This is a genomic window from Gilliamella sp. ESL1225 (assembly GCF_058502635.1).
Window position 1 is genome coordinate 1,326,444 of record NZ_CP196358.1, and the last position, 57,671, is coordinate 1,384,114.

The following is a 57,671-nucleotide window of genomic DNA, read 5'->3' on the forward strand; positions in this document are numbered from 1 at the left end:
TTCAATAAAATCTTTTGCTTTTTGCTTATCTTGGATAAAAGAAGGACACATTGACGGTGAGGCACCAAATAGATAAGGAATAATCCAACCAAATCGGTAATAATTTCGTATCAATTGAAAATAGCCTTCGGAGATAATATCTTTGCCTTCTTCTATATTTCGAAAACCTTCCCTTGCCTGCCAAAAAGCCAAAGGTAATGAGAAGTTATAATGCACACCCGAAATAATTTGCATCATAGCACCATAACGATTCTTTAATCCTTCCCGATAGACAGTTTTATAAAGCCCTTCGTTCGATGATCCATATTGAGCTATGATAATATCTTGTTCTTTTGCCACAAAACACGGCATACTTAGTGGCCATAATAACTCGTCTTTAACACTCACATTCGCATAACGATGTAAATCACGCAAAAACGTCAACATATAATCAATATTAGTATTAACCGGTGTAATAAATTCCAACATAGATTCAGCAAAATCAGTTGTGATCCACGGATGAGTTAATGCACTGCCGATATCTTTTGGAAATAATGTTTGACTTAATCGACCTTCAGGCGTAATGCGCAACGTCTCTCGCTCAACACCTCGTTGAATTCCTTGTAAAATGGTGTAATGTTTTTCTAACCAACTTAGTGCTTTAGAAACATCAGGGATCATAAATTTATTCCTGTTATCGTGAATTTTCTAATCTTATCACAAACTTTGTTGCTGAATCTGTCTTTTATCATAATAATTAATTAATGTATTAATAGGAAGATATTATTAAACTCAATAAGGTTAATAATTTCATATTAATAAATGATCGATTAAGTGATAAAGACACCTTCAAAAATATGTTTTTAAATTAAATTTAATGAGTAAATACCAATAATCCTATTGATTACATTATGATTTAAAAGCATAACGAGATATAATAAATTTTAGTGGTGTAATAAAAAGGAATTATTTAATGTCAATTAAATTAAAAACCCCCGAACAAATTGAAAAAATGCGCATTGCCGGCAAACTTGCCGCCGAAGTTTTAGAAATCGTTGAACCTTTTGTTAAACCGGGCATTAGTACGGGCGAATTAGATAAAATTTGTTATGATCATATTGTTAATATTCAAAAAGCCATTCCGGCCAATATTGGCTATATGGGCTTTAAGCATACAACTTGCATTTCGATTAATGACACGGTTTGTCATGGTATTCCAAACTTTAATAAAATTATAAAAGATGGTGATATCTTAAACATTGACGTTACTGTGATTAAAGATGGTTATCATGGTGATACCTCAAAAATGTATATTGCCGGTAAACCAACCATTGCAGGAAAACGTTTATGTGAAGTGACACAACAAAGCTTATATGAAGCCATTAAAGTTATAAAACCCGGTATTCGTTTACGAGAAATAGGTAAAACAATCCAAAAATATGCCGAATCATTTGGCTATTCAACGGTACGTGAATATTGTGGTCATGGTATTGGTGAAGTATATCATGATCAACCACAAGTCATGCATTATGATGGTGACGATGAAGGGGTGATTTTACAAGCCGGTATGACCTTTACCGTTGAGCCCATGATTAATACAGGCGGATGGCGCACACATGTAATGTCTGATGGATGGACGGTAAAAACAAAAGATCATGGACTATCAGCACAATACGAACATACGTTACTTGTTACCGATAATGGCGTTGAAATATTAACCTTACGCACAAATGAAGATTTTCCACGAATTATTGAACATCTTTAAAGATTAAGTTTATGGTAAAGGCTGCAATATCTTTGTAACCTTTACCCCTATTTTTAACTTTTAGGATTGTCTAGTTAGCTTATTCCAAGTTCAGCATCATCTAGTGCTATCAGTATAATAGTGAATATAAACGACGACGATAATCTGTCGCTAACCCATTATTGGTGCCAAGTGCCGCAAGCATCTCAAGAAGGGTCTTTTTGATTTGCCCATCTCCTGCATTTAAATCTTTCATTAGCGGTTTAAATAATAATTCTAGTGCTTGTTCATGTCGACCAACCTGCATTAATTGCGTCGCAAGTTGAATTTTTAATTCAGTGTTTTCAGGTTGTTTTGCAAGCTCAGCTTCAAGTTGTTGTAATTCAGGTGAATTTGCTGCTTGTTCTAATAAATCAATTTCAGCTATTAATCCTTGATAAGTCGAATCTTGATCTTGCAACGGCACTGATTTTAATGTTTCTTTGGCATCATTGAGCTGTTTTAACTCAATTTGGTTTTTTGCCAGTAAAAAAGCAATATCCGAACGCTTTTTACCTAAATGATCAGTAAGTTCTTGCCATGCTTGTTTTAAATAAGGTAATGCTTCTTGATATTTAGATTCTTCAAATAGTTTTTTACCTTCGGCAAATTTAAGTTCGTTTTCATTCGGCAAAAATTTCTTAAAAAAATCTGCAATAAATTCGGCGCTTTGAGGACCTTGAAAACCATCGACAGGTTGTCCCTCTTTAAAAATATAAACCGTTGGAATAGCACGTAATCCAAATTGCGAGGCCAACATTGGTTGTTCATCGCAATTTAATCTAGCCAAAATAAATTGCCCTTTATGCACATTAGCAAAGTTATCTAACAATTGCGTCATGCTCTCATAATCAGGGTTCCTTGATGACCAAAAATAAAATACAACGGGTAAAGTTAATGATTTTTCAATAATATGCTGAATATTTTGTTCATCAACATCAAAGATAAATTGGTTTTGCATAAACGATCCTTTGGATTATGACAGTTATCATTTATTTATTTCTAAGAATTCTATCCATTAATCTATCAGTAAGCAAACGTTTTGCAACGGCGGCAAGCTTAGTGACTTTAGTTACCCTGTAACGAATCTTCGGTCTTTTGCTTTCTAATGCATGGATTAAAGGAGGTAAAATCGCATCGACTTCAAGAGCAAAACGATTAACAATAGACGGATTTTTGATCGGATTATTGGCATCTTGCTGCTTAACATTTTTAGAAAATTGCGTTTTAATAGGACCTGGCTCTATCAAACTCACGTTAATATTGCTATTTATGAGTTCTAAACGTAGCACATCTGACCAAGCCTCTAACGCATATTTACTGGCAGCATAAGCTCCCCTACCTGGCGTTGCAATAATACCAGCAATTGAACTCATTTGTATAATTCGTCCTTGATTTTGCTTAAGCATTGCGGGTAATAATAATAAGGTCAATTGATGAATCGCAAAAAAATTCGTTGAGAATTGTTGTTCTAAACTATCGCGGCTAATTGTTGAAAGCGGCCCATAAACACCAAATCCTGCATTATTAAATAAAGCATATAACTGCCCATTTGTCATTTGCAATATCTCACTAGCCGCTTGTTTAACGGACATCGCATCATCAAGATCTAATAGCACCGTTTCGAAACCGAGTGCGATTAATGATTGCCTATCTTTTTCTTTACGACAGGAAGCAATAACACGGTAACCGCGATCTTTTAAAGATAAAGCCGCCATCATCCCAATACCACTTGAGCAACCCGTAATAAAAATGGTACGCACGTTAAAAACCTCTCATCTACATATTGTCAAGATATAAAGCAACTATTATTATAACATACTTAATTTAAGATAAATCAATATAGAGAAAAGGTTATGAAAATAGCGATTATTGCTGCAATGGAAGAAGAAGTCGTTTTTTTAAAGAGTAAAATTACTGACTACCAATTACAAACTATACTCGGTATTGAATTTCATATTGGTAAAATTGCTAACTGTGAGATTGTGTTATTACAATGTGGTATCGGTAAAGTAGCATCGGCAATCGGAACAACCTTATTACTAAACAATTTTAGCGTTGAAGCTGTAATAAATACAGGTTCAGCAGCAGGTGTGGATCCTTCTTTAAAAGTGGGAGATATTATTGTTTCAACCGACGTCTTTTATCATGATGTCGATTTAATTCCTTTTGGTTATAAACCTGGGCAAATGGCAGGTTGTCCGCCTGTATTTACATCAGATAGCTATTATCAAAATTTAGCAAAACGCGCTATCGAAAAACACCAAGTTCATGCTGTTTTAGGCGAAGTTGGTAGTGGAGATCAGTTTATTAATAGCAAAGACGTTATACAAAAAATTAAACACACTTTCCCTAATATAAAAGCGATCGAAATGGAAGCCGCTGCTATCGGACATGCTTGCTCGCTATTTAATATCCCGTTTGTGGTTGTGCGGGCAATTTCAGATAATGGTGATGATGAGGCAAGCATCAGCTTTAACGATTTTTTAAAAATTGCTGCTAAACAATCTTCTATGATAGTTGAATCCATGCTGGCAGAGCTTGCTACCCATTTTGCATAACATCGGATTTTTATAAAGGTAAAATTATGGCTATTCCTTCTTTTTTAACACTCTATAACGAATTAATTGCAACACCAACAATCAGTAATGTCATCGATGAAAAATTAGATTTTTCTAATAAACCGTTAATTGATAAACTCGCGAACTGGTTTAACGATCTAGGTTTTACCGTTGACATTCAAGCAGTGCCAAATACGCGTAATAAATTTAATTTATTAGCGACTTATTCCAATAATGACAACAAAACACAAGGCGGATTATTATTAAGTGGTCATAGTGATACCGTTCCTTTTGATGAAGGTCAATGGACAAAAGATCCTTTTAAATTAACGCAAGAAGATAATAAACTCTTTGGGCTTGGAACAGCCGATATGAAGGGCTTTTTCGCCTTCATTTTAGATGCGGTGAATGATATCGATCTTAAAAAATTAACCAAACCCTTGTATGTTCTTGTAACCGCTGATGAAGAAACATCAATGGCGGGCGCTTCATTTTTCGCTGAAAATAACAATTTAAAACCTGATTGCACAATTATAGGTGAACCAACCTCATTAATTCCGATTAGAGCGCATAAAGGATTTATGTCAAACTCCATACGTATTATAGGCAAATCAGGTCATTCAAGTGATCCCGATCAAGGGATTAATGCCATCGAAGTTATGCATCTTGTCATTGAACAATTATTAATTCTTAAACAAAAATTTAAAAATGACTATCATAATGATGCATTTACCATTCCTTACCCAACCCTAAATCTTGGTGTTATTCATGGTGGTGATGCTGCTAATCGTATTTGTGGTTGCTGTGAACTTATTATTGATATTCGTATATTACCAAATAATAATGTGGATTCGTTATATAATGAATTGTGTGCTGCAATAGCTCCTGTGATGGCAAAATATCCTAATCGTGTTGCTATTGAATATGAAGTTTCTCCAATTGCTGGTTATGAATGTGATAAAGACCATCCTTGTTTACAAGTTGTTGAACAATTAGTGGGGCAGAAAGCGCAAACAGCCAATTATAGTACCGAGGCGCCATATTTAAATCAAATTTCACCAACGATTGTATTAGGTCCAGGTTCGATAGAACAAGCGCATCAACCCGATGAGTTTATTTCGATGGACTTTTTAAAACCAACAAAATTAACCATAACGCAATTAATAAAAGATTTCTGCCTTTAATTTTTGACGTTAAATAAAAGACTAAAATAAAAACCGATCATAAAGATCGGTTTTTAATCAGTTCAGCAATTACGCTTTTTATAGACAGTCTCGAGAGATTTTTTCGTCACCCCAATATAACTCATCCGCATCAGTTTTTGAAAATGCTAAAGCTAAAACCTCATCACTCCCCTCTTCCCAAATCGCTTGTGCTTTTACTTCATCATAATCAGCTAACTCAAAAATAGCTTCAGCTATTTCTAATGAAGTTGTGCGTATTTCTGCCCACGATTTAATATTGTGGTTCTCTTTTGGATTTGTGTTCATTATTCACTCCTTTATGACTATTTATAATTGGTAATTATAGGTAAAATAAAACTGAATTTTATTAAATAAAATAGGTCCGATAAATGTTTACCCTAATTTCTCCTGCAAAAACGTTAGATTATGAATCAAAATTGTTAACGCAATTATATACCTTACCGCAATTTTTATCAGATTCCAATACATTAATGCAAGATTGTAAGAAACTAACAGCCGCTGATATAGGCGAGCTGATGTCCATCAGTCCTAAACTTGCCACATTAAATTATGAACGTTTTCAAGACTGGTCAACCGACTTTAGTCCCGCAAATGCAAGACAAGCCCTACTTGCTTTTAAAGGAGATGTTTATGAAGGATTAGCCGTCGAAGATTTTAGTCAAGATGACTTTGATTATGCTCAATCGAAGTTAGGTATTTTATCGGGACTTTACGGTTTATTACGCCCTCTTGATTTGATAAAACCCTATCGCCTTGAGATGGGTATCAAATTAAAAAATGGCGACAATAATAATCTTTATCAGTTTTGGGATAAAAAATTAACCTCTGCCGTACAAACTGAATTATCAAAACAACACGAGTTAACCCAAAAACCGGCAACATTAATTAATCTGGCTTCAAACGAATACTTTAAAGTAATCAAAACAAAAAATTTAACGGCTAATATTATTCAACCTATCTTTTTAGATGAAAGCAAAGGCACATTTAAAGTAATTAGTTTTTATGCTAAAAAAGCACGGGGATTAATGAGCCGATTTATTATAAAAAATAAAATTGATTGTAGTGAGGATTTAAAAGCCTTTGATCTCGAAGGATATCAATTCGACAAAAATGGATCGACTCAAAATGAATGGATTTTTAAGCGTCATCATTAACGCAAATTAAAATATTATATAGCTTCAAATATGAAGCTATATAATCAAGCGATAAAATGACGTAATGACAATATCTTAATAATAAAGACCCCGTGATTAAGATTTTTGCTTCTTTGCGATACAAAAATAATGTAACAATAAAGCAAACAAAATCACAAAACTCCCTAATAAAAAGCGCGGCCAATCAATCGATTTATTCCAAAATATGACGTTAACTAAAATACCACATGGAATAACGGCATTATTCATAATCGCAAGGGTACCTGAATCAACTTTGGTTGCGCCATAATTCCATAAAAAATAACATAATCCCGATGCAACGACGCCTAACCAAATTAGAACAACCCATTGTATATTCTGGGTCGGTAGTTGCTTCACATCACCAAAACATAGCCAACCTAAGCCAGTAATTATAACAGCACCTAAATAAACCCAGGCAAAGGCTTGTTTTTGAGGTATAGGATGCAATTCAATAATACGTTTGTAACCTACCTGCCCTAAAGCAAAACTGATATTCGCTCCTTGTATCAGCAAAAATCCCTTAATAAAATCACCTGAAATATGATCATAACGAATAATTGCCGCACCAATTACCGCAATAATGGCGGTAAATAAATAGCTTAACCGTAACGGATGATGTTGTAAAAGATCATATATCAATGTGATATAAATCGGAGTAAAAATAGTAAATAATAACACTTCAGGAACCGAGATATATTGAAAGGAATTATAATAAAAAAAGTACATAATTCCTAATTGGCAGATCCCAACGCCCATCAACATTATTTGCTCTTTCATTTGGTTTAACTTAAAACGAAAAAAGGGAATAAATACTAGAAAAGCTAATCCTACTCGTATAAAAATAGCAAATGCGTTATCTACTTGTCCACTTAGATAAACCCCGATTAAACTAAAGGAAAATGCCCATACTAACGTTACAAAAATAAGATAAAACATAATATAAAAATGTCTTTTTAATTTGAGGTATGCTTAGTTTAGCAAGAAAGGATTTTAAGTAAACTAATTTTTATCAATAAAGTTTACAATTAAAATTATAGTCTTTAAAAATAAAGACAGTATCAAATCGTATTTATACAAAAGGAATAACCACTCTAACAGTTTATATATTAACTTAAGTATTAAAACTACAAATTTAAGTGATCAATTTAATGATATCAACCAATTTAAAGCGACAAAAATAAAAAGATCTTAAGCCCAAATAAATATTATGGCATAATGTGCAAAATCTTGATGAAAACATTATCATTGACTTAATAATTATGTAAATAAATATATTAAATCATATCAAAAAAACAGTGTTTAAATCCCCTATTAAAGTCTGAGAGTAAATATACGTGTTAAGTACAAACAATATCACCATGCAATTTGGTAGTAAGCCGTTATTTGAAAATATTTCGGTTAAATTTGGTAATGGCAATCGTTACGGTTTAATTGGCGCTAACGGGTGTGGTAAATCGACCTTTATGAAAATTTTAGGCAATGATCTTATTCCGACTGCCGGTAATATTGCTTTAGATCCGCATGAACGAATCGGTAAATTACGCCAAGATCAATTTGCTTTTGAAAAATACAGTGTTATTGACACAGTTATCATGGGGCATAATGAATTATGGCAAATAAAACAAGAAAGAGACCGCATTTATGCCCTACCAGAAATGAGCGAAGAAGATGGTTTTAAAGTAGCCGATTTAGAAACACAATATGCAGAAATGGACGGCTACAGCGCTGAAGCCAGAGCCGGTGAATTATTATTAGGGGTAGGCATAACCACTGAGCAACATTATGGCTTAATGAGTGAAATAGCCCCTGGTTGGAAATTACGGGTATTACTTGCCCAAGCGCTTTTTTCTAACCCCGATATTTTGTTGCTTGATGAACCAACCAATAACCTCGATATCGATACTATTCGTTGGTTAGAAGAAACGCTAAATGAACGTGAAAGTACCATGGTTATTATTTCGCATGATAGACACTTTTTAAATATGGTATGTACTCATATGGCCGATTTAGATTACGGCGAACTTCGAATTTACCCTGGTAATTACGATGACTATATGACAGCAGCAACACAAGCCCGTGAAAGATTACTTTCTGACAATGCAAAAAAGAAAGCGCAAATTAGTGAATTACAATCCTTTGTCAGCCGCTTTAGCGCTAACGCTTCCAAATCCAAACAAGCGACCTCTCGTGCTAAACAAATCGAAAAAATTCAACTTGAAGAAGTGAAAGCTTCAAGTCGTCAAAATCCATTTATTCGCTTTGAACAAGATAAAAAATTATATCGTAATGCGTTAGTGGTTGAAGATTTAGCTAAAGGTTTTGATGATAATTTACTGTTTAAACAACTTAATTTAATGATCGAAGTGGGTGAAAAAGTCGCTATTTTAGGTACCAATGGTATCGGTAAAACGACGTTAATTAAAACATTGCTTAATCAATTAAACCCCGACAAAGGGCAAATTAAATGGTCTGAAAATGCTAACATTGCTTATTATGCGCAAGATCATGAGTACGAATTCAATGAAAATTTAACGGTTTTTGATTGGATGAGCCAATGGAAAAAACCAACCGATGATGAACAAAGTGTACGTAGCATATTAGGACGTCTTTTATTCAGTCAAGACGACATCAAAAAACACGTTAACGTGTTATCGGGTGGTGAAAAAGGTCGTATGTTATTTGGTAAAATAATGATGCAAAAACCCAATATCATTGTTATGGATGAACCGACGAACCACTTAGATATGGAATCGATCGAATCATTAAATATGGCGCTTGAATTGTTTGAAGGCACCTTATTTTTTGTCTCACACGATCGGGAATTTGTTAGCTCGCTAGCAACACGTATTTTAGAAATTACCCCGAATAAAGTGATTGATTATACGGGTAATTATGAAGATTACTTACGTAGTCAAACGAAAGAATAATAAAAAACCCCTCGCTCAAAAGAGTGAGGGGTTTTTATTTTTATAGCAAATATGATTCAATTGAAATTGATTAAAACGTCAATTAAAAGTCAATATCATCCCACCAAATATCGATTAATGGACTCACTTTAATATTCGTCAAACCCTGTTTTTCTAACCAATTTTGGACTTCGATACGATTTTCGTCAGTACAGTTGCCTAATTTTTGCGTACAAACTAAACCTTGCCAATGAAGAAAACCACTGCCTTCATAAGCCAAGCCATTTGGCACAATAACTTCACGAATAAACTGATCAACAACATCATCAATAGTTTGTGTATTTGTGCCATCTGCAAATGACCAATTAACGGCAAAACCTAATTCTTTAAATTCATTAATATGTAGTTTTTTTCGTAAACGTCGACTGCGATTTACCATAATAGTATCCTTTTGTTTATTTAAAATTGAACCCTAAATCAACTCGATGCTTGTGTTTTTTTAGCAGAGCGTGATGAATTAAAATGATGATTTTTATTACCCGATGTTTTTTTATAAGGTGATGATCCTTGAGTTCTTGCCGGTGTTTTTGCTAATTTAGTTTTAACTAATTTAGTGCTTGTTGCTTTAATCGCAGGATCGACTGCAAACCCTTGTGTGCTCATTTCGGGGATCTTATCTTTTATTAATTTTTCAATCGCCGTTAATAATGGACGCTCATCTATACAAACAAGCGAAATCGCCTGTCCGTTATTTTCAGCGCGACCCGTACGCCCAATTCGATGCACATAATCTTCTGCCACTTGCGGAAGTTCATAATTTATAACTTGCGGTAAAAATTCGATATCTAAGCCTCTTGCTGCAATATCAGTTGCGACCAGTGCGCGAATTTGTCCATTTTTAAAATCATGTAATGCACGAGTTCGCGCACCTTGACTTTTATTGCCATGAATAGCGGCAGCTTTAATACCATCTTTATTGAGCTGATCAGCTAAATGATTAGCGCCGTATTTAGTTCGCGTAAAAATTAAAACCTGCTGCCACTGATGATGACCAATTAAATAAGAAAGTAGCTCCCTTTTGCGCTTTTTATCAACAAAATGCATAAATTGGCTAATTTTGCTTGAGGTACTATTTGCTTTCGCCACACTAATAATCGTTGGTGACGATAAAAAAGATTGTGCCAATGCTTTAATGGGTTCAGAAAAAGTCGCTGAAAATAATAAATTTTGCCGTTTTTTAGGCAACTTTGTAATAATACGTCTAATATCATGAATAAAGCCCATATCTAACATTCTATCGGCTTCATCTAATACAAATACTTCAACAGTTGCTAAATCAACGGCATTTTTTTGCACCAAATCTAATAAACGCCCAGGTGTTGCAACCAAAATATCCACCCCACCCCGCAATTTCATCATTTGCGGATTAATACTCACACCACCAAATGCCACTAACTGCTTAATCGGTAAGTATTGGCTATATTGTCGTATATTTTCATCAATTTGCGCAGCTAATTCTCGCGTTGGTGCCAATATCAAGGCAAATAACGGTTTTTTCCCTTTTTTTAATCGTGAGTTTGCTTTGTCTTTCTCGTTTAATTTCTCATTAAAACGTTGCCATTTGTGTAAAATGGGTAAAGAAAAAGCTGCCGTTTTACCCGTACCTGTTTGTGCACTCGCTAATAAATCATGCCCAGCTAAAATTTCGGGAATAGCTTGCTGTTGAATGGGTGTAGGCTCAGTATAATGCTGATCGTTGATAGCTTTTATTAATTCTGGAATTAAAGCCAGTTGAGTAAATGACAGAAATTAACCTAAAAGTAACAAATTCACGTGAAAATAATGAATTCACGATAAAAACAATAATTAAACAGTTTATAGTATATATTAAATCACTATTAAAGAGTTAGTCATTTGCTTCTTATGAATAAAGTCAATTGATTGGTATGATCTATCTAAGAAAAAAGTAGTTATTACAAAAATCAAAAAGTTTTTTGTATTATATTTTTATTTAGAAACAAAAATAAACAGAAAGAAAATAATTAAAAAAAGAATAAAACCCAATCTAACACCCTATTTTATTAGTTTTTAACTCAAAATGAATTAAAAAAATCTTTAAAAGATATAAAAAAATACTTTAATAACTTCCTTTTTAAGAAACATAATGATAGACTAAATTTACTAAATAAAAAGTCTGCCCACTCTTTATTTAGACCTTGATTTTTTCTTTAAGAAACTAAATAAGCAAAAGTTAGAAATCATTGATTATTCATATAAATTAAAATTCCAACCATAAATAGCGCGGATGCTAACTTATTTTTTAATAGCGATATGAAGATATCGCTTTTTTATTACGATGATTATTGTATTACGCGTTATTTTTTTACCTCAATAACAAATCTATAACAAATCAATGACAACTGATTTAAATCCGCTTAGATTGCATTATAAGGTTATAAATCTTTCTCTATCCCCATTATTTATATCTTATTGCCTTTCAAACAATCATATTATGTGATGAATTTAATTCATCTACCTATGCAGCTAAGCCTGTTGTCGATATAATAACGGTTTTATGCATGAAAGGATGAGTTTACTATGATTCGATTAGCTGTTGTAGGCGCAGGTGGTAAAATGGGTCAGCAATTAATTCAAGCAATCAGCGAAAATGATAAGGCTGTTTTAGGTGCTGCTTTTGAACGACGTGGATCGTCGTTAATCGGTTGTGATGCTGGTGAAGTTGCTGGTGTGGGTTCTTGTGGCGTTAAGATTTCTGACGACTTAACTAAGGCAAAAGACGAATTTGATATATTAATCGATTTTACCCGCCCCGAAGGTACGCTTGATCATTTACAATTTTGCCTCACTCATAATAAAAAAATGGTTATAGGTACAACGGGCTTTACTGATGAAGGTAAAAAAGCAATTACGCAAGCCGCTAAACAAATCGCCATCGTTTTTTCTGCTAATTTTAGTGTTGGTGTTAATTTAATGCTGAAATTACTTGAAAAAACCGCAACCGTAATGGGCGATTATACCGATATCGAAATTCTTGAAGCTCATCACCGTCATAAAGTGGATGCACCATCTGGAACAGCTTTAGCTATGGGGGAATCGATTGCTAAAGCCTTAAATGTTGATTTAAACGAAAAAGCCATTTATTGCCGTGAAGGACATACAGGTGAAAGACCTAAAGGCGCCATTGGTTTCGCAACCCTGCGTGCGGGGGATATTATTGGCGAACATACGGCCATTTTTGCTGATATTGGCGAACGTATCGAAATCACTCATAAGGCGTCAAGTCGCATGACATTTGCTAAAGGAGCTGTACGAGCCGCGATATGGCTAAATAATAAGCCTGCCGGACTATACGAAATGACAGATGTATTAAATTTACAGAATCTTTGATCAAATTCGATAAAGAGGCTTAATTTGACCGAAAATCAACAGCAAATTGATGAATATTGGATGGAGTATGCACTCAATCTCGCATTAAAAGCTGAAACGATAAATGAGATCCCCGTTGGTGCAGTATTGATAGATGAAAATCGACAAATTATTGGCGAAGGTTGGAATCAATCAATCTGCAATCATAATCCAACTGCTCATGCCGAAATTATGGCAATTGAACAAGCTGGGCAAACTCGGCAAAATTATCGGTTAATTAATAGTACCTTATATGTCACATTAGAGCCTTGCTTGATGTGTGCTGGTGCCATTATTCATGCACGCATTAAACGCGTTGTTTTTGCAGCTCGCGATTATAAAACCGGCGCAATGGGATCGTTTATTGATATATTTAGCTTAGAAAATATTAATCATTATCCCCTAATTACACGTGGAATTTTAGAGCAACAAGCAAGTCAATTATTAAGTTCTTTTTTTCGACGACGTCGACAAGAAATTAAACAAAGCAAATTAAAATAAATTTATCAATCATTTCACTATTAATATACTATACTGCCTAAGTAATATTTATTAACTAAATAGACTTATTATTTTAATTTATTTGTGTTTTTTCTTCATTAAATAAAACAGTTATTATTTTATATAATCAATCCTAACAATTATTTAGATAACTATTTTTTTTAAAGTTAAAAATTGATAGAATCACCGCCTGTTATAAAAACTCGTATTTGAGCCTATTTAATGAAAAAACACACGTTAGAACCCATGATTTCTGCGCAAGAAATTCATGATCGTATTACCCGCCTTGGTAACCAAATCAGTCAAGATTATGCCCGCAGTCAAAATGAGTTGATTTTAGTGGGATTATTGCGCGGATCATTTATTTTTATGGCTGATTTAAGTCGCGCTATTAATGTCGGTCATGAAGTTGATTTTATGACAGCCTCTAGCTATGGCAATGCGACCGAAAGTAATAGAGATGTAAAAATTTTAAAAGATTTAGATGAAGATATCCGTAATAAAGACGTTTTAATTATTGAAGATATCATTGATACCGGAAATACATTAAGCAAAGTGATGGCAATTTTAAAACTGCGTCATCCTCGAAGCATAGAAATTTGCACATTACTTGATAAACCCTCTCGCAGAGAAGTACCTGTTGATGTAAAATATATTGGATTTTCAATTCCAGATGAATTTGTCGTTGGTTATGGGATTGATTATGCTCAACATTACCGGCATTTACCTTATATTGGTCAAGTAAAATTACTTGAAGCTTAATCACGTTTTTAGTTCGAGGTTGCATTGTTTAGGTTAATTCGGTTTTCTTGCCTATTTTTATTATATTGTTCTACTTTCAGCTATGCCGAGATGAGTCTCTCTATTAATGGCTTGAAAGGTGAATTAAAAGACAATGTTCAAGCTCGACTTGCATTGATAGATCCTCATCAAGTTGATGATACACCCCATTTTAAAAGTTACCTTGAAACTGAAATCAAAAAAGGATTAAGGGCACTCGGTTACTATGCACCCACTTTTGAATATGTCGAAGATAATCCCAAAATTTTAAAAATCATTGTGCATGAAGGCGAACCTGTGCGCATTTTAAAACTCAATGTCAATATTAGTGGCGAAGGCAAAGACGATAAAGATTTTCAGAACCTCCTTAAATCTAAACTCCCCAAAATTGGCGAAGTATTAGATCATGGTACCTATACTTCGTTTAAAAAGAGTTTACAAAGTTTATCACTTCAAAAAGGCTATTTTGATGAAAATATGACGAAACATGAATTAGCCGTTTCGCCTTCAAATCATGCCGCAATTTGGAATATCGACTTTGATACAGGAAAACGCTTTAAATTTGGTAAAATTCATTTTGATCGCACCCAAATTAGAGATAATTATTTACTTAATATCGCTCCTTTTAAAGAGGGGCAATATTTTGAAGCAGATGCCCTTTCTTTATATAATAGGCGTCTTGCCTCATCCAATTGGTTTAACTCAGTAATCGTATCACCTAATTTTAAACAATTAAGCGATGATAAAGTATTACCGATAGATGTCTTTACAACACCACGTAAGAAAAACAGCATGGATCTGGGTTTAGGTTATTCGAGTGATAATGGTGTCAATGGTAAAATTAGTTGGAATAAACCTTGGATAAATAGTCGTGGGCAAAGCTTCCAAAGTAATTTAGAGCTATCGTCTCCCGAACAAATCATTACCATGAATTATAAAATTCCGCTAAAAGAATCCCCTTTAGAGAATTACTATTCGATTCGTACCGGTTACAAAAAAATTGATAATAAAGACACGTATTCTAATTCTTATACCTTCGGCATATTGCGCTATTGGGATAGTGAAATAGGTTGGCAAAAAGCACTAGGCATTAATGCCTTATATGATAATTTTACGCAAGGATATTATAGCTATAGAACCATGCTGTACTATCCATCATTAAACTTTTCAAGAATGCAAACTGATGGCAGTCTATTCCCATTATGGGGTGATTCGCAACGTTATTCGCTTGAAGCTGCCAGTGATAAATTAGGATCAGACATTAATCTGATTCGTTTCCAAACACAACAAAGTTGGATCCGCACGTTATTTGATAGCCATCGTTTTATTTTACGCGCTAATTTTGGCATTATTCAAGCGGATGATTTTAATCGTGTTCCCCCGTCTTTCCGCTTTTTTGCTGGGGGGGATCGAAGTATTCGTGGTTATAGTTATCAATCGATTTCGCCTAAAGATAGTAAAGGAAAATTAAAAGGTGGCTCTAAACTAATCACCGGTACATTTGAATATCAATACAATGTGAAAGGTGATTGGTGGGGTGCCTTATTTGTCGATAGTGGTGAAGCTATTGATAAAGTGGATAATTCAAAATTTTACACAGGTGCGGGATTTGGTGTTCGCTGGGCATCCCCTATTGGTCCTATAAAACTTGATATCGCCTCACCCGTTAATAATGGCGATCCCTCATTACATTTATATATAGGTTTAGGAGTTGAGCTATAATATGAATACGCAAAATCAGACGACCGAAAATACCAAAGCGTCATCCACATCAAAGTCGGCGTCGTTACCTCCCAAAAAAACTAAACGATCTAAATGGAAAAAGATTATTTATTCTTTTATCTGTTTATTATTCTTAATAATAATCTTATTAGGTAACCTGCTTTATACATCGCTCGGCATTCCTGTTAGCCGTTTTGTTCTGAATAAAGTCATGCCGGAATTAAAAATCGAATCTCTTAACGGGACCTTAGTTAATTTAAAAATTAACGGTTTGTTATTAGATTTGAACGGTATACAAGTCAAAGTAGAAAACGCAGCTTTACGGATTTCACCTTCATGCTTATTGACGTCTAAAATTTGTATTGATAATTTTACTGCCGATAATATTGACGTTAATATTCAAACGGATAATTTTTCATCCTCACAAGATGAGAAACAAACACCGACACCGACACAACTACAAACTGACGAACGTTTTGTCATCAATATGCCATTACCGATTTTGTTAAAAGAAACACATCTAAGTCATGTCAATGTGCAAGTCAATGATATGCATTTTGGGATGCGTGATTTTACAACTGATGCTGAATGGATAAATCATCAACTTAATATCTACCCGACTTATGCGGATTCTTTAACCGCAGTATTTGCCGATGTTGATACACCCCCCAAAGTCGTCGATACGTCTTTAGAAAGTGTTCCACTTAATCAACAATTACAACAATTATTTAATCAACCTCTATTAACGCATTTACCGAATGTATCGATTCCTCTTGATATTAATGTGGCAAGTTTGACCGGTAATAATTGGCGATTACATATTGGTGGAGAGGATTATCATTTTAATCAGGTAACCATCCAAACTAATATTATTGATAATTATATTCAAATAAACAATCTTGATACTGATGCCATATCCCCTTATGCCAGTGGTCACGCTACCATTAATGGTGATATTACGCTAGGCAATGATTGGCCCTTACAGGCTAATATTGAGGTAAAAACGTCGCAAAATAGTCTTTTTGTTAAAGCTCAAGGTAAATTATTAGGTGAACTTGTAGGTCAAATACGCGTTGAGGGATTGAATCAATTTACGGCCGATGCTCGAATCAATTTTATTAAAAAATATTTACCTGTTTTTATTAATGCTAAAGGAAAACATCTACAATATCCGTTTGATGCACAACCATTATATCAAGCAAATAATTTTAGTTTTATTGTGACGGGTAATACCGATAACTATGGATTACAAACTAAAGGAGAGATCTTAGGCGAGCAAATCCCTAATATTAATTTTAATCTGCTAGCTAAAGGAAATCGTAAATCAGCTCAGTTTTCTAAAGCAATTATTGAGCTACCACAAGGAAAAATTGACGCTAATCTGTCTATTGATTGGCAAACTGCCCTAAAATGGAACAGTAAAATTATATTAGATCACATTAATTTACCAAAAGAAATTCCTCATTATCCAATCAAATTGATGGGAAATATTGAAATAAATGGCTATTTAGATAAGCAAGGCTGGTTTATTGATTTTGCGCAATTACAGTTACAAGGTAATGTTAAACATGCCAACATTAAATCAGATGGTAAAATTGCCATGGATAATGATTTTAATGTCGCAGCCCACCATTTTACTTTTGATTGGGGAAATAATCATATAGTCATGGAAGGCAGCTCCAATAAAAATGATCTTGATACTAGCCTTAATTTAGCTGATTTAAGTTTATTTCTCGATGACTTAAAAGGCTCGTTACAGGGTAACGTAAAAATGACCGGTAACATAAAAGATCCGATTATTAGAAGTAATGTTGCTATTCATTCATTAAAATATAAAGATTATGCAATTAATAACGCAAATTTTGATGCTAATGCCCATTTTTCTCCGCAAATAAACGGCAATCTTAACTTAACCGCGCAACAAATTTCGCTGCCCGATCTATCTATTCGTCAAGCCAGTGTATCATTAATAGGCAATGAAACTCACCATACGCTTGCTATCAATATTGATGGCAAACCCATTTCATTGGTTAGCCAGTTAACGGGACAATATGATAAAGTTAAACAAAGCTGGATGGGAACACTATCGCAAGCGAAATGGACTATTGATGATAAATACATTAATGTAGCCAATCTAAATCAGCAAGAAAACATATGGCAATTAGATAAGCCATTAATGATAAATTATGATTTTATTCAGCACATTCCAACCATAGGCGCCCATTGTTGGTTAAATCAAGAAACAAGCTTATGTTTAGAAAAAAAACTAACCATTAAACCGGGAAGTTCTGCCAGCATTCAATTAAAAAATCTCCTTTTACAGCGATTACCTTATATTAATGATAGTGATACACAAATTAGCGGTAATGTGAATAGTAAAATTGATATTCAATTTAATCAAGACAATATTTTACCTACCTTAAAAATGGCTCTAAATAGCCCTGATTTAAAGATAGAACAACTAATCAACAATCAACCCTTACCTATCTTATTTGATAAATTTGCAATAACGAGTGAATTCAATCCAAATCTGGCAAAAGTTGATTTAGACATTAGTCTTTATGGATTAGGTAAAATTAATGGTCGTGTACAAATTGATGATCCCGAAAATAAACAAAACATGTCTGGGCAATTAATTATTAACCAATTACAATTATCACTTTTAAAACCATTGATAGGAGCCAATGAGTATGTTAATGGCGCTATTGATAGCAATTTAAAACTATCAGGTACATTAAAAGACCCTTATATCGATGGAATCATTGGCTTAGAGCCTAGTGAAATCAAAACGAATTTATTACCATTTGATATTAAAAATATCTTTTTCAAAATAAATTTTAATGGTAAATCTTCTAATTTAAGAGGTAAATTGATTACAAAATCAGGTGAAATAAATATTATTGGTCAAGCGAATTGGAATTATTTAGACAACTGGCGTGCCTCAATGCTGGTGCAAGGTGATCCGGTTTTAGTTCATCTTCCTCCTATGATAGAACTTTCAGTCGCGCCAGATATTAAAATAGAAGCAACCAATAATGAATTAAACATCACAGGTAAGGTCAATATTCCTAAAGGAAAAATTACCGTTGAAGAGATCCCTCCTTCAATTGTCGATATTTCATCCGACGAAGTGGTATTAGATAAAAACTACCAGGTCATTAGGGACAAAGATTTACCGTTAAAAATCAATACGCATATTCAAATTAATATAGCCAATAAAGTTCAGGTAAGTGCATTTGGATTACAAGCGAATTTAAAAGGCAATTTATTAGTATTACAAAATGCTAAAGGCCTCTCTGTTAATGGAGAAATTTCAATTCCAAAAGGTCGTTTTCATGCTTATGGTCAAGATTTGATTATCCGCAAAGGGGTGTTGATCTTTAATGGTCCACCAGACCAACCTCGTTTAGATATTGAAGCCATTCGCAATCCTGAAGCCATAGAGAATAATGTTACAGCTGGCTTACGAGTAACGGGTTTAGCTGACGATCCTAAAATTGATATCTTTTCAGACCCTGCCATGGCACAGCAAGAAGCCTTATCTTATCTATTACGTGGACAAGGGTTAGAAACCAGCGAACAAGGTGATAATGACATGATGACCGCCCTTTTAGTGGGCTTAGGAACTGCAAAAGGCGGTCAATATGTCGGTGATATTGGTAATTTATTTGGTATTAAAAATCTTAGTTTAGATACACTAGGGGCGGGTAATAATTCAAAAGTTGTTGTCAGTGGCTATATTTTACCAGATTTACAAGTCAAATATGGCATCGGTATTTTTGATGCCATTGCCACGTTTACCTTAAGATATAGATTATTGCCAAGATTGTATTTAGATGCCACAACCGGTATCTCGCAAACCTTAGATTTAATCTATCAATTTGATTTTTAATGACTGGCTAAATAAACAATAAATTTTGTTGTTTTTGCAATAACTTCAACACGATTAAATGTGTCATCGAGTAATGTTCGATAAGGTAAAAATGTATTTGCAACAATACATAAATGACCATTTAATTTTAGATGTTTTTTAGCATGTTTAATTAAATTATCAGCGGCGTAATAACTGGTTTCTTTACCATCATGAAAAGGTGGATTTGAAATAATTAAGTGATATTTATCATCAATATCCGAAAAAATATCACTTGCTATTACCTGCCCGTCTACCTTATTACATTCAAGCGTTGCCTTGCTTGCAGCAAGTGCGGCACTATTCACATCGGTTAGAGTAAGGTTTATATCATGAAAACATTTCCCTAATACTGCCGATAAAACGCCGCTACCACATCCAACATCTAAAATATTGCCTTTTACAATCTCAGGGTGGTCAAATAAACTATTTAGTAACAGAAAACTACCTGGATCTAATTGCTTAGCACTAAAAACACCGGGTAAGGTTTTAACGTTAATATCTTGCTTATCAACGGTTAAATGATACTCTTGCCACCATTCACTTAAATTAAAAGCAAGTTTTATCGCTGCTTGGAAATGATAAAGGCTACAACGCCTTGCGCTATCAATTTTTTGGATATCGCCAAAATCAGATAACAGCTTTTCACTGCTTTTTATTCCAGATCGATTTTCACCGACAATGAAAATATCGCAACCAAGCCGAAGATTATGCAATAAATAACTTAATTGAAATTGCGCTTCACTTTTGGTTTTTGACCAATAATAAATCAAAGTATCAATACCTTGATACATGTCTTGTTCCGGTAATAAGCCAAATTGAATATGTCGATTAGGCGCAGATTGTTTTTGACGTAAATAAGTATGATATTGTGTGCAAAAAATATTAACCTGCTTAGCATTAAGCTGAGCCGGAAACAAATCTTGTATATCGCCGGTAATAAGCACATTCTTATCCGTAAAAAACGCCTCATGTCGTTCTAATATTTGACTGGCAGGGGTAAAAGCAGACGTTGCCATAATTCCTCGATAAAAAACTTTATAAATTGTTGCGCAAATTATACAATTAACCGTCTCTGATCTCTAATAAAAATCAATAAGGTGATAATGCAAACACGTGATTGGTATTTAAAGCAGTGTAATATTACACAATATATTTTGCGTAATGCGCATGCTTTTAAAGGTGAATTAGCAGCAAATATTGATAAACATATTCGCTTAATTGTGGTTAGCCAAACTAAACCGATAGAAAAAATCTTTACGGATATTTTAAAAGCCATTCATCTTAATCATGAGCAAATATTACATCTCACCCCTAATCAGCTTATTATGTCGCCAAACGAGATAGAATGCGTAATTTGGTTTATCGGGATCACCCCTGAGGCTAATTGGCAATCGCCACTCACTATTGCAACAACTAACCTAACAGAACTGGCTAAAATGCCGAATTTAAAAAGGCAACTTTGGCAACAATTATGTCAATATGAAAATTATTTCCTCTCTTAATCAGCAAGATTTATTAGCCGCTTTTCAATTAGAAAGGCTATGTCATAGTCATCCATGGTCAGAGCAAGTCTTTTATTCTAATCAAGGCGAACGTTACCACAATTTGAAAATAATGCATCAAGATCAACTAATTGGTTTTTGTATTTGTCAAATCGTTGCCGATGAAGCCAGCTTATTTAATATTGCCATTCACCCTGATTTTAGGCAGCAAGGTCATGCAAAAGCCTTATTAACAGCTTTGATGGATGATCTCATGTTAATCAAAACGCCAATGCCAATTAATCAGATTTGGTTAGAAGTCCGCAAATCCAACCAGCAGGCAATAAAGCTTTATCATTCACTTGGATTTAATGAAATTACGGTACGCAAGAATTATTACCCAGCCTCAGATGGCTCATTTGAAGATGCGATTATTATGGCTTTTTCGTTATCATTATAAACAAACGTTACAATACTTTTTTAAAAGTTAATTACCAAAACAGTAAGATAAGAATAAATAAATGAGAATGACTAATGTTATCTAATTCACAATCTAAAAAAGCCTTATTATTTGTTAATGGCGAAGCGCCGCAAGATTACCCACAAAATAGTCAAGATTATGATTATATAGCCTGCACTGACGGTGCTTATCATCATTATTTGCAAAACTCCCCGATTGTGCCCGAATTTATTATTGGCGATCTTGATAGCTTGCCAAAAAACAGCCAAATTACACCAGCAACCCAGCTTATTTATACGCCCGATCAAAATAAAACTGATTTTGAAAAAGCATTACTCTTTTTAATGGCTAAAGGTGTTAATGAAATGACTATTTACGGCGCACAAGGTAAAGCCAGTGATCACTTTTTAGGTAATTTATCAGTGGCTAAGCAATATCAGCAGCAATGTCATTTGGTTTTTTATGATAATTTTTGCCAATTTTTTTATGCGCGAAATCAGCAAACACTTTTTAATGTTAAAGATAAAATTATTTCGCTGATCCCGATGCCGAAAGTGACAGATTTAACGATTACAGGTTTTGCCTACCCGTTGGCAAATGCGACTTTAGAATTTGGTGGTTTTATTAGTTGCCGCAATAAAGCGTTAACCGATGAGGTAACGATTTCTTTTACTGACGGTGATTTAATGATATTTATTGCCCTCCACGCTGAGTTTTAAAAACAAAATTAATCATAGGTCTAAATTAATCCTAGCGTTAAATTAATAATTTGTTTCATTAAACATTAGCAATATAAACCTCAAGACAGTTAATCACTAGTCGATAAAGGGTAAATATGATACGATCACATTCTATTTATTTTTATGAGTTAGCTTTATGAATAATGCCGAATTTAACCAACTTACCGATACTTTATTTTCGCAAATCGAAATTTATCTTGATAACTATGCTGAAGATAACGATCTTGATATTGATTATGAAACACACGGCAATGTGATAACGATCAGTTTTGTTAATGGCAGTAAAATCATCATTAATACTCAAGAGCCTTTATTTCAAATTTGGCTTGCCACTCGTAAACAAGGCTACCATTTTGATTATATTAATGGAGCGTGGATTTGTAATCGTACCGATAAACCATTTATGACGCTATTTAGTGAAGCGGTTAATGAACAAAGTCATTAAGCTTTCAACGTATTTTATGCATTAGCTTTTTATTTTTCATTCACTTACGTTGTCAAACTATCACTAAAGCGTGATAATAATTTGAGATAGCTTTTTACTCATGACATTTTTTAAAGACCTTCTTTAAAGGCAATTTTAACAAAATTGCCTTTAGGCTTATTTAATTCTTCTGCTATCGAGACATTGTTTTTATTTATGAAGCAACCTGCACTCCTTCTTGCTCATCTTTACATAATTTATTGTCGTACAATTTGACAAACGGTAAATAAATAATTAACGCTAATAGTGCAGATAATATGGCTAAAATTATCGCTTTATAATCCCCACCTGTACTTATAAATGCGCCTAACCCCAATGGTGATGGCCAGGGGATAAATGCCACAATCGGTTTTATAATTCCCGTTGTGATTGCAAAATAACATAAGCTACCGCATGCCATTGGCGCTAAAAAAAACGGAATAGCTAAATAAGGATTATAAACAATTGGCATACCAAAAATAATCGGTTCATTAATATTAAAAATAGCAGGCACAGCTGAGGCTCGACCTAATATTTTTAATTGACTCGATCGAGCATAAAATGCAATAAAAAAGGTCATTAATAATGTCGCACCAGAGCCACCCATAATAACCAGTGAATTATTAAATTCACCTGCAAAAGGAATATGTGCGCCAAGAATATTTTTGTCCATATTCATCATCATAAACGGTGTGATTAATGCACCGATAATACTGGCGCCATGAATTCCAACAACCCAAAGCGCATGAATTAAAAATAAAATAACCATCACCCCTAACCAGCTATCTGTTAAATCCCTGACAAAACTAAACGGAATGGAAATCACGTTAAATATATCCGTATCAAGCCAAACCAAAATGCCATTAAGAATAATGACTGTAAAGGCGATAACAAAAGTCGGAATCAATGCGGTAAAAGATCGTGATACCCCTAAAGGGACGGTTTCTGGCATTTTAATTACCCAGTTACGGCGTACGCATAAAAAATATAATTGTGTGGCAATGACCGACATAATAATGGCGATAAAGATGCCCGATGTTCCTAATCTAAATAACATTGAATCAATACGTAATCCATTAATGACATTATCAGCGGAACTATTCAATAAAATAACCGCGCCATTTTCAATAATTAACTCCGGTAATGTCATCATGAATGCAAACATTGACAGCAAGGCGCCATTTAACGCATTAACTTTTAGCCCGGTTTCTTCTGCTTCGATTCGAGTCAGTTCATATCCCATGGCAATATTAAAATAAAGTGCCAAAATGCCAACTGTTGCGGTGTTTGCAATCATATAAAGATGATTAAATTTAAAAATAGTATCTTCAAAAAATCCCGTTAGACCTGTAAAGGTTAACGGTAAACTGTTAAAGACCAAAAACATCGATCCCACAATGGAAAAAGGAATTGAAGCCATTCCGGCTGCCATAACCGCTCTGACAAATTTAAATTGCGAAATTTGTGCCATCGGGTTCATAAGGTATTTTTGTAAAATGAGAAAGCCTGTATTCATGAGTTGCTCCTTCTTTTATTTATCATTCTTAATTAATAGGTTAATTACGAAGCGATTGATAAGCTTGTATTCGGATAAAATGTTTATCTTTATTATGTTTAATTGCCTGAATTTTTTTAAGCATCAAACCAGCAACAATAAAACAGATGATAATAATGACAGTTAAGGTATAAAGAACGCGAGGATCCGTTTTTAAAAAAGGGAAGAAAACGATAAATAATGGTGAATAAATGATCACACTTAATAACGCATTAATTAGCAGTAATGAGCGATAAAAAAGTTGTGCATAAAACAGTTTATTGGAATGATAGCGATACAGTTTAATTTGCTCAAAGGCAGCGCATAAACTTAAAACAACTAAAATCATCGGGAATATTGATGCAATAGATAATGAGGCAAGAAGAAAAATCATCCAATACAGATTTAAAAATAAAAAAAAGGCAATACCATAACGTATACCTAAAAAACGATTAAAATATAGATTATCCAGACTTATTTTTTTATACATATCCGTCTCCTTAAATCTTAAAAAAAGTAAAAATTGCGTTTTAAGGCATAAGATTATGTGAGATTAAGCATTGATGGAGCTTGTTATTTTCTTGATATAAAAACAGCATTTGCTCAGCAACCTCGCGTAATGTCATCGTATTCATTAAATGGTCTTGTGCATGAACCATAATAATTTCCATATCAAACTTTTCACCATTGGCATAAGATTGCAATAAATTGGTTTGCGTTTGATGAGCTTGTAAAATATTTTCATTGGCAGTGTCAAGATATTGCCTTGCACTATCAAAAGCATTTTCTTGCATAGCTTTAAAGGCTAAATGGATCTGCGTTCTTGCTTCCCCACTATAGACGATAAGGGTAAAAGCAATCGATTGGAGATCCTCAGTAGATAGTTTTGTGGTCATCATTAAACTCCTTGATCAATAAGCGTTAAAAAAAGTGATTTAAATTCAACAAAATCATGAATATTCAACATTTCTTTTTGTAGCGGAAGATTATTGGTTAAAGCAACAATGGCTTTAGTCATCATCGATAAATTATTATTTTGGTAAATTGATGGCGAAATCATAAAAACAAAATTTACATTTGGATAAACCTCATTCCAATAAAAACCCTTTGGTATAATTGCAATACCGATTTTAGATAGTTTTCCAACAGGAATAATCGGATGAGGTACGACAATACTATGGCTAAAAAAGATTTCACCTAAACTTGAACGATTAGCCATTTGTTCAATCATCTCTTTTTTGTAATGACTATCTTCATTACTAGAAAGCTTGGATAATAACTTTTGCAAAATCTTATCTTTTTCCATTTTTTCATCATGACAACAATAAAAATAATTAGCGGTAAAATCATCAACAATTTGATTAATATGATTTTTATTTAAGTCACTTGCCTGTGTCATAACATTTGCAAAAGCATCACGCTTTGGTAATACAAGATTTTGCCGAGATAAAAGGTAATTTCTGATCGGCATAATGTCTTGTTCCGTTAAAAATACCGATACATGAAAGACTGGCACTTTTAATACTTGCGAGGAAAGATCAATCGAAGAAATAATAAAATCAGCTTGATTTAGCATTTCGCTATCGGTTTCATAATAGCCTTTTGTTGCAATAATCTTTATGCGATCATCAAATTCATTTTCTATCCGATTTTTTAATAATTGTGCACTACCGAGTCCGGTCGCACAAATAATCAGCACTTTCGCTTTTTGTTCATTTTTAAATTTTTCGATTGAAGCTAAAAGATGTAATGATAAATATCCCCATTCATCATCACTCACCTCGCATTTTGAAAGCTCAGGTAACTTTGCAAAATAAAATTTTGTTAGGGCTAATAATTCGGGGTAGTTTTGCTTGATCTCATCTAACAAGGGATTTCGTAGTTTGATATTTTGAGACAACCTAACTAGCATTGGCGTAAGATGCTGGATGATGCCATTTTTTAATTGTTCATCTTTCAAAAAAAGATAGCCGGTTTCTTGTTGTATTTCCATCAGTAATTGACTAACTGATACGGTCAACTCAGTATTATTATCTCGTTGAGTATCATTACCTTTGCTCATTAAATGCAATGTTAAATATAATTGTTCTTCATTTGGAAATTGAAAACCAATAACGTTTTCAATTCGCTCAAGAATTGTCTTTGCTACTTGTGATTCGATGGATTGCTGACTAGAAAGCGGTAAATCTAAATGTTGAATTGTGAGTCCTAATTGAATACGTTTAATACCTAAAGATAAATGTAAAACAATATTTTGAATCATCACGTCCGATAAAATTAATTTTGCCTCACGACAAGCATCTAAAATAATCATGGTTAATACATCAATATTAATCTCCTGATTAAATTTATTTAAATATGAAAGGTGTTGTAGAAACTGGCTTGAATCTTGTTTAAAAAAATAACTCAAAATAAAATGCCTTTTAGCACTTTCAGAGCCCTCAATCGAGATCAACGATTTCGTCTTTTTAAGCATTAATTCATGTGACTTTAAGTGACGTTTTATTGTCGCTAAATCTTTATTTAATTGTGATAAACTGATAAATAAACTATCTGCAGTATCCTCTAAATTAATTTGCTTATTAGCTAGCAACAATACATTGAGTAAATAATGTTCTCTATCTTGTGCATTACGATAATGAGTATGGGTTTGAAATTCACTTTCAAAATGGTGATCAATTAAAAATAAATTAAACGCCGTTCTATCTTTAATTATTAATTGAATGCCTTGTCCTTGCTTACTGATGATAATAGCGCCATGTGTTTTTATCAGTATTTTTAAATCATTTAAATAAGTTCTGACAGTACGATCCGATATAGATAAGCAATTAGCAAGTTCTAGACTACTTTTAAAGTTATTTTTTGAACGAATTAATAAACTGATTAATTCGCGTTGCTTTTGTTTAATTGCCATTATCAACACTCTCAACCATTAATACATTTAATTAATATTACAATTAATCAGTAATACCTATAATCACTAAAGGTAATAATTAATAAATTAGCCTTGCCATTGTTACAAATAAACTATTTAAAAAAACTCGAGTCTATTATTATGTGTTAATTTTCATTATGCGTTAAAATCATAAATCAAAATTAGTTAATAGTAATTTTAACAATGACAAAGCTTAAGGTGATGATTTTTAACTTCACCTTGTATTTACTCGTTAATTAATATTTTCCTCGATAAGTTTAGTTAATTTATCAATTCCAGATTGAATAGGTATATAAGCTTGAAAAGGAATACTCACGACAGGTTTACCTTGCTCTTCGCCTAATTTTTTAAATTTATCAAACATCATCATGGTTTGTGGGCTAATTAAAAATAATGAAAAATCGCTATTTTTGATCATTTCATTCCCTTCAACTGCTGAGACTGCATCAACCATAATCGGCTTATTTTGACTAGCAAAAAAATCCGTCGCCTTTTTTGCCATTAATGATGAAGACATGCCAGCTGCACAAATAATTAATACTCTTTTCATAATCATTATTCCTATTTTATATTTAAGCTCACTTTGTCTATAAATCTTCACCATTTGATGAAATAACTTTTTTATACCAATCAAACGACGCTTTTGGTTTTCGTGCTAATGTGCCATTACCTTGATTGTCTTTATCGACATAAATAAAACCATAACGTTTTTCCATTTCGCCGGTACCAGCTGAAACTAAATCAATACATCCCCAAGGGGTATAACCTATTACCTCAACCCCATCTTGTAATATGGCAAGTTTCATTTGTTTAATATGATCTCGCAAATATTCAATACGATAATCATCTTGAATTGTGCCATCTTTTTCGATTTTGTCGTAAGCACCAAAGCCATTTTCAACAACAAATAAAGGCAATCGATACATGTCAGTTAACCAATTAAGCGAATAACGCAATCCTTCCGCATCAATTTGCCAACCCCAATCCGATGCTTTAACATAGGTATTACGGATCAAATCGTCTTTTTCATTGTATTCATAATCATCGTTACCCTCTCGTTTACGAATTGCAAGCGACATGTAATAGCTAAAACCTATATAATCAACGGTTCCCCGCTTTAACACTTCAAGATCTTGCTCGGTAATATCTACATGAATTTGTTTTCGTTGCCAATAATTCATTAAATATTCCGGGTAACAGCCAAAGCTATGGACATAAGCAAAAAAATAGCGCATTTCCATCGCTTTAAGCGACATCATCATATCGGCAGGTTTGCAGGATTCTGGATAAATCGGCGCAAAAGCAATCATACATCCAATATGCAAATTAGGATTAATCGCATGACCAATTTGCACGGCTTTAGCACTTGCCACTAATTCATAATGTGCGGCTTGATACATCACTGCTTCACGATTATCACCCTCTTTATAAAAGATACCTGAATTGGTAAATGGTGCAAAGTCTTCATGATAATTAGCTTGATTATTGATTTCGTTAAATGTCATCCAATATTTAACTATAGTGTGATAGCGTTCAAAACAAACTGTCGCAAACCGAACAAAAAAATCGATTAATTTGCGATTTCGAAAGCCACCATATTGTGTGACTAAGTGATAAGGTAATTCAAAATGTGACAACGTCACAACGGGTTCAATATTATATTTTAAGCATTCATCGAATAACTCATCATAAAATTTTAATCCCTCTTCGTTAGGGCAAAGTTCATCCCCATTAGGAAAAATTCGTGTCCAGGCAATCGATGTACGAAAACATTTAAAGCCCATTTCAGCAAACAGTTTTATGTCTTCTTTATAATGATGATAAAAATCAATGCCCTCATGATTAGGGTAATATTGTCCATCAACGATGCCGTCAGTAATTTTACGATAACTTTTAGGTGAACCAACCGTCATCACATCAGCGACACTAATGCCCTTACCACCCTCTTCCCAAGCGCCTTCGAGTTGATGTGCAGCAACCGCGCCACCCCATAAAAAATCTTTTGGTAATCCTTTATTATTCATAATTTAGTACCTTTGGCTGTTTGTTAATCTTAATTTAGTATAAAAAAGAAAAAACAATATTTCATATCGAGATTTTCCGTATCGATCAGGAAAAATTTATAGGTTAAAAATTAAGATATCGATTTTATTAACGTTTTTAATTTTTAAGGATAAAACATGGGTATCTTTTAAACTTAAAAGGCCTGTGTTTATAGTGTTAAGGAAAAAAATTTTTGTTTAATTATTGTTGGTTATTTATCATCGAAAATAGGTTTGATATTATCGGAATTTTTTATAGATAAACTATTATTAATTAAATACAGCAAATGATATATTTCTTTTTTTTATTAAACTTGTTAATCTTATACTGATTACTTTTTTATATATAAATAATTTATTATGGAATTAACAACTTTTTTGAGGATTTTTGAGGAAAATCTATGTCGAAGAAACGAAAAGTTATACTTTCTATTGTAATTGCATTAGTTGTTATCATTTTTTTAACAAGTAATGGCGAAACTGATGATACAAAAAATTTACCAGTCCCACCTGACCAGCGTAATTTTATAAATGCTTCTTTAGATGCCATAAAAGTAACAAAACGCGCCGACAACGATATGCAAAAAGGAAAAATATTAAATATTCGTAGTCAGAATATTTGCTCTATTTTAGATTTTTCAGGCGATGTTGAAGATTGGTATGGTGTAATTCATAAAATTGATTCTAATTCAGATGGTTATGGTATTTTAGAAATTAAAATTGCAAAAGATGTCATTATTAAAACATGGAACAATTCTTTGTCAGACTTATTTTACAAAACACTAATTACACCTTCATCAGATCTTTTTGATGATATTGCTGCGATGAAAAAAGGTCAAAAAGTCAAATTCTCCGGTAACTTCTTTTCAGATAATGAAACCTGCGTTCGTGAATCAAGTTTAACGTTAAATGGTAAATTAACAAATCCAGAATTTATTTTCAGATTTAGCGATGTAATAGTTGTAAATTAATTATTTAACGATCAAATTAACTAAAATAAAAAAGCACCGCATATAATGGTGCTTTTTTATTTAGTCTCGATATCGCTTTTATAGCTAATTGTCTATTTACAAATTTGGTCAATTGATAAACTTATAGGTATAGTCTTTTTATCAACAAAATGATAACGATATAGAAAACGAAAATCATTTTGTCTAAATGCAGCGACAAATTTAGGATTACCACATACCTGAGATTTAAGTGAAGGTATAAGTCCTTTTTTTAATACGTCGGCAGTAATATTATTACCTATCATAGCCAAATCATAATCATAAATTACATTTTTATCATCTGATGTAATATCTTTAATGGTAGATAAATTATCCAATTTAATTGGAAAAGACTTATATTCTTGTAATAGTTGTTTTTTTCCTTCGGCGGCTATAGCTTTCGTTGTAAGAGTATTACTTGGTGTTGCATAACTAAACGACGAAAATAATAAACCACTTATTATCATCATACCTAGTTTAGATGGATGTTTCATAATTTTCCTCAAATTATTGTTAGTTTTTAATACAAATAAAAAAGACACATTATTTATTGTGCCTTTTTTATTTAATACTATTTTATCTTTTATATCCATCTCTTTATTGACAAATTTCATCAATCGATAAACTGACAGGAACAACTTTTTTATCAGTGAAATGATAGCGATATAAAATGCGGTAATCATTTTGTTTAAAAATCGTTTTATATCTATCATCATCACAGATTTGTGTTTTTAGTGAAGGAATAAGCGCAATTTTTAATTCATTTGAAGTAATATTATTACCAACAAGCGATAAGTCATAATCATAAATCACGTTTTTGGCATTTGAGGTAATATCAGTAATGGCAGTTAAATCATCTAATTGGATCGGAAAGGATTTATATTCTTGCTGTAACAGATCTTTTTCCCTTTGAGCTATCTCTTTTGTTGTTAAATTACTACCTATTGCCGCATAACTTATCGAGGAAAACAGTAAACTACCTATCACTAACAATTGTAACTTAGATCTTTTTTTCATAACTTTACCTCAAATAATGTTGGTTATATATACAAAAAAAGCAAATTTTGATGATAGGAGATTTTTTGGAGATTTACAATGAAACTTGTTATTATTTTATCTTTAAATGGTATTAGTTATTCCATTCTTATTTCTTTCATAATTAAATTATTTGAATTTGATAAATAAAGAATTTCGTTAGAAAAAGTATTCATCTCCCTATCATCTTGCTTATTTTGCGAGATCTTTTTGGCTATTATTATATCGTCATATTTTTTTAATAACCTGTAATTTTGCCCATTGTATTCAAATGTTTGATAACTTTTATGTATACTTGCTCCCAATAAGTTTATAAAAAATGCAAACGTGATATAAAAAAGCATAAAAAGTATAAAATAATAACCAAATAATAAAATATTTTTAGCATATAGCATCTTATAGATACTACACACGGTATACAGAGCAAGAAAAACCAAAAATAACATTTTTAAAAATACGAAAAGAGTGTTTTCACCTTTCAAAAAATAGATAATTACTGAACAAATTGCAAAAACAATAATAATGATAAATGAAAGGGTACATTTATCTTTCATAGTGAAAGGTTTAAAACTATTTTTTGTCCCGTATAAAAAATCCATAATTAATATTATCGAAATAAAAATAAGAGGTATACCACCAAAATTGTTTTTGAAGATGATAGAAGGTGTTATAGCTATATAATTAATATCAATCCTATAATATAACGATGTAAAAAATTCATACACATAAGCATTTATAGAAAATACCACCGAGAAAATTACAAAAAAAACACTAAAATTTTTTAATAAAAAGCTATCTTGAAGAATTTTGCCATTATTTAGAATAGATGTTTCAGCTAATTTATCTAAAGTTTGTTTTTTAAGTTTAGTTTTGTTTGATTTGGTCATAATTTTTAGGTCTCAGAATGAAGTCTAAAAAATATATTATTAATATAAAAAAGCAGCAGAGAATGGCTCTTTGTATAAATAAATATTTAATCAATTAAAAGGAAAATCATCAACGCCAACATCATCAGAATAATCCTTAGATATTTTAACTTATTACTTTAAGTTAATTCACTTGTAATAAGTTATTGATAATTAAATAGGTTTACCATAATACCTTAACGATATAAAATTTTAAAATGGTAATTAAATGAAAAGAACCAAAGAACTCCATGATAGTTACAAATGGATTTGAAGTAAGTGGTAATGTTCTCTAACATTAGTTGTTATCGGTGAAAATTCTTAACACCTTTTAACAAAAATGGAATGTCTATTTGGTGATTAGTTTTGAATAAATTTATAAGTAACAACCAACCAAAAATATCTAATGAATAATGCATTTTGGTTGGCTAAATGCTAACTTGAGTTAAGCAACCCAATTAGTTTATTTATTATGTAAGTATAATTTTAATATCAATACTTAATTGACTTAAATTGTTTAGTCGTCTCTTTTAATGCCACTTCTGTTGGTAAGCGTTCCATTGAGCTTGCGCCATAAAAACCATTACAATCAGGACAATGTTTTAAAATATAAGCCGCATCTTCTGGGGTTGCGATGGGTCCACCATGACATAAGATAATAATATCTGGGCGGATTGCTTTAGCGGCTTTCGCCCATTGATTAATAAGTGGTACGCAGTCTGCCAGTTTTAATGCTGTTTCGGCACCAATGCTGCCACCTGTGGTCAATCCCATATGGGGAACTAAAATATCGGCACCAGCTTTGGTCATGGCGATGGCATCTTCTTCACTAAATACATATGGCGTTGTTAATAAGCCTTTTTCATGAGCCTTGCGGATCATTTCTACTTCGAGAGCATATCCCATTCCTGTTTCTTCAAGATTCGCTCTAAAATTACCATCAATTAAGCCAACCGTTGGGAAATTTTGCACACCACTAAAACCGATAGCTTTAATATCATCTAAAAACTTATCAAATTGACAAAACGGGTCGGTACCATTTACGCCTGCTAAAACTGGAGTATGACTAACTACAGGTAAGACTTCTTTTGCCATATCCATCACAATTTCATTTGCATTACCATAAGCGAGTAATCCAGCTAAAGAACCACGCCCGGCCATACGATAACGACCTGAATTATAAATAACGATTAAATCAATACCACCTGCTTCTTCACATTTTGCAGACAATCCTGTTCCGGCACCACCACCAATAATCGGCTCACCGTTAGCTATCATATTATGAAATTTTGCTAATAATTGTTCACGATTTTGTTTCATTATATTCTCCTAATTTGGTATTAATTGATTGAAATATGTAGTAACTAGCTTTGCAAACTCTGCCGAGTTAATATGATAAGGTGTTTTAATCAATATTCGCTTTTCTGTTTGCACAAACTCACGTTCAAACGTATCTATAAAGGCTTGTCTCACTGCCTGATCGTCAAAATCACCACCTTCAATATCTAGTGCCGAAAAACCACCTTCAGGAATTATAAAAATGACATGACCTTCACATTGATTAAGTTTGCCTGCAATCCATTTAGCTAAAGCGATATTTTCTTCTAAATTTGTTCTCATTAAGGTGACTTGCGGATTATGCTGATAAAAATGGCGATGGCGATATTTTTCTGGAATAGTCGCAGGGCTACCAAAATTAACCATATCTAGTGCCCCACAAGAGCCAATATAAGGTATTTTAGTCCTTGCAATTGAATCAAATCGTTCTGCATCGCAAGCTAAAACGCCATCAAATAAATAATCACAAACTTCGGTTGTTGTTATATCTAAAACGCCATGTAATAGATGACTATCAACCAATTTTTCCATCGCTTTACCACCACTACCTGTGGCATGAAAGACTAAACAGTCATATTTATCAGCAAGTTTTGAGGTTAGCAATTGTACGCAAGGTGTTGTTACACCAAACATGGTTAAACCTAATGCAGGTTTATCATTTCGCTGTTGATGTTTATAAAATAAAACGGCACCGATAATAAAATTAGCGGCATTAGTCAATACTTTTCTTGAAATAATATTTAAACCTGAAATATCAGTAACTGAATAAAGCATGGCAATATCACTTGAACCAATATAGCCAGAAATATCCCCAGATGCCATTGTTGATACCATCAATTTCGGTATACCTATCGGTAATGATTTCATTGCCGGTGTGATTAATGCCGTACCACCCGAGCCACCTAATCCCAATATTGCGCCGACATCTTGTTGTTTAAGTAAATAAAGCTCAAAGGCAATCGACATAGCAATAATTGCTTTTCCGCGGTCGCCACAAAAAATAGCCTCTTTACCTTGTGGATGATAACTAGCAATTGTTTCGGCATCAATATCAGCAACATATTGAGAATCATAAGGTTGGGTTGAAAGATCAATGATTTTAGTTTTAACGTCTTGTTTTTCAAGCAAATCTTTTACATAAAAAATCTCTTCACCCTTCGTATCGAGAGTTGTAACTAGATATGTCACATTATTTTTATTCATTATAGTATCCTTTCAATAAATAGATTGGTCATTATTATTGTTATCTAACCTAGAGTGCTTTGTCACTGATTATACATCAAAAATGAGACTTAAGTCTCATTTTTGATGTGTAGGCATAAATTTAAATGAAAGGGAAAATACGTTATTATATTGATCTTATTAAATATTAATTAAAATGAGTAATGGACAAAAAACATTTATATCATGGCATCAAAAAACGTAATTATGAACGTCTAATCAGTATTGCACTGGAAGAATATGAGCAAGGGCATTCACTGACTATCTCAGAACTTGCCGAAAAAGCCGGAGTTTCTAGAGCTACGGCTTATCGTTATTTTTCTACTCAAAATGAATTAATTTCTGCAATGGTTAAAAGTTCATTAGAACCAATTTTTGCTTGGCACTCAACTCAAATTGATCCTGAAGACAATATTGCTGATTTTTTAGCTTTTGCTTTTCCTCAAATGTTAAAACATGAAGGGGTATTTCGCGCGGCATTACAAATTTCATTACAACAATGGGCAGAGGAAAAATCGGCTAACACATTATCAGAAGATAAACTAATAAGAGGTAATCGCAAAGATATTCTATTTAAACTCCTTGAACCACTCAAAAAAGAGTTATCTCCTGATCTTTATGAAACCGTTATCTATGCCATATCGATCATTTATGGTTCAGAAATTTTTATGGTGCTCAAAGATATTTGGTCTTATTTAAATATTTTCGACTAATTTTCAACGTCAAAAGAAACATCAGTGATTACGTTACCATTTGTTTTATTGACGTCATAACTTGTTTCTGTCAAAAAATATAAATCCCCTTTTCTCTGTTCAGATAAAAAAATTATGTATACTTTCTAATGCAAAGATCTTCTAGAACTTAACCCTTATCTAAATCTGCTTGTTTTATCCATCCTTTATATGTGTTAACCAAATAATCTGGATGTGTTATTCTTATATATGAAAACTCCCCATTTACACATTCTTCAATGACTTCCATATGCGAGTCCACATATAAATATTCTGTTTTTCCTGTCGCTTTTCTATATCTTTCATTAATAATAAGTTCCATTTCCTTACCGTTTTTTTGGTATAAAAAACTTTTTTGTAAAACAGAGTAAATTTTTCCTGTTATAGTTGATCCTGAAGCACATTCTGGAGTAATTTTTGAGTTAGAAATCGTCACTGAATCTGTTTTTCCTTCATCACACCCCACTAAAAAGCATCCCAATAAACTCACTAATAAAATTTTTTTCATACCCTTTTCCATTAAATGTTATTAAAGTTGCTAATACTATAAAACTTCGGCTATCAAATCAACGTATATTTAAACCCATACATCGGTTGTTCTTTTAGATTTGAAGCCTAACTTTACCTTGATACTATTGCTATGATCAGGGATAAATTAATAGTCTGAAACTAAAATAAGATAAAAAATGATGAGGTGAAAAATATATTAATCGATTAGTTTCAATTAAATATCGAATTTTGAAGGAATACCATTAAAAATGGTTAAATTTAGTGTATTTATCAATTTATATTTTAAAATGCGATCCTATTTTGATAGTAGACACATTAAATTGCCAAATACACAAAATTTAATTTTACGTTTTATAAATATTAATAACGCCAGATGACTCATAAATGATTAATATTTTGCTCTTCAAACCGTTTCATAAACTCAATTAAATAATCCACTCCCGCAAGATCCATTGCGTTATAAATAGATGCGCGCATTCCGCCAGCAATACGGTGACCTTTAATGCCGATAATGCCGACCTTTGTCGCTTCTTCGACAAATAATTTATTTAATGTCTCATTAGGCGCAAAAAAAGTGACATTCATGATTGACCGATTAGCCGGCGCGATAGTGTTATGATAAAAATCAGACTTGTCGATAAATTGATATAAACGTTCTGCTTTGATTTTATTTCGTTTTTCAATAGCAGATAATCCCCCTAATTGTTTTAACCATTTAAACACAAGTCCTGACATATACCAGGCAAAAGTTGGCGGAGTATTAAACATAGAATCATAATCTGCTAAGACTTTATAGTCTAGAATTGAAGGTGTTATTGATTTAGCAAAACCTATCAAATCATCACGCACAATAACAATGGTTATGCCAGAAGGTCCGACATTTTTTTGTGCACCAGCATAAATAATGCCATATTTAGAGACATCAATGGGCATAGCAAGAATACACGAAGACATATCGGCAACGACAATTTTATTGGCAAAATCAGGCTGTTCAAAAATTTGGATACCATCAATCGTTTCGTTTGGGCAATAATGTAAATAAGCGGCATCTTGAGTTTGTTGCCACAACGCCATGGGTTTAACACTCGTCATGCCATTTTGTTTAACTAAAATATCTTGTTCATTAACATGGCAATATTTACTGGCTTCTTTTGCCGCGCTTTGGCTCCAAAAACCACTATTTATGTAATCTGCTTGTTGATGATTACCTAAAATATTTAATGGTACTGCCGCAAACTGTCCTCTTGCTCCGCCTTGGCAAAACAAAATTTTATAGTTATCAGGTACATTTAATAAATCACGTAAATCTTTCGTTGCTGTGATAGCACAGGTATCAAAGTCTTTTCCTCGATGGCTTAACTCCATCACTGAAGCGCCGGTATTTTGCCAATTTAAAAACTCACTTTGAGCTAATTTTAATACTTCAAACGGTAATTTAGCCGGACCTGCACTAAAATTGTAACAGTTATTCATTGCATTTCACTTTCATCAATTAACATAAGTCGTTATTTTTACATTGTCCGCTTTTAGATACAATGGGATTTTTGATAAATTTATTTTTAAATTAACCCGCCGGCCATTAAAAAAATTTATTAGTTATTTCATTGTTTTTTCTATTGGCTATTGAGTTAGTTATTGACTTGATGATTTAGTTGTTCTTTTGCCTCCGTTATTGCTCGCTTAACTTGCCGAGGGGCAACCCCTCCTTTAGCAGAGCGTTTTGCTAAACACGACGATAAAGACAGACATAAATAAACGTCGTTTGAAATTTTAGATGAAAATTGCGCTAATTCTTCCATTGATAATTCTTCTAACGCTTTTTGTTTTTCGATAGCGTAAATGACAACCTCACCAACAATATGATGAGCTTCTCGAAATGGCACGCCTTTACTGACTAAATAATCAGCAAGTTCGGTCGAGTTCGCATAGCCTTGTTTTGCTGCTAATAGGCATTTTTGCTCATTAATTTGAATATCTTCAAGAACTAACTCTGCCATTAATAAGCTATCTCGCCAAATATCTAAGGCATCAAAAATCAACGATTTATCTTCTTGCAGATCTTTATTATAAGCCAGTGGTAATGCTTTAAAAGTCACAAATCCTGCCGTTAGTGCGCCAATAACCTTACCTGTTTTACCTCGAATCAATTCTAAAGCGTCGGGATTTTTTTTCTGTGGCATTAAAGATGAACCCGATGTCACCTTATCGGACAGTTCAATAAAACCCGCTTCCCCACTATTAAATATGATAAGATCTTCAGCAAAGCGCGATAAATGCACCATTCCAATCGATGCAACATTCAGTAATTCCATCACATAATCCCTATCGGATACGGAATCCAAACTATTATTGGTTGCTTGTTTAAAACCTAATAAGTGAGCTAATTTGTCACGATCAATGGGATACGCTGTACCCGCTAATGCTCCGCTACCTAAAGGACAGACATCAATACGATTTAAAGTATCATTTAAACGACTGATATCGCGGCAAAGCATTTCATAATAGGCCATACACCAATGAGCAAATGTAATCGGTTGGGCACGTTGTAAATGAGTATAACCTGGCATTATGATGTGCTGATTGTTTTCGGCCGTATTAACTAGAGCCTTTTTTAATTGATTTAACAATGCAATCAGTTGTGTGATTTCTGCTTTACACCAAAGTTTAAAATCTGTCGTCACTTGATCGTTACGGCTACGCCCTGTATGTAATTTTTTACCTAAATCGCCCACTTTTTCAATTAATTGCTTTTCAACCCAACTATGAATATCTTCTGCATCGCTTTGCAAAATAATCGATATATCTTTATCAACCACCATTAATAGTTCATTGAGTGCTTTTTCTAATTGATGTTGTTCATCAACAGATATGACTCCTGCTTGTTGAATGGCATTTGACCACGCAATCGATGCTAAAATATCTTGTTTTACTAAACGACAATCAATAAGCAAAGAATCATTAAATTGTTTAAATCGCTTATCGGCTGTTTGACGAAATCGCCCACCCCAGAGTGCCATAAAAACCTCAGTTAATAGTAAATTTAATCAGTAAATAAAAGGCAACTTTCGTCGCCTTTTGCGATAATGTCATTTATCGTTTTTAATCAATAAAACTCATTAAACAATCTGACTTTTATTTTTTATTTTGTGATTTTTGGTTTAAGGCGCGGATCCTTGATGATAATGAAAATAATCGAATAAATCCATCGGCATGGCTATGATCATAAACCTCATCTTCGCCAAACGTTGCAAATTCTTCATTATAAAGACTGTTTTTTGAACGTTTTTGCACAGCAATAGCCGAGCCTTTATATAGTTTCACAACCACTTCGCCCGACATGTCTTTGGCTAATTCATTTGTCGCTGCCTCTAAAGAACGACGATATGGCGCAAACCAGCGACCATCGTAAACAACATAGGACATTTCAAGCCCTAATTGTTGCCGCCATTTAAAACTATCGCGATCAAAAATTAATTGCTCTAACCCGCGTAGCGCTGTCATCATAATGGTACCGCCGGGTGTTTCATAACAACCGCGTGATTTAATACCGACTAAACGATTTTCAACAATATCAACGCGGCCAACTCCATGTTTAGCTCCGATTTTATTTAATGTTGCAACACAGTGATAAGGCGATAGCAATTGACCATTGACGGAGATAACTTCACCATTTTCAATGCCAATAGTTACAAGTTCAGCCTTATCAGGGGCATTTTCAGGTGCTACAGTCCACGCCCAACAATCATCATTAGCTAAATTCCACGTGCTTTCAAGTACGCCACCTTCAGTCGAAATATGCCATGCATTTTCATCTCGGCTGTAAATTTTTTCGACCGTTGCAGTCGTTGGAATATGGCGAGTTTTTAAATAATCAATCAAAGCTTCGCGCGAACGTAAATCCCATTCGCGCCATGGTGCAATGACCTTTAATTCAGGAGCTAAAGCCGTATAAGTTGTTTCAAAACGGACTTGATCGTTACCTTTACCCGTTGCGCCATGACAAAGCGTATCGGCACCAATTTCAAGTGCATATTCTACTTGTGCTTTTGCAATAATGGGTCTTGCCATTGAGGTACCTAAGTAATAAGTACCTTCGTATAAAGCACCCGTTTTTAGTACAGGATAAACATAATCTTTGACAAACTCTTCACGTAAATCGACGACTTTACAAGCAACAGCACCAGATGCTTTGGCTTTTTTTTCTACATCGATTAATTCTTTAGGGTCTTGACCGACATTAGCAACAAAGGCATACACTTCACACCCAGGATAATTCTCTTTTAACCAAGGAATAATTGCCGATGTATCTAATCCCCCTGAATAAGCTAAAACGACTTTTTTTGGTTCCATTTTCTTCATATTGCACCTTTTTAAAATTCACCTGCTAGTAATAATGACATTAAAAATTTATGATTTGATAACAATAAGAACCGGATATTTTATTGTTTAATACGTAATCACTCTCGTTCCAGCCTCTTGCGTTTTTCCATTAAATAAATCAATAAGATGATGACTATCTTGCCAACTTGCGATCACGATATCGCGCCCTAATTCGTTTGCAGCATCTAAGGCCGATTTGACCTTAATCACCATCCCCCCTGTAATAATATCTTGCTTAATGAGCAACTTTGCATCAGATAATGTTAACTGTTTTAAGCGTTCTTTATTTTCATCTAATACGCCATCGACATCAGATAATAAAAGCAAATCCGCATCCAATGTTTTTGCTAACGAAACAGCGGCATGATCGGCGTTAATATTCATTATTTGCCCCTCGTTTGTTAAACCAATAGAGCTCATAATCGGCAAATAATCAGCCTTTAAAAGTAAATTGATTAATTTTGGATCGCCGGGAGAGGCAATACCGACACAGCCTAATTCTTCTGATATCTGTTTCACATTACACGTATTGCCATCGCCCAAGCATAATCCAACACCATTAAGCCCAATTTTTTTAGCGGCTGCTAATAATTTGGTATTTGCACTACCAGCAAGAGCGCCGACAATGATATCTATCTGCGAATTGGGCGTAACGCGTAAGCCATTTTTACGAACAACAGGTAAAGCTAATTTATCCATTAAATCATCGACTAATTTACCGCCACCATGAATAATAACGATAAAACGATGAGTCGTTTCTTTGTATTGATAAACAACATCAAATAATTCATGTAGTGCATGAGGATCATCAATTACAGCACCACCTAATTTTACAACTAATGGTCTCATCATTATTTTCCTTCAACTATCAATAAACTGCTTTATGGATTTTTAATGTCTTAAATCCCTGACTTTAATCACGGTTAACACTAAAATTAACACTAACCTCATTAAATTAATGACGCTTTTTCATTAAAACCAAAATGAATATTCATACATTGAATCGCTTGCGTTGCGGCACCTTTTAATAAATTATCGATAACTGCAATCACTATTAAATGTTGTCCTTGTAGAACAAAACCTATATCACAGTAAGGTGTGCCAACAACAGCCTTCAAAGCCGGAAACTGCTTTTGATAAACTCGGACAAAAGGTTTATTCTGATAATATTGATTAAATGCCTGCAAAATAGCATCATGACTGACATTTGGTTGGACTTTACAAGTAATCGTTTCATGTATTCCTTGTTTAAAATTACCAAGATGAGGAATAAAAATAACATCTTGTTGTAAATGATGGACAATTTCCGGCTGGTGCCGATGATTAAATAATCCATATGCTTCAATACTGACTTCGCAAAATTGTGTTTTAAGGCTCGCTTTACGCCCTGCTCCACTCACACCACTAATCGCATTAATCACCGGTAATTGTTGAGAATCTAATAAATGATTGCGAATAAGAGGCTGTAAAGCGAGTTGTGCGGCTGTTGGGTAACACCCTGGAATGGCAATCAATTGCGCCTGCTTTATTTTTTGTTCATTCCATTCAGCTAACCCATAGGCAGCTTTTAATAATAGATCGCAATAGTTATGATCAAAACCATAATACTCAGGGTAAAAAGATGTTGAATTAACCCGGAATGCACCCGATAAATCAAAAACAACACAGTTGTGCGCTAAAAAATAAGGAACAAGATCATGACTAACCTGATGTTCAGTAGCTAAAAAGACGGCATCTACTTGATGGATTAAAGAGGAATAATCATCGATACCTAGCAAAGGTAAATCGACAACTTCTTTTAATTGTGGATGAAGATCAGGGGCAGAAATACTTTTACCTGCGTCTTGACTCGTTGTCGATACCGTTAATGCGATAATTTCAACATTAGGATGACGTTGTAAATAAAAAGCTAATTTTGCTCCTGCATAACCGCTTGCGCCAACAATCATAACTTTTAACATGGTTATCCCTTATTAATCATTATTGCTATCTAGCATAAAAAATTTATCGTCGAAACACAAGCTAAAAATGAATTTTTATTCACTATTTATGAATTAATTTTCATTTTTATTGTACAGTCATTATTAAATCTTTTTTAAATACAATAAAATAAGTTCGATGTTATGATAAAACTGAGCAAATAAGAATTCACAATAAGGTAAAATAATTGGCATTAATGACGTTAACATAATCAACCCCAATAATAAGGTGGTTGGGAAGCCTATCACAAAAATGGATAATTGCGGCGTCATCCGATTTAACATACCTAATACCATATTTAGTAATAACAACAACGTAATTAAAGGTAACGCTAGCGTAACGCCATGAACAAAGAGCAAAGTGCTAACTTCAACTAACATTAAAAATCCATTGGCTTGCAAAGGATCATCAGCAATAGGAACAAGTGTAAAACTTTCTGCTAAACAATTTAATAACCACAGATGCCCATCAAAACTTAAGAAGAATAACAGCGTTAAAACATGCAATAAACGTGATAAAACCGAGGTCGAAGGTCCGCCTGTTGGGTCAAAGAAAGTCGCCATCCCAAGCCCCATCTCCATACCAATTAATTCACCAGCAAAACGCATCGACATAAATACCATTTTCATGGTAAATCCTATCATTGTCCCTATGATGAGTTGATATAAAATGACAACAATTCCGGAAATAGAAAATATCTCAATCGTTTTATAATCATCGGCTATGGGGAGTAAAAACACAATTAATAAAGCTAGACTAATTTTTACCTTAACGGGGACTTCTTTTTCTCCAACTAGCGGGGCTGAAGCGATAAGCGCCAAAATACGAACAAAAGGATAGAGAAATTGCTGGCTAAGTGAACTTAAATCGATTGTATAAAGACTATCCATCGGCATCCTAATCTTCGATTAATCAATGTTCCTAATTGTGCGTCATTAACTCATAAAATCATAAATTATTAACTGGTTAAACTTGGAATCGTAATCAATATATTTTTGATATAGTCGACAATTAATGACAACATCCAAGGTCCAGCAATAATTAACACAGTGACAACAGCAATAATTTTGGGAATAAATGATAGGGTCATTTCATTAATTTGTGTTGCTGCTTGTAATAAACTAATAATTAAACCCGTTAATAGCGCAACTAATAATAAAGGACCCGCTAAAAGCGCCGCTATCTTAACAGCTTCAATGGCAAGGGTTGTAATATATTCAGGAGTCATGTTTCATTCAATTCAAATTTTAGTTAACTAAAAAAGCTTTGCGCAAGCGATCCGAGTAAAAGATGCCACCCATCGGCTAATACAAAAAGCATAATTTTAAAAGGTAACGAAATGGTTGCAGGTGGCAGCATCATCATACCGAGCGCCATTAACGTACTTGCCACAACTAAATCAATAATTAAAAATGGAATAAAAATCGTAAACCCAATTTGAAAAGCCGTTTTTAATTCACTGACAACAAATGCCGGGACTAAAACGCGTAGCGGTAAATCATCGCGCGTTTCAATTTCCTTTAAATGCGCCATATTGGCAAAAAGAGCTAAATCATTCTCACGAGTTTGCGCTAACATAAATTCACGCATAGGTTTAGAAGCCTTCTCTAATCCTTCTTGCATTGAGATTTGATTTTCAGAATAAGGAATATAGGCATTATCATAAATATCATCAAAGACTGGCGCCATAATAAAAAACGTCATAAAAAGCGCAATACCTAACAAAATCTGATTCGGTGGTGCCGATTGCACACCTAGGGCATTACGGAGTAAACCAAGCACAATAACAATACGCGTAAAACTGGTCATTAATAACAAAATAGCTGGAATAAACGTTAATAATGTAATAAAAACTAACGTTTCAATCGGTAATGACCAGCTTTGCGTTCCATTTGTTAATGATTCAGAGACAACAACGGGTAAAAAATTTTTCGCATTGACATTCTGCGCACTGACAGATTGAACATGACTTAAATAAAGCAATAAACTCGTCATAAAAAAAACAATGCGCTTCATTTGGCGACCTTTTTTAACGAAGCAGCTAAAATTTGTTGAAACTTATTTTGTGCATCCGATAATTTAGAATTACCACTATCGGAATTTGCGGGTTCAAAATCTGTTTTATTGTCGTGATTATTCACATCGTGATTGTGTTTAAACTGATTGTTAAAGTGATCCTTTTGATCAGTAAAAGAATGCAATAATGTCATTTGTTGGCTTGTTACTCCGACCACAAGCAATTGCTTTTCAACTTCAATAACCACAATGCGCTCTTTAGCTGTTAATGCATAATTAGCACGCAGATGAATCATTCCATGCGTATATTTTTTTAAGTTAAAACGCTTAATTATCCATACCAGCACCATAATCGTTAACATAACAATGGCAAATGCCATGCCTACTTGTCCAAAAATTGGCATATCATTTGCCAAAGACAAGGATGCCTGCCCGCTATTTTTACTGATCGTATGATTGGTTATCATAGACGACGTATTATTTTCATCGATTTGATTCATTGATAGATAACGATTAGCCATATTGATATTAACGGCTTAAACGATGTACACGCTCTGAAGGCGTGATAATATCTGTTATACGGATACCATAATTATCACCGACCACCACAATTTCCCCTTGAGCAATTAAATAGCCATTGATAAGAATATCTAAAGGCTCACCCGCAATACCATTTAATGCAATAATCGATCCTTGCGTTAAATTAAGTAATTCTTTAATGGTCATTTTGACACGCCCCAATTCGACACTCATGTTAACGGGAATATCTAAAATTAAATTGATATCTTCCGCTTTAGTTAATGTCGCTTTTGGCGTTAAGGTTTCAAAAACAGCTTCTTGAACGGTTGTTTCCGCTTTCTCTTCAGGCGTTGCTATTTCTGATTCAACATCAGCTGCCGCTGATTTTTCAGTATCTTGAGTAGGATTACTATCATTCATTTGGTTTTTCCTCATTATTCAATTGATCATTCAATTGTTCAATGGTTCGATTTATGATTTCTTCGACTTGAACAGCATATTGCTTATTAGATCGCCCATATTGCCCTTTTAAAACAGGAACACCGCCAATTGTAATATCGATAATATTGGGTTTTTCTATCGGTAACACATCATTGACCTTTAATGCCAAAATATGATCAAAGGTTGTTTTGATATTGGTTAGATTAGCGACAAGTTGCACCGTCGAATCTTTTATGCCAGAGGTTAAAGAACTTCGCCATAGATGATCATCTTGGGTGAATTGTTTTTCAACTAGCGGCTTAATTAACATATCTTTAATAGGCTCAAACATTGAATAAGGAATACAAATGCCAAATTGCCCTTTTACATTGTCAATTTCAACTATAAAGACCGAGGTAATAACCGGATCATCGGATGACGTTGTGATATTGGTAAATTTACTTTGCATTTCAGAGCGTACATAAGCTGGCGATATGGGGTAAATTTCAGCCCATGAATTTTTAAAGGCCGTTAATGCGACTTGCAAAATTCGATTTAAAATATTTTGTTCAATCAACGTATAATCGCGTATCGGTAAATTTTTAATTTGAACATTTGTCTTACCACCAAATAAATTTTCAAGAATGATATAAACCAATGATGATGAAAACGTAAATAAACTAGTACCACGTAATGGTTTTAAACTGACTAAATTTAAATGCGTCATTGGGGAGCATAACACTGAAAATTTTTCGAACTTTTGTACATCGATCGATTTAAGTTGGATATCAATATTACGTCGAAGCACATTAAATAAACCAATACGAAAATTGCGCGCAAAGTTTTCATTAACGATTTCAAGCCCCATAAATCGTTCAGGGATAACATTATGTTTACTTTCAAAATCATAAGGTTTAACTTCAAGCTTTCGTTTTCCGGCAAGACTGGCGCGTCGATTTTTATCATTCACGCTGTGTTTTGCTTTTCCTTCGCCTTTAGTCGACATTTCTGACTTAACGGTAGTTTTCATTTCACCTTTTTTATCGGTCATGGCTTTTACCGTATAATAAAATCTGTAAATAATACTTCATCAATATCAATGTTATTGACACCATCATATGCGTGCGATAATTCTTCTTTAATCTTTTGGCTTAACGTAATTTTGCCCGATTTTTGTTGTAAATCATTAATATTTTGATTACTTAATAACAGTAATAAATTGTTTCTAACTTCTGGCAAATATTCATTCAATTTATTTTTTGTCTCTTCGTTATTTACACGCAACACAACCCCTATATAAAGGACTTTATTAATTTCATAGCCTTGCTGTATAGTTGGCAGGGTAACAGTGAACGGTTTTAATACAAGAAAGACCGGTAAAACCGGATTCTTTTTTTCAACGACAGGTGCAGATTTAATAAACTGCCCTTTAAAAAATATATAACATGATAACGCTAGAGAACATGAACAAATCAATGTTAAAAAAAACAAGATAAAACTTATCTTTTTCTTATTATTTTGCATAAAAGTAATACCTATGAGCAGAACTTATTGAAAGATAAAAATAATGGGTATCTTAAATCAAGTTAAACATTTTGATTTAAAGAATAACTTATAAAAATAAGGGTTATTCAAAGATTACCCTATTTGCAAACACCGAAGTTATTCTCAAACGATAATGTTAACTTAGCATAAAGTAACCATTTAACCCCTATCAGCCACGCATATTATCAGCGAATAAAATTAACAAACATTTACGCAAAGATACTAATGCCAACCGTTGATGGTTTGTTTGCTTGTAAATGACTATTGTTTACATCATCTGATTTGGTTTGATTATTCGAAGATAATGGTTCGACATTATGTTGATCTTGTGATTTTGCAAAACCACTAAATTGTGATTGAGGATCCGCCTGATTTTCTGCCGTAAAATGACTGACTTGTGTTTGAGACAAATCAATATTTTGTTCAGATAATGAAGTTCTTAAATAAGGTAATGCCGATTCAATAATACTTTTTACTGCGGCATCGGCCGCTGCCATATGTAAGTGCATTTTATTATCATTTAATTCTAATTTAATATGTAATGAACCTAATTCCTCTGGATTTAAACGTATTTCGGCTTGTTTGATATCATTATGGGCAAACATCATGATTTGCTGATTCAATGCAGCTTGCCATTGTGGCTGAGTAACAGGAATCGGGATAGTAACACTTGGCACAACTTGTGCTGGAGTTTGTAATAAAGTCGACGATGACGACATAACATTTAATGAGGGTGTTACCGCCTCAGCAAGTTCTATCGAAGGATTTGCCGCTATAGAAAGCGTTGACGAGGTCAGATTAGTTGGCTGATTAGAGTAACGATTAAATCCATATCGATTAAAACTACTTGCCAACTGATTTTTTATCGTATTTGACGACGGATTTTTTAGTTTACTCAGGCCTTTAATTGATGCCGGCTCATGCTTTACTTTTTTTAAAGACGATCGAATATCATTAATCCCTTGCACTTCTTTCTTATCAAGCTTCGTCATCTCTTTTACGTCATTGAATAATTTTAGCGTGTCATCATCGTTATCTGCATCAGTCTTCATGGACGATAGTTGTTTAGAATCATTAATAAATTGATTAAAACGACCGGTCGATTGCATTATATCGTCTTCATCCTTTACTATCATTTGATCGGCTAAAGTTAAATTCGACATTTGTTCTTCTTCAATCGCCAGTGATCCCATCGATAAGCTCAGATTGATCCCTTCATCACTTTCAACTAAAAACGATCCTTCATACCCTATCTCATCCGCAAATGGGAAAAAGTCAACACTTTGCTGGCTATTTAATTCTGCATTGATCTGTAATGTAGGATCATTTATGTGTAACAATTGTGAAAAACGTTCATCTTCATCTGATGCTAATTTGTTGCCTTCTTTTGTATTAGAGGCATTTTGATTAGATGTTACATTAAGTAAGGGATTAATATTCATTAACAATTTTTCTCGCTGCTTGTTGCTGGGTAAATTCATCAGTTAACTTTTGTTGTTGACGATTTTCTTTCGCCTTCATTTGTCTTTCTTGTTTATTGACGAGCGTCGTAAAAGAATTCAATTTTTTTTGCGATTGTTGCAAATGAAACTTTGCCTGCGTTTGTTTAGCCTTTAAAGCAACCAACAATTGCTTTTGTTGCATAATTGATTGTTCCACTTTATAAATAAAGGTTCGAAAATTAATTAATTCATTAGAATGAATACCAGTAAGCAAATCATTTTTTAATTTTATTTGATATTCATCGTAATAGTCCGTTAACAAATCAAGCTGATTTTTTTTAATGGTAATTTCATCATTGACTTTTTTTAACATAATAGCGGCCTTATCGACCTTTTTTTGTGATAAATCTTGTAACGTTAAAAACGTTTGGTGGGATTGCGTTAAATTTGACATCTGTTATTACATACCCTTTAAAATAGGATTGATAAGATGAGATAACTCGTTATGTGCCTGTTCAAAACTGCAATATTGATTAATATCCTGTTGTAAAAATTGTTGAATGATTGGAAACATTTCAATCGCTTTATCAACTAAGGGATCACTTCCCATCGCATAAGCACCCACATTAATTAAATCGCGATTACGCCTATAACTTGAAAACAATTTTTTTAATAAACGCGCCTTTTTTTCTGTCTCAACATCGAGTAATTCAGTCATTACACGGCTTATCGAAGCTTCAATATCAATCGCTGGGTAATGTCCTGATTCAGCTAACGAACGTGATAAGACAATATGACCATCTAATATCGCTCGTGCCGAATCGGCAATGGGATCTTGTTGGTCATCACCTTCAGTCAATACCGTGTAAAAAGCAGTAATCGATCCTTTTCCTTCGTCATCATTACCCGCTCTTTCAACTAATGCCGGTAATTTGGCAAATACCGATGGCGGATAACCTTTTGTAGCAGGGGGTTCACCAATCGCAAGCGCGATCTCACGTTGAGCCATGGCGTAGCGAGTCAATGAATCCATAATCAATAACACATTAAATCCTTGCTCACGAAAATACTCAGCAATTTTGGTGCTATATGCCGCACCTTGTAGGCGTAATAAAGGAGAAAGATCGGCTGGCGCTGCAACCACAACCGCACGAGCCAAACCTTGTTCACCCAAAATATTTTCAATGAAATCTTTAACTTCACGACCGCGTTCACCAATTAAGCCAACAACGATAATATCGGCTTTGGTAAAACGTGCCATCATCCCTAATAAAACGCTTTTCCCAACGCCAGAGCCGGCAAAAAGTCCCATGCGTTGACCTCGTCCAACCGTCAACAAGGCATTTATTGTTCGCACACCGACATCTAAAATATCTTGAATAGGCGCTCTTTGTAAGGGATTTAAAACTTTACTGTGTAGGCTTTGCATGTCTACATCAAAAGGCAAAGGTTTACCATCTAAAGGTTGACCTGTTGCATCAACGACCCGCCCAAGTAAAGCATGACTAAGTGGAAATAATTTAGCAGATGTGCGTTTTGTTCCTGGTGCAGAATGGTATACCTTAGCCCCCGATAACACGCCGTCGGTTGATTCAAAAGGCATAAGATATAAATTATGATCATTAAAACCAACAACTTCACATTCGACAGGCTCTATTTTATCATTCATTAAGCGCTCAACATAACACGTTGCACCTAACGGTAATTTTAATCCTGTGGCTTCAAGGACTAAGCCCGATGCCTTTACTAAGCGTCCATAACAACCATTTAAATTTGCCGCATTGATTTGTTCGATCATTTTATCGAGCTGGTTTTGCCATTTATCAATAAACGTCATACGTCATTATCCATTAGCAATGGCTTGCATAGTTTGCCATTTTGTCGCAACTGTCGCGTCGATTTCGTTAATGTTTGTGATAATTTTACAACCACCGCGATTTATCGATTGATCACTAATTAAATGCCAGCCGTATTGATTCAATTCGTGTTCGATAAAATTCAAAACAAAATTATGATCTTGCGGATTAATGTGTAATTCTATCGGTTCAGCTAAAGGTGCATAATCCTTGATTAACATTTTCATCGACGATGCTAATTGCAGTTCAGCTGAGTTAGGCAAATTATCAACCATTTTTTTGGCAGCAATTATCGCAAGCTCTGTTAATTTCGGCACTATTGTATTATCGAAATCTGTTAATGCGCGTTGAAAATCAGCAATGAATTGATTAATTTGCTCGGCGGCTTCTTGTTGTTGCTTAAGTAAGGTTTGTTCATATTGCTCGATTGATTGTAACTTTCCTTGTTCAAGCCCCATAGCAAGCCCAACCTCATAACCCTCTTGATGCCCCGCTTGTTTTCCTTGCGCAAAACCTTGTTGTGATCCTTCTTGCTGCCCGGCTTTTAAACCTTCTTGATAGGCGGTTTCGTAAGCTTGTTGTTTAAGTAAAACGAGTTCATGTTCGTCTAATTTTTTATTAAATGTCTGATCGCTTTCAAGTTGACTTTCATCTTCAGATAAATCAAAAGTGACGTCGTCACTTATATCCGTATAATGATTAAAATCCTTAACAAGCTCATCATTTCCCGTCTGATTTTCATCTAACGAAAAATCTTTAAAATTAAAACTTTGCCAATCGGATTGCACAAATCGATTAGACAAACTCATCATCACCTCGCATTAAAATAATTTCATTATTTTCAGCTAAGTTACGAGCAGTATAGAGTATGTTTTTCTGTTCTGTTTCAACTTGTGAAATGCGCACTGGTGGATGGTTTTCTAAATCATCACGCAAAATTGACGCTGCCCTGTTAGACATATTTCTCAAGAATTTATCACGTAATTCGTGCGAGGCGCCTTTTAACGCAACCACTAATGTTTGATTATTGATATCTTGTAATAAACGTTGAATGCTACGATCATCAACATCTAATAAATTTTCAAACAAGAACATTTCATCAATAATTTTTTGCGTTAAATCTTTATCGTAGTCTTTTAAAGCACTAATAACCGTTTCTTCTTGCTGTTTTTTCATTAAGTTAATAATTTCTGCTGCCGTACGTACGCCGCCCATATTACTTAATTTAATACTTTGTCCATCTAATAGCGTTGATAAAGATTCAGATAATACTTGTAAAGCTGTCGGTTCAACACCACCAAATGTGGCAATACGTAACATAACATCATTACGTAATTCATCGTCAAATAAATCTAAAATTTGCGATGCCAACTCACGTTTTAAATGAATTAAAATAGTGGCAATAACTTGTGGATGTTCTTTTTTGATTAGACCAACTGCCATGTTTGGATCAACATGATTTAACATATCTAAACCACTTGATTCATAGTCGTCGACATTATCAAATATTTCATCTAACAATAACGACGCTTTTTCAAAACCAATCGCTTTTTCAAGCACTGAACGTAAATAATCATTCGTATTCACATTCAGTAATGAATATTGGTCAATAATATTCTGGAATTCATCTAAAACACTTTTAAATTGCCCACCCGATAATTGGGGTAATGACACCATGGCGCTACTAATTTTTTCAACTTCACGGCTTTGCATATGCTGTAAAACTTTAGCGGCTAAATCCGCACCAATTGCAGTTAAAATAGTCGCTGCTTTTTGTACTCCCGTAAGTTCACTCACTGCAAATCGCCTTCTTTAAGTTGTTTACTAATAATTAACGCCATCATACGCGGATCTTTTTCAATGATATTTTTGATATACTCGATTTGTTTCATACTATCGTCAAATATCTTTTTATTGACCGCTTTATCATAAACCTGCTGTTCACTGACAACCTCTTCTTCAGCAAATAAACGTTTAAAGTTATAATTATTTTCATGCAGTTTTTTCAAGAATGGTTTAAACGCCTTACGGTATATGAAATAAGCAACAACAATACAAATCAGGTATTTCGCTATTGACCATACTAACTGATAAAATTCGAACGTTTTCCAAAAAGGGATAGCGTCATCGTCTTTATCTGCACTAAATTGCACATTCGCGACTGTTAAGCTATCTCCTCGTTCTTCGTAATAACCCATTGCTTGCTGAGTTAACGCTTCTATTTTGGCGATGACTTCGGCCTGTAACTTTTCTAACTCTTGAGCATTTGCTGCCGTTTTAACGTCGTTACCCTCTTTTTCAACATCGTCTTTTGCTAACATTTTCTCAATCGCCTGATCATTTAAAAGAACAGCAACAGATAAACGCTTTAAACGTCCTTCAGGGATTTTACTTAACGTAACTTGTCGATTAACCTCATAATTAATTGTATCGTTAGTTTGTAATTGGTACGGCTCTTGTTTTTTACTCTCATCGCGATTGATGTCTTTGGTCGCCTGTTGATTATCCGCATCTTTATCATCTGCATTAATCGGCGCACTCATAACAGGTATTGGCTGATTGGATAAAGCACCAGGTACACCGCCAATACCATTAATCGCTCCCTTTTGCGTATTTTTTGATAATTTCTTACTGCGGATGGTTTGATTTGCTCGATCACTATTAGGATCATAACTTTCAATCGTTGTTTCTTGACGACTAAAATCTAAATCTGCATTAACTTGAACACTTAAATTATGTTTACCAACAATTGGAGCAAGAATTTTCTCAATTCGGTTACGAATTCTATTTTCATAAATCTCGGTATATTCAATTTGTAAGGCATTAAAACCATTATTTTTATTAAATTCACCCGTTAATAAATTTCCATTCTGATCAATGATCGTCACTTTATCAGCCGATAACTCAGGCACACTGCTTGATATAAGATGAATAATTGCATCTATCTGCCCTTGTGCTAAGGCACGACCCGGTAATAGATGTAACGTGACCGATGCTGTCGGTTGTTTTCGTTCTCGAACAAATAGCGAGGCTTTCGGTAATGCTAAATGGACGCGAGCACTATCAATACTATTAATCGTTGCGATTGTTCTTGATAGTTCACCTTCTAAAGCACGTTGGTAATTAACTTGTTCAGAAAATTGACTAATACCAAAATGTTCTTGGTCAAGTAATTCAAAACCGACTTCGCCCCCTTTTGGCAAGCCTTGTTGCGCTAATCGTAAACGGGTTTCATGGACTTTATCATCAGGAATAAGAATGGTTGAACCCGATGCCGAAAATTTATAAGGAATATTCATGCGCTCTAATTGCGCAACAATTTCGCCGCCATCTTTATCATTCATATTACTAAACAAAACGCCATAAGGCGCATCTTTCATCCACAGCATCGCAACAATAATTAACGCAATAACAGCGGAACCTACTAACATAAGCAGTTTAGGTTTATGAATAATTTTATTGATAAAAGATAACTTTTCTTTTAGCGATTTACGTTTGTCACTTGGCACTTGGCTATCCATACTAACTTTATATCACCATAATTCGACTCATTTCACTTTGTATTATGATTAGAAAAAGAAAATTCAATAGCGCAAAAAACGGCGATTTTTAAGGTTACTTATTGCTATTAAGTTTTTTAAGCTATGGTAAATTAAGCCTCGTTTAATTCTGTAAAGGAAAATTATGCCGTGCTTTCTGCCATTAATAATGATGCTCTACCCCTTGTCAATTTACTTGATAAAATCGATAACCAACATGTTAAACCATCGAGTATTAGTGAGAATTTTTTTGCTGAATTCAAAGCTACGTTAGATAGAGTCAGTCAGTTACAAATTAATGCCGAAAATAAAGCTAAAGCTTTCGAGTTAGGCGATAGTCAGGTTTCATTAAATGAAATTATGGTCGATATGCAAAAATCCGCCGTATCATTACAATATGGAATTCAAGTACGTAATAAAGTGGTTGCCGCTTATCAAGAAATCATGAATCTCAATATTTAGTTTTTAATAAGACTGCACTATTAATAAATATTTAATTGTTAATCGTGTATTAATCTGCTTTTCCGTCGGTTTATTTTATTTATTAATCTTTATTTCATTCATTAATGATGTATTACCCTTTGCCCTGAATTGCCTATTTTAAATATTTATTTCAATCCAATTTTTTATTGAAAATTATAGGCAAATATTTGTATTTTTTTAGCCATATAAAGCCTCATTATTGCGCTAATAAAATGAAGGGTAACCGATAAGAACTATTATCTTGTTTCTAGCATTAACTCCGCTAATCATTTGTTTTATTTAATAAAATCTACCTAAAATTAACTATCAATTATTACTTAGAAGAGTAATATAGAAATATTCATAAATCGGTTATGAATAGGCTCCTTCCATACAACCTTTTTCTTTTTTCCTAAAATTTGAGGACAATTGTTATGTTTCAATGGTTTTCTAACTGGATTTTAGATGGACTTAAAGAATCACCTTCAATTTTACTTTTCTTATCACTAAGTATTGGTTATTTAATTGGTAATATTCGCGTCGGTAAATTCCAATTAGGTGGCGTGGCAGGTTCCCTCCTTGTCGCCGTTGCCCTTAGTATTTTTAATGTCAAAATTGACGATGGCGTAAAAGCTATTCTTTTTGCCCTATTTATTTATGCTGTGGGTTATCAAAGCGGTCCTAAATTCTTTCAATCTTTGGGTGTTAAAACGCTTCGTGAGATATTTTTAGCCTTATTTATTGCGGTAACAGGATTTATAACCGTACTTATTTTTGCAAAAATCTTTCATCTCGATAAAGGACTTGCCGCAGGGCTTGCCGCCGGCGGTTTAACGCAATCAGCCATTATGGGTACAGCGGCAGATGCACTTGGGCAATTAGGCTTAAGTACAGAAGAGTTACAACGGTTACAAGGTAATGTACCTATTGGTTACGCTGTCACTTATATTTTTGGTTCAATTGGCGCCATTATTGTTTGTGTCAATATACTACCGAAGATCATGGGGAGTGATATCCGTCATGATGCCATAAAAGCGGAATCCGAAATGTTACATAATTCGGTTTTGCTCGGTTTAAATCAAAGTTTTGCATTAACGGATATCAATGGCAGGCTTTATCAATTGACTCAAAATATGACGTTAACGGTGTCACAAATTGAGGAAAAAATTCAAGGTCTGTCGATTGAACGGATTAAGCGTAATAATAAAATCATCCAAGTCACGCCCGATACACAATTAAAAGCCAATGATATTGTGCTTGTTGTTGGTCATCGTGAAGCGATTATTAAAGCTAAAAATTTCTTTGGCAACGAAATTGGCACATCGCAAGATATGGATATTGTGATGAATAACCTCGATGTTGAAATGCGTAATGATGAATTTGTTGGTAAAAGCATTCAACAAGTATTTAATTCATCAGAAATTGTGCAATTAAAACATGGTGTGTTTTTAACCGCATTGCACCGTGATGGCGAAGTTGTCAAGCTTAGTGACGATACCGTATTAAAACGCGGGGATGTGTTAACCATTTACGGTGCCGACAGCGATCTAAAACGTATTATGGATAAAATCGGGACACCTATCACACCAAGTGAAAAAACTGACTGGATCTATCATGGCTTAGGTCTTGCTCTTGGTTTAGTTATTGGTTTAATTGTTATTCGATTTGGCGATGTTCCAATCACGTTAGGTGCTGGTGGAGGCGCATTACTTTCAGGCTTAATTTTTGGTTGGTTCCGCGCTCGTCATGAAACTATTGGTAATCTACCAAAGAGTGCTGCGCAATTATTAAAAGATTTTGGTTTAGCAGGCTTTGTTGCAGCTGTTGGTTTAGATACAGGTTTAGATGCCATTACAACTATTGAACATCAAGGCCTATCGCTCTTTTTAATCGGTATTGTTGTTACCTTATTACCTCTAATTTTAGGGATCTATTTTGGTAAATATGTACTTGGTTATAAAAACGCCGCCATCTTTGCCGGTGCCTTAGCCGGTTCACGCAGTGCTAACCCGGCATTTGGTGAAGTGCTAGATAAAGCGGGTAATTCAACGCCAACCAATTCATTTGCCATAACCTATGCGTTAGCAAACGTATTTTTAACATTATTAGGACCATTGATTGTAGCATTTGTTTAATTAACGATTTAATCGAGGATATATGTTATGAAAAATCAAAAAGACTATTCTGAATATGCAAATTTAAGCCCATTTGAAATTAAAAATGCGTTAATTAAACTTGCAAAAAGTCATTCTGATCGTTTACTTCTTAATGCCGGTCGTGGCAATCCTAACTTTTTAGCGACTCGTCCACGTCAGGCATTTTTTCAACTTGGATTATTTGCCATTCAAGAGTCCGAAATGTCTTTCTCTTATTTAGATGAAGGTTTAGGCGGATTTCCATTTGCCAGAGGATTAACAGCTCGTTTTGAAGCTTTTTTACAACGTAATTACCAAACACCGGGTATCCCTTTTTTAGGGAAAATTCTCTCGTATGTGCGCGATCAAATCGGTCTTGATGCAGATGGTTTTATTCATGAAATGGTACAAGGCATTTTAGGTTGTAATTATCCGGATCCAGACAGAATGTTAACCTTCAGCGAAGATATCGTTAAACATTATGTATTACATCAAATGGGCGCAGCACAAATCCACCCAGAAGAGATTGACCTATTTGCAGTTGAAGGCGGTACTGCAGCAATCGCCTATATTTTCAATTCATTAAAAGAAAATGGCATAATTGAAAAAGGCGATAAAATTGGTATCGCCGCACCTATTTTTACCCCTTATCTAGAAATTCCAGAATTAGACGATTATGAATTGGTTGAAGTATTGATTAATGCCGATCCGAAACTTGATTGGCAATACCCCGAATCTGAACTACGTAAATTAGAAGATCCAAAAGTTAAAGCATTATTTATCGTTAATCCATCTAACCCGCCTTCGGTTAAATTGGATGATAAAGGATTGAAAATTATTGCCGATATCGTTAAAAAACGTCCTGACTTGTTTATTTTAACCGATGATGTATATGGAACATTTGCCGATAATTTCAAATCGCTCTTTTCTATCTGCCCTGATAATACCATTTTAGTCTATTCATTCTCAAAATACTTCGGTTCAACCGGTTGGCGTTTAGGTGTTATTGCCATGACACATAGCAATATCATCGATAAAAAAA

Annotated in this window: 57 protein-coding genes (2 of these 57 cut by a window edge); 19 read left to right on the top strand and 38 right to left on the bottom strand. The window is 33.9% G+C overall.

Annotation, left to right across the window (positions count from 1 at the left end; genetic code table 11):
- A protein-coding gene (gene gshA / locus ACSYSW_RS06015) for a glutamate--cysteine ligase (protein WP_491705922.1) crosses the window boundary here: on the bottom strand, nt 1-660 show its beginning. Its footprint begins 903 nt before the window's first position; 660 of the gene's 1,563 nt are visible here — the first part of the coding sequence; the start codon lies at nt 658-660; the stop codon falls past the left edge of the window.
- A gap of 292 nt (nt 661-952) precedes the next feature.
- On the opposite strand from gshA, the gene map reads away from it, so the two are divergent.
- Nucleotides 953-1,744: a type I methionyl aminopeptidase gene (map, locus tag ACSYSW_RS06020; RefSeq protein ID WP_491705921.1), complete on the top strand. Its 792-nt coding sequence runs from the start codon at nt 953-955 to the stop codon at nt 1,742-1,744.
- Between the two features lie 109 nt (nt 1,745-1,853).
- Here the strand turns inward: map and ACSYSW_RS06025 are convergent, their stop codons facing one another.
- Nucleotides 1,854-2,723 (bottom strand): co-chaperone YbbN, encoded by an 870-nt coding sequence (locus ACSYSW_RS06025; RefSeq protein WP_491705920.1) that lies wholly within the window; start codon nt 2,721-2,723, stop codon nt 1,854-1,856.
- A gap of 31 nt (nt 2,724-2,754) precedes the next feature.
- Nucleotides 2,755-3,483: an SDR family oxidoreductase gene (locus ACSYSW_RS06030; RefSeq protein WP_491706329.1), complete on the bottom strand. Its 729-nt coding sequence runs from the start codon at nt 3,481-3,483 to the stop codon at nt 2,755-2,757.
- 135 nt (nt 3,484-3,618) lie between these two features.
- Between ACSYSW_RS06030 and ACSYSW_RS06035 the strand changes: the two genes are divergently transcribed.
- Both ACSYSW_RS06035 and argE read left to right on the top strand, forming a co-directional pair.
- On the top strand, nt 3,619-4,323 hold the full coding sequence (locus ACSYSW_RS06035; protein ID WP_491705918.1) for a 5'-methylthioadenosine/adenosylhomocysteine nucleosidase: 705 nt from the start codon (nt 3,619-3,621) through the stop codon (nt 4,321-4,323).
- A 26-nt stretch (nt 4,324-4,349) separates the two neighbouring features.
- On the top strand, nt 4,350-5,507 hold the full coding sequence (gene argE / locus ACSYSW_RS06040) for an acetylornithine deacetylase (RefSeq protein WP_491705917.1): 1,158 nt from the start codon (nt 4,350-4,352) through the stop codon (nt 5,505-5,507).
- A 78-nt stretch (nt 5,508-5,585) separates the two neighbouring features.
- Here argE and ACSYSW_RS06045 read toward each other — a convergent pair whose 3' ends face one another.
- Nucleotides 5,586-5,813 (bottom strand): YccJ family protein, encoded by a 228-nt coding sequence (locus ACSYSW_RS06045; protein ID WP_491705916.1) that lies wholly within the window; start codon nt 5,811-5,813, stop codon nt 5,586-5,588.
- 83 nt (nt 5,814-5,896) lie between these two features.
- Here ACSYSW_RS06045 and yaaA point away from each other — a divergent pair, with 83 nt between their 5' ends.
- Entirely contained in the window at nt 5,897-6,682 is a 786-nt protein-coding gene (yaaA, locus tag ACSYSW_RS06050) for a peroxide stress protein YaaA (RefSeq protein WP_491705915.1), read from the top strand.
- Between the two features lie 96 nt (nt 6,683-6,778).
- Here yaaA and ACSYSW_RS06055 read toward each other — a convergent pair whose 3' ends face one another.
- Nucleotides 6,779-7,639, bottom strand: a complete 861-nt coding sequence (locus tag ACSYSW_RS06055; RefSeq protein WP_491705914.1) for a carboxylate/amino acid/amine transporter — start codon at nt 7,637-7,639, stop codon at nt 6,779-6,781.
- Between the two features lie 422 nt (nt 7,640-8,061).
- Here ACSYSW_RS06055 and ACSYSW_RS06060 point away from each other — a divergent pair, with 422 nt between their 5' ends.
- Entirely contained in the window at nt 8,062-9,630 is a 1,569-nt protein-coding gene (locus ACSYSW_RS06060) for an ABC-F family ATPase (protein WP_491706330.1), read from the top strand.
- Between the two features lie 82 nt (nt 9,631-9,712).
- Here ACSYSW_RS06060 and ACSYSW_RS06065 read toward each other — a convergent pair whose 3' ends face one another.
- Both ACSYSW_RS06065 and ACSYSW_RS06070 read right to left on the bottom strand, forming a co-directional pair.
- Complete coding sequence (locus tag ACSYSW_RS06065; RefSeq protein ID WP_491706075.1) at nt 9,713-10,051, bottom strand: YggL family protein; 339 nt, start codon at nt 10,049-10,051, stop codon at nt 9,713-9,715.
- A 35-nt stretch (nt 10,052-10,086) separates the two neighbouring features.
- Nucleotides 10,087-11,415, bottom strand: a complete 1,329-nt coding sequence (locus ACSYSW_RS06070; protein WP_491706074.1) for a DEAD/DEAH box helicase — start codon at nt 11,413-11,415, stop codon at nt 10,087-10,089.
- 792 nt (nt 11,416-12,207) lie between these two features.
- Here ACSYSW_RS06070 and dapB point away from each other — a divergent pair.
- The 5 genes from dapB (at nt 12,208) to tamB (ending at nt 19,930) form a co-directional block, all read left to right on the top strand.
- Complete coding sequence (gene dapB, locus ACSYSW_RS06075) at nt 12,208-13,017, top strand: 4-hydroxy-tetrahydrodipicolinate reductase (protein WP_491705912.1); 810 nt, start codon at nt 12,208-12,210, stop codon at nt 13,015-13,017.
- Between the two features lie 24 nt (nt 13,018-13,041).
- Entirely contained in the window at nt 13,042-13,536 is a 495-nt protein-coding gene (tadA, locus tag ACSYSW_RS06080) for a tRNA adenosine(34) deaminase TadA (RefSeq protein WP_491705911.1), read from the top strand.
- 222 nt (nt 13,537-13,758) lie between these two features.
- Nucleotides 13,759-14,298, top strand: a complete 540-nt coding sequence (gene hpt / locus ACSYSW_RS06085) for a hypoxanthine phosphoribosyltransferase (protein WP_491705910.1) — start codon at nt 13,759-13,761, stop codon at nt 14,296-14,298.
- A 90-nt stretch (nt 14,299-14,388) separates the two neighbouring features.
- Nucleotides 14,389-16,038 (top strand): autotransporter assembly complex protein TamA, encoded by a 1,650-nt coding sequence (tamA, locus tag ACSYSW_RS06090; protein WP_491706182.1) that lies wholly within the window; start codon nt 14,389-14,391, stop codon nt 16,036-16,038.
- A gap of 1 nt (nt 16,039) precedes the next feature.
- Nucleotides 16,040-19,930 (top strand): autotransporter assembly complex protein TamB, encoded by a 3,891-nt coding sequence (gene tamB / locus ACSYSW_RS06095; RefSeq protein WP_491705908.1) that lies wholly within the window; start codon nt 16,040-16,042, stop codon nt 19,928-19,930.
- On the opposite strand, the gene rsmC is transcribed toward tamB, so the two are convergent.
- A complete protein-coding gene (gene rsmC / locus ACSYSW_RS06100) occupies nt 19,927-20,967 on the bottom strand; it encodes a 16S rRNA (guanine(1207)-N(2))-methyltransferase RsmC (RefSeq protein WP_491705907.1) in 1,041 nt (346 codons plus the stop codon). The two genes, tamB and rsmC, sit on opposite strands and share 4 nt — an antisense overlap.
- Before the next feature lie 87 nt (nt 20,968-21,054).
- On the opposite strand from rsmC, the gene ACSYSW_RS06105 reads away from it, so the two are divergent.
- The 4 genes from ACSYSW_RS06105 (at nt 21,055) to cyaY (ending at nt 23,077) form a co-directional block, all read left to right on the top strand.
- Nucleotides 21,055-21,453 (top strand): DNA polymerase III subunit psi, encoded by a 399-nt coding sequence (locus tag ACSYSW_RS06105; protein ID WP_491705906.1) that lies wholly within the window; start codon nt 21,055-21,057, stop codon nt 21,451-21,453.
- On the top strand, nt 21,431-21,892 hold the full coding sequence (rimI, locus tag ACSYSW_RS06110; protein WP_491705905.1) for a ribosomal protein S18-alanine N-acetyltransferase: 462 nt from the start codon (nt 21,431-21,433) through the stop codon (nt 21,890-21,892). Before ACSYSW_RS06105 ends, rimI begins: the two co-directional genes overlap by 23 nt.
- 74 nt (nt 21,893-21,966) lie before the next feature.
- On the top strand, nt 21,967-22,611 hold the full coding sequence (locus ACSYSW_RS06115) for a thiamine diphosphokinase (RefSeq protein ID WP_491705904.1): 645 nt from the start codon (nt 21,967-21,969) through the stop codon (nt 22,609-22,611).
- A gap of 157 nt (nt 22,612-22,768) precedes the next feature.
- A complete protein-coding gene (gene cyaY / locus ACSYSW_RS06120; protein ID WP_491705903.1) occupies nt 22,769-23,077 on the top strand; it encodes an iron donor protein CyaY in 309 nt (102 codons plus the stop codon).
- Nucleotides 23,078-23,270: 193 nt separating this feature from the next.
- Here cyaY and celB read toward each other — a convergent pair whose 3' ends face one another.
- The 6 genes from celB to ACSYSW_RS06150 all read right to left on the bottom strand — a co-directional run bounded on the left by celB (nt 23,271) and on the right by ACSYSW_RS06150 (nt 29,588).
- Nucleotides 23,271-24,611 (bottom strand): PTS cellobiose transporter subunit IIC, encoded by a 1,341-nt coding sequence (gene celB, locus ACSYSW_RS06125; RefSeq protein ID WP_491705902.1) that lies wholly within the window; start codon nt 24,609-24,611, stop codon nt 23,271-23,273.
- 40 nt (nt 24,612-24,651) lie between these two features.
- Entirely contained in the window at nt 24,652-25,119 is a 468-nt protein-coding gene (locus tag ACSYSW_RS06130) for a hypothetical protein (protein ID WP_491705901.1), read from the bottom strand.
- Between the two features lie 40 nt (nt 25,120-25,159).
- Nucleotides 25,160-25,525: a PTS lactose/cellobiose transporter subunit IIA gene (locus tag ACSYSW_RS06135; RefSeq protein WP_491706073.1), complete on the bottom strand. Its 366-nt coding sequence runs from the start codon at nt 25,523-25,525 to the stop codon at nt 25,160-25,162.
- A gap of 2 nt (nt 25,526-25,527) precedes the next feature.
- Complete coding sequence (locus tag ACSYSW_RS06140; protein ID WP_491705900.1) at nt 25,528-27,543, bottom strand: BglG family transcription antiterminator; 2,016 nt, start codon at nt 27,541-27,543, stop codon at nt 25,528-25,530.
- 253 nt (nt 27,544-27,796) lie between these two features.
- The gene (locus ACSYSW_RS06145; protein WP_491705899.1) at nt 27,797-28,114 is read right to left on the bottom strand and encodes a PTS cellobiose transporter subunit IIB; all 318 of its coding nucleotides are present in this window, start codon (nt 28,112-28,114) and stop codon (nt 27,797-27,799) included.
- A 37-nt stretch (nt 28,115-28,151) separates the two neighbouring features.
- Nucleotides 28,152-29,588 carry a 6-phospho-beta-glucosidase gene (locus ACSYSW_RS06150; protein ID WP_491705898.1) on the bottom strand — a complete coding sequence of 479 codons (1,437 nt, stop codon included), beginning with the start codon at nt 29,586-29,588 and terminating at the stop codon, nt 28,152-28,154.
- Nucleotides 29,589-30,007: 419 nt separating this feature from the next.
- Between ACSYSW_RS06150 and ACSYSW_RS06155 the strand changes: the two genes are divergently transcribed.
- Complete coding sequence (locus tag ACSYSW_RS06155) at nt 30,008-30,577, top strand: hypothetical protein (protein WP_491705897.1); 570 nt, start codon at nt 30,008-30,010, stop codon at nt 30,575-30,577.
- A gap of 92 nt (nt 30,578-30,669) precedes the next feature.
- Here the strand turns inward: ACSYSW_RS06155 and ACSYSW_RS06160 are convergent, their stop codons facing one another.
- The 5 genes from ACSYSW_RS06160 to ACSYSW_RS06180 form a co-directional block, all read right to left on the bottom strand.
- Nucleotides 30,670-31,089, bottom strand: a complete 420-nt coding sequence (locus ACSYSW_RS06160) for a hypothetical protein (RefSeq protein ID WP_491705896.1) — start codon at nt 31,087-31,089, stop codon at nt 30,670-30,672.
- Between the two features lie 103 nt (nt 31,090-31,192).
- On the bottom strand, nt 31,193-31,612 hold the full coding sequence (locus ACSYSW_RS06165; protein WP_491705895.1) for a hypothetical protein: 420 nt from the start codon (nt 31,610-31,612) through the stop codon (nt 31,193-31,195).
- A 116-nt stretch (nt 31,613-31,728) separates the two neighbouring features.
- The gene (locus ACSYSW_RS06170) at nt 31,729-32,517 is read right to left on the bottom strand and encodes a hypothetical protein (protein WP_491705894.1); all 789 of its coding nucleotides are present in this window, start codon (nt 32,515-32,517) and stop codon (nt 31,729-31,731) included.
- Between the two features lie 510 nt (nt 32,518-33,027).
- A complete protein-coding gene (locus ACSYSW_RS06175) occupies nt 33,028-33,855 on the bottom strand; it encodes a phosphoenolpyruvate hydrolase family protein (RefSeq protein ID WP_491705893.1) in 828 nt (275 codons plus the stop codon).
- A 9-nt stretch (nt 33,856-33,864) separates the two neighbouring features.
- Complete coding sequence (locus ACSYSW_RS06180; protein ID WP_491705892.1) at nt 33,865-35,076, bottom strand: Tm-1-like ATP-binding domain-containing protein; 1,212 nt, start codon at nt 35,074-35,076, stop codon at nt 33,865-33,867.
- A gap of 182 nt (nt 35,077-35,258) precedes the next feature.
- On the opposite strand from ACSYSW_RS06180, the gene ACSYSW_RS06185 reads away from it, so the two are divergent.
- Nucleotides 35,259-35,807: a TetR/AcrR family transcriptional regulator gene (locus ACSYSW_RS06185; RefSeq protein WP_491706183.1), complete on the top strand. Its 549-nt coding sequence runs from the start codon at nt 35,259-35,261 to the stop codon at nt 35,805-35,807.
- A 148-nt stretch (nt 35,808-35,955) separates the two neighbouring features.
- On the opposite strand, the gene ACSYSW_RS06190 is transcribed toward ACSYSW_RS06185, so the two are convergent.
- The 19 genes from ACSYSW_RS06190 to fliF all read right to left on the bottom strand — a co-directional run bounded on the left by ACSYSW_RS06190 (nt 35,956) and on the right by fliF (nt 54,014).
- Nucleotides 35,956-36,333 (bottom strand): hypothetical protein, encoded by a 378-nt coding sequence (locus tag ACSYSW_RS06190; protein WP_491705847.1) that lies wholly within the window; start codon nt 36,331-36,333, stop codon nt 35,956-35,958.
- Between the two features lie 380 nt (nt 36,334-36,713).
- Entirely contained in the window at nt 36,714-37,808 is a 1,095-nt protein-coding gene (gene serC / locus ACSYSW_RS06195; RefSeq protein ID WP_491705846.1) for a 3-phosphoserine/phosphohydroxythreonine transaminase, read from the bottom strand.
- Between the two features lie 155 nt (nt 37,809-37,963).
- Complete coding sequence (gene argH, locus ACSYSW_RS06200; RefSeq protein WP_491705845.1) at nt 37,964-39,352, bottom strand: argininosuccinate lyase; 1,389 nt, start codon at nt 39,350-39,352, stop codon at nt 37,964-37,966.
- A gap of 115 nt (nt 39,353-39,467) precedes the next feature.
- Complete coding sequence (locus tag ACSYSW_RS06205) at nt 39,468-40,694, bottom strand: argininosuccinate synthase (protein ID WP_491705844.1); 1,227 nt, start codon at nt 40,692-40,694, stop codon at nt 39,468-39,470.
- An 87-nt stretch (nt 40,695-40,781) separates the two neighbouring features.
- A complete protein-coding gene (argB, locus tag ACSYSW_RS06210; RefSeq protein ID WP_491706072.1) occupies nt 40,782-41,564 on the bottom strand; it encodes an acetylglutamate kinase in 783 nt (260 codons plus the stop codon).
- Between the two features lie 101 nt (nt 41,565-41,665).
- Nucleotides 41,666-42,676, bottom strand: a complete 1,011-nt coding sequence (argC, locus tag ACSYSW_RS06215; RefSeq protein WP_491705843.1) for an N-acetyl-gamma-glutamyl-phosphate reductase — start codon at nt 42,674-42,676, stop codon at nt 41,666-41,668.
- A 123-nt stretch (nt 42,677-42,799) separates the two neighbouring features.
- The gene (gene fliR / locus ACSYSW_RS06220) at nt 42,800-43,585 is read right to left on the bottom strand and encodes a flagellar biosynthetic protein FliR (protein ID WP_491705842.1); all 786 of its coding nucleotides are present in this window, start codon (nt 43,583-43,585) and stop codon (nt 42,800-42,802) included.
- A gap of 68 nt (nt 43,586-43,653) precedes the next feature.
- Nucleotides 43,654-43,923, bottom strand: coding sequence for a flagellar biosynthesis protein FliQ (fliQ, locus tag ACSYSW_RS06225; RefSeq protein ID WP_491705841.1), 270 nt, complete (start codon nt 43,921-43,923; stop codon nt 43,654-43,656).
- 23 nt (nt 43,924-43,946) lie between these two features.
- Entirely contained in the window at nt 43,947-44,711 is a 765-nt protein-coding gene (gene fliP, locus ACSYSW_RS06230) for a flagellar type III secretion system pore protein FliP (RefSeq protein WP_491705840.1), read from the bottom strand.
- Nucleotides 44,708-45,232, bottom strand: coding sequence for a FliO/MopB family protein (locus tag ACSYSW_RS06235; RefSeq protein WP_491705839.1), 525 nt, complete (start codon nt 45,230-45,232; stop codon nt 44,708-44,710). Before ACSYSW_RS06235 ends, fliP begins: the two co-directional genes overlap by 4 nt.
- Before the next feature lie 7 nt (nt 45,233-45,239).
- Nucleotides 45,240-45,650 carry a flagellar motor switch protein FliN gene (fliN, locus tag ACSYSW_RS06240; protein ID WP_491705838.1) on the bottom strand — a complete coding sequence of 137 codons (411 nt, stop codon included), beginning with the start codon at nt 45,648-45,650 and terminating at the stop codon, nt 45,240-45,242.
- Complete coding sequence (fliM, locus tag ACSYSW_RS06245) at nt 45,643-46,701, bottom strand: flagellar motor switch protein FliM (protein ID WP_491705837.1); 1,059 nt, start codon at nt 46,699-46,701, stop codon at nt 45,643-45,645. The genes fliN and fliM overlap by 8 nt, the downstream gene beginning before the upstream one ends.
- A gap of 5 nt (nt 46,702-46,706) precedes the next feature.
- On the bottom strand, nt 46,707-47,174 hold the full coding sequence (locus ACSYSW_RS06250; protein ID WP_491705836.1) for a flagellar basal body-associated FliL family protein: 468 nt from the start codon (nt 47,172-47,174) through the stop codon (nt 46,707-46,709).
- Between the two features lie 230 nt (nt 47,175-47,404).
- Complete coding sequence (locus ACSYSW_RS06255) at nt 47,405-48,637, bottom strand: flagellar hook-length control protein FliK (RefSeq protein ID WP_491705835.1); 1,233 nt, start codon at nt 48,635-48,637, stop codon at nt 47,405-47,407.
- A complete protein-coding gene (gene fliJ / locus ACSYSW_RS06260) occupies nt 48,627-49,091 on the bottom strand; it encodes a flagellar export protein FliJ (RefSeq protein ID WP_491705834.1) in 465 nt (154 codons plus the stop codon). Before fliJ ends, ACSYSW_RS06255 begins: the two co-directional genes overlap by 11 nt.
- Before the next feature lie 6 nt (nt 49,092-49,097).
- Nucleotides 49,098-50,474: a flagellar protein export ATPase FliI gene (gene fliI / locus ACSYSW_RS06265; RefSeq protein ID WP_491705833.1), complete on the bottom strand. Its 1,377-nt coding sequence runs from the start codon at nt 50,472-50,474 to the stop codon at nt 49,098-49,100.
- A 6-nt stretch (nt 50,475-50,480) separates the two neighbouring features.
- On the bottom strand, nt 50,481-51,302 hold the full coding sequence (locus ACSYSW_RS06270) for a FliH/SctL family protein (RefSeq protein WP_491706184.1): 822 nt from the start codon (nt 51,300-51,302) through the stop codon (nt 50,481-50,483).
- Entirely contained in the window at nt 51,289-52,290 is a 1,002-nt protein-coding gene (gene fliG / locus ACSYSW_RS06275; RefSeq protein WP_491705831.1) for a flagellar motor switch protein FliG, read from the bottom strand. The genes ACSYSW_RS06270 and fliG overlap by 14 nt, the downstream gene beginning before the upstream one ends.
- Nucleotides 52,287-54,014: a flagellar basal-body MS-ring/collar protein FliF gene (gene fliF, locus ACSYSW_RS06280; protein WP_491705830.1), complete on the bottom strand. Its 1,728-nt coding sequence runs from the start codon at nt 54,012-54,014 to the stop codon at nt 52,287-52,289. Before fliF ends, fliG begins: the two co-directional genes overlap by 4 nt.
- A 168-nt stretch (nt 54,015-54,182) precedes the next feature.
- Here fliF and fliE point away from each other — a divergent pair, with 168 nt between their 5' ends.
- The 3 genes from fliE to ACSYSW_RS06295 all read left to right on the top strand — a co-directional run.
- Entirely contained in the window at nt 54,183-54,494 is a 312-nt protein-coding gene (gene fliE, locus ACSYSW_RS06285) for a flagellar hook-basal body complex protein FliE (protein ID WP_491705829.1), read from the top strand.
- 434 nt (nt 54,495-54,928) lie between these two features.
- A complete protein-coding gene (gene aspT, locus ACSYSW_RS06290) occupies nt 54,929-56,629 on the top strand; it encodes an aspartate-alanine antiporter (protein WP_491705828.1) in 1,701 nt (566 codons plus the stop codon).
- A gap of 27 nt (nt 56,630-56,656) precedes the next feature.
- On the top strand, nt 56,657-57,671 hold the 5' portion of the coding sequence (locus tag ACSYSW_RS06295) for a bifunctional aspartate transaminase/aspartate 4-decarboxylase (RefSeq protein ID WP_491705827.1). Its footprint extends 587 nt past the window's final position; 1,015 of the gene's 1,602 nt are visible here — the first part of the coding sequence; it begins with the start codon at nt 56,657-56,659; its stop codon lies off the right edge, out of view.

What these genes read in the sequence shown, in the direction of transcription:
- ACSYSW_RS06250 (WP_491705836.1), bottom strand. Translation starts at nt 47,174, where the DNA reads ATGCAAAATAATAAGAAAAAGATAAGTTTTATCTTGTTTTTTTTAACA.
- fliP (WP_491705840.1), bottom strand. Translation starts at nt 44,711, where the DNA reads ATGAAGCGCATTGTTTTTTTTATGACGAGTTTATTGCTTTATTTAAGT.
- fliJ (WP_491705834.1), bottom strand. Translation starts at nt 49,091, where the DNA reads ATGTCAAATTTAACGCAATCCCACCAAACGTTTTTAACGTTACAAGAT.
- ACSYSW_RS06060 (WP_491706330.1), top strand. Translation starts at nt 8,062, where the DNA reads ATGCAATTTGGTAGTAAGCCGTTATTTGAAAATATTTCGGTTAAATTT.
- yaaA (WP_491705915.1), top strand. Translation starts at nt 5,897, where the DNA reads ATGTTTACCCTAATTTCTCCTGCAAAAACGTTAGATTATGAATCAAAA.
- ACSYSW_RS06140 (WP_491705900.1), bottom strand. Translation starts at nt 27,543, where the DNA reads ATGGCAATTAAACAAAAGCAACGCGAATTAATCAGTTTATTAATTCGT.
- ACSYSW_RS06180 (WP_491705892.1), bottom strand. Translation starts at nt 35,076, where the DNA reads ATGAATAAAAATAATGTGACATATCTAGTTACAACTCTCGATACGAAG.
- ACSYSW_RS06035 (WP_491705918.1), top strand. Translation starts at nt 3,619, where the DNA reads ATGAAAATAGCGATTATTGCTGCAATGGAAGAAGAAGTCGTTTTTTTA.
- ACSYSW_RS06160 (WP_491705896.1), bottom strand. Translation starts at nt 31,089, where the DNA reads ATGAAACATCCATCTAAACTAGGTATGATGATAATAAGTGGTTTATTA.
- fliR (WP_491705842.1), bottom strand. Translation starts at nt 43,585, where the DNA reads ATGGATAGTCTTTATACAATCGATTTAAGTTCACTTAGCCAGCAATTT.
- tamA (WP_491706182.1), top strand. Translation starts at nt 14,389, where the DNA reads ATGAGTCTCTCTATTAATGGCTTGAAAGGTGAATTAAAAGACAATGTT.
- fliQ (WP_491705841.1), bottom strand. Translation starts at nt 43,923, where the DNA reads ATGACTCCTGAATATATTACAACCCTTGCCATTGAAGCTGTTAAGATA.
- ACSYSW_RS06150 (WP_491705898.1), bottom strand. Translation starts at nt 29,588, where the DNA reads ATGAATAATAAAGGATTACCAAAAGATTTTTTATGGGGTGGCGCGGTT.
- aspT (WP_491705828.1), top strand. Translation starts at nt 54,929, where the DNA reads ATGTTTCAATGGTTTTCTAACTGGATTTTAGATGGACTTAAAGAATCA.
- ACSYSW_RS06185 (WP_491706183.1), top strand. Translation starts at nt 35,259, where the DNA reads ATGGACAAAAAACATTTATATCATGGCATCAAAAAACGTAATTATGAA.
- fliN (WP_491705838.1), bottom strand. Translation starts at nt 45,650, where the DNA reads ATGAATGATAGTAATCCTACTCAAGATACTGAAAAATCAGCGGCAGCT.
- tamB (WP_491705908.1), top strand. Translation starts at nt 16,040, where the DNA reads ATGAATACGCAAAATCAGACGACCGAAAATACCAAAGCGTCATCCACA.
- ACSYSW_RS06105 (WP_491705906.1), top strand. Translation starts at nt 21,055, where the DNA reads ATGCAAACACGTGATTGGTATTTAAAGCAGTGTAATATTACACAATAT.
- argE (WP_491705917.1), top strand. Translation starts at nt 4,350, where the DNA reads ATGGCTATTCCTTCTTTTTTAACACTCTATAACGAATTAATTGCAACA.
- hpt (WP_491705910.1), top strand. Translation starts at nt 13,759, where the DNA reads ATGAAAAAACACACGTTAGAACCCATGATTTCTGCGCAAGAAATTCAT.
- ACSYSW_RS06025 (WP_491705920.1), bottom strand. Translation starts at nt 2,723, where the DNA reads ATGCAAAACCAATTTATCTTTGATGTTGATGAACAAAATATTCAGCAT.
- ACSYSW_RS06145 (WP_491705899.1), bottom strand. Translation starts at nt 28,114, where the DNA reads ATGAAAAGAGTATTAATTATTTGTGCAGCTGGCATGTCTTCATCATTA.
- ACSYSW_RS06135 (WP_491706073.1), bottom strand. Translation starts at nt 25,525, where the DNA reads ATGACCACAAAACTATCTACTGAGGATCTCCAATCGATTGCTTTTACC.
- ACSYSW_RS06130 (WP_491705901.1), bottom strand. Translation starts at nt 25,119, where the DNA reads ATGTATAAAAAAATAAGTCTGGATAATCTATATTTTAATCGTTTTTTA.
- argC (WP_491705843.1), bottom strand. Translation starts at nt 42,676, where the DNA reads ATGTTAAAAGTTATGATTGTTGGCGCAAGCGGTTATGCAGGAGCAAAA.
- celB (WP_491705902.1), bottom strand. Translation starts at nt 24,611, where the DNA reads ATGAATACAGGCTTTCTCATTTTACAAAAATACCTTATGAACCCGATG.
- ACSYSW_RS06255 (WP_491705835.1), bottom strand. Translation starts at nt 48,637, where the DNA reads ATGAATATTAATCCCTTACTTAATGTAACATCTAATCAAAATGCCTCT.
- serC (WP_491705846.1), bottom strand. Translation starts at nt 37,808, where the DNA reads ATGAATAACTGTTACAATTTTAGTGCAGGTCCGGCTAAATTACCGTTT.
- dapB (WP_491705912.1), top strand. Translation starts at nt 12,208, where the DNA reads ATGATTCGATTAGCTGTTGTAGGCGCAGGTGGTAAAATGGGTCAGCAA.
- ACSYSW_RS06155 (WP_491705897.1), top strand. Translation starts at nt 30,008, where the DNA reads ATGTCGAAGAAACGAAAAGTTATACTTTCTATTGTAATTGCATTAGTT.
- ACSYSW_RS06165 (WP_491705895.1), bottom strand. Translation starts at nt 31,612, where the DNA reads ATGAAAAAAAGATCTAAGTTACAATTGTTAGTGATAGGTAGTTTACTG.
- argB (WP_491706072.1), bottom strand. Translation starts at nt 41,564, where the DNA reads ATGAGACCATTAGTTGTAAAATTAGGTGGTGCTGTAATTGATGATCCT.
- ACSYSW_RS06045 (WP_491705916.1), bottom strand. Translation starts at nt 5,813, where the DNA reads ATGAACACAAATCCAAAAGAGAACCACAATATTAAATCGTGGGCAGAA.
- ACSYSW_RS06055 (WP_491705914.1), bottom strand. Translation starts at nt 7,639, where the DNA reads ATGTTTTATCTTATTTTTGTAACGTTAGTATGGGCATTTTCCTTTAGT.
- fliI (WP_491705833.1), bottom strand. Translation starts at nt 50,474, where the DNA reads ATGACGTTTATTGATAAATGGCAAAACCAGCTCGATAAAATGATCGAA.
- ACSYSW_RS06030 (WP_491706329.1), bottom strand. Translation starts at nt 3,483, where the DNA reads ATGATGGCGGCTTTATCTTTAAAAGATCGCGGTTACCGTGTTATTGCT.
- ACSYSW_RS06170 (WP_491705894.1), bottom strand. Translation starts at nt 32,517, where the DNA reads ATGACCAAATCAAACAAAACTAAACTTAAAAAACAAACTTTAGATAAA.
- rimI (WP_491705905.1), top strand. Translation starts at nt 21,431, where the DNA reads ATGAAAATTATTTCCTCTCTTAATCAGCAAGATTTATTAGCCGCTTTT.
- cyaY (WP_491705903.1), top strand. Translation starts at nt 22,769, where the DNA reads ATGAATAATGCCGAATTTAACCAACTTACCGATACTTTATTTTCGCAA.
- map (WP_491705921.1), top strand. Translation starts at nt 953, where the DNA reads ATGTCAATTAAATTAAAAACCCCCGAACAAATTGAAAAAATGCGCATT.
- ACSYSW_RS06175 (WP_491705893.1), bottom strand. Translation starts at nt 33,855, where the DNA reads ATGAAACAAAATCGTGAACAATTATTAGCAAAATTTCATAATATGATA.
- ACSYSW_RS06205 (WP_491705844.1), bottom strand. Translation starts at nt 40,694, where the DNA reads ATGAAGAAAATGGAACCAAAAAAAGTCGTTTTAGCTTATTCAGGGGGA.
- fliF (WP_491705830.1), bottom strand. Translation starts at nt 54,014, where the DNA reads ATGGATAGCCAAGTGCCAAGTGACAAACGTAAATCGCTAAAAGAAAAG.
- ACSYSW_RS06190 (WP_491705847.1), bottom strand. Translation starts at nt 36,333, where the DNA reads ATGAAAAAAATTTTATTAGTGAGTTTATTGGGATGCTTTTTAGTGGGG.
- ACSYSW_RS06270 (WP_491706184.1), bottom strand. Translation starts at nt 51,302, where the DNA reads ATGAGTTTGTCTAATCGATTTGTGCAATCCGATTGGCAAAGTTTTAAT.
- fliM (WP_491705837.1), bottom strand. Translation starts at nt 46,701, where the DNA reads ATGACCGATAAAAAAGGTGAAATGAAAACTACCGTTAAGTCAGAAATG.
- argH (WP_491705845.1), bottom strand. Translation starts at nt 39,352, where the DNA reads ATGGCACTCTGGGGTGGGCGATTTCGTCAAACAGCCGATAAGCGATTT.
- rsmC (WP_491705907.1), bottom strand. Translation starts at nt 20,967, where the DNA reads ATGGCAACGTCTGCTTTTACCCCTGCCAGTCAAATATTAGAACGACAT.
- ACSYSW_RS06235 (WP_491705839.1), bottom strand. Translation starts at nt 45,232, where the DNA reads ATGGCTAATCGTTATCTATCAATGAATCAAATCGATGAAAATAATACG.
- ACSYSW_RS06115 (WP_491705904.1), top strand. Translation starts at nt 21,967, where the DNA reads ATGTTATCTAATTCACAATCTAAAAAAGCCTTATTATTTGTTAATGGC.